The organism is Yoonia litorea (assembly GCF_900114675.1).
Classification (GTDB): domain Bacteria; phylum Pseudomonadota; class Alphaproteobacteria; order Rhodobacterales; family Rhodobacteraceae; genus Yoonia; species Yoonia litorea.
On record NZ_FOZM01000001.1, the window covers coordinates 1 to 55,332 of the forward strand.

General features: G+C 56.8%; 66 protein-coding genes. 45 read left to right on the forward strand and 21 right to left on the reverse strand.

Annotated features, from left to right (window positions below):
- Positions 1–214 precede the first annotated feature (214 nt).
- The 7 genes from BM316_RS00005 (at position 215) to BM316_RS00035 (ending at position 4,818) form a co-directional block, all read left to right on the forward strand.
- Positions 215–913 (forward strand): glycosyltransferase domain-containing protein, encoded by a 699-nt coding sequence (locus BM316_RS00005; protein WP_131802522.1) that lies wholly within the window; start codon positions 215–217, stop codon positions 911–913.
- 313 nt (positions 914–1,226) lie between these two features.
- On the forward strand, positions 1,227–1,538 hold the full coding sequence (gene rpsJ / locus BM316_RS00010) for a 30S ribosomal protein S10 (protein WP_090202371.1): 312 nt from the start codon (positions 1,227–1,229) through the stop codon (positions 1,536–1,538).
- 12 nt (positions 1,539–1,550) lie between these two features.
- Entirely contained in the window at positions 1,551–2,387 is an 837-nt protein-coding gene (gene rplC, locus BM316_RS00015; RefSeq protein WP_090202374.1) for a 50S ribosomal protein L3, read from the forward strand.
- A complete protein-coding gene (gene rplD, locus BM316_RS00020) occupies positions 2,377–2,997 on the forward strand; it encodes a 50S ribosomal protein L4 (protein ID WP_090202377.1) in 621 nt (206 codons plus the stop codon). Before rplC ends, rplD begins: the two co-directional genes overlap by 11 nt.
- Entirely contained in the window at positions 2,994–3,290 is a 297-nt protein-coding gene (locus BM316_RS00025; protein WP_090202380.1) for a 50S ribosomal protein L23, read from the forward strand. The genes rplD and BM316_RS00025 overlap by 4 nt, the downstream gene beginning before the upstream one ends.
- Positions 3,291–3,393: 103 nt before the next feature.
- Positions 3,394–4,134 (forward strand): glycosyltransferase family protein, encoded by a 741-nt coding sequence (locus BM316_RS00030; RefSeq protein ID WP_131802523.1) that lies wholly within the window; start codon positions 3,394–3,396, stop codon positions 4,132–4,134.
- 57 nt (positions 4,135–4,191) lie between these two features.
- Positions 4,192–4,818 (forward strand): YdeI/OmpD-associated family protein, encoded by a 627-nt coding sequence (locus BM316_RS00035; protein WP_207493574.1) that lies wholly within the window; start codon positions 4,192–4,194, stop codon positions 4,816–4,818.
- A gap of 41 nt (positions 4,819–4,859) precedes the next feature.
- Here the strand turns inward: BM316_RS00035 and BM316_RS00040 are convergent, their stop codons facing one another.
- A complete protein-coding gene (locus BM316_RS00040) occupies positions 4,860–5,945 on the reverse strand; it encodes a glycosyltransferase family 61 protein (protein ID WP_090202386.1) in 1,086 nt (361 codons plus the stop codon).
- Between the two features lie 292 nt (positions 5,946–6,237).
- Here BM316_RS00040 and rplB point away from each other — a divergent pair, with 292 nt between their 5' ends.
- From rplB to rplP, 5 genes are read left to right on the forward strand one after another with little or no spacing between them, the layout of a single operon-like run.
- Complete coding sequence (rplB, locus tag BM316_RS00045; protein WP_090202389.1) at positions 6,238–7,080, forward strand: 50S ribosomal protein L2; 843 nt, start codon at positions 6,238–6,240, stop codon at positions 7,078–7,080.
- Positions 7,081–7,082: 2 nt separating this feature from the next.
- On the forward strand, positions 7,083–7,361 hold the full coding sequence (gene rpsS, locus BM316_RS00050; RefSeq protein WP_090202392.1) for a 30S ribosomal protein S19: 279 nt from the start codon (positions 7,083–7,085) through the stop codon (positions 7,359–7,361).
- A gap of 3 nt (positions 7,362–7,364) precedes the next feature.
- Complete coding sequence (gene rplV, locus BM316_RS00055) at positions 7,365–7,745, forward strand: 50S ribosomal protein L22 (protein ID WP_090202394.1); 381 nt, start codon at positions 7,365–7,367, stop codon at positions 7,743–7,745.
- On the forward strand, positions 7,745–8,446 hold the full coding sequence (gene rpsC, locus BM316_RS00060; protein WP_090202397.1) for a 30S ribosomal protein S3: 702 nt from the start codon (positions 7,745–7,747) through the stop codon (positions 8,444–8,446). Before rplV ends, rpsC begins: the two co-directional genes overlap by 1 nt.
- A 14-nt stretch (positions 8,447–8,460) precedes the next feature.
- Positions 8,461–8,874: a 50S ribosomal protein L16 gene (gene rplP / locus BM316_RS00065; protein ID WP_090202399.1), complete on the forward strand. Its 414-nt coding sequence runs from the start codon at positions 8,461–8,463 to the stop codon at positions 8,872–8,874.
- Between the two features lie 406 nt (positions 8,875–9,280).
- On the opposite strand, the gene BM316_RS00070 is transcribed toward rplP, so the two are convergent.
- Positions 9,281–9,901, reverse strand: a complete 621-nt coding sequence (locus BM316_RS00070) for a TIGR02466 family protein (RefSeq protein ID WP_090202402.1) — start codon at positions 9,899–9,901, stop codon at positions 9,281–9,283.
- 267 nt (positions 9,902–10,168) lie between these two features.
- On the opposite strand from BM316_RS00070, the gene rpmC reads away from it, so the two are divergent.
- From rpmC to rpmD, 11 genes are all read left to right on the forward strand, one after another.
- Positions 10,169–10,375, forward strand: coding sequence for a 50S ribosomal protein L29 (gene rpmC, locus BM316_RS00075; RefSeq protein ID WP_090207260.1), 207 nt, complete (start codon positions 10,169–10,171; stop codon positions 10,373–10,375).
- A 3-nt stretch (positions 10,376–10,378) separates the two neighbouring features.
- Positions 10,379–10,609, forward strand: coding sequence for a 30S ribosomal protein S17 (gene rpsQ, locus BM316_RS00080; RefSeq protein ID WP_090202405.1), 231 nt, complete (start codon positions 10,379–10,381; stop codon positions 10,607–10,609).
- 79 nt (positions 10,610–10,688) lie between these two features.
- The gene (gene rplN / locus BM316_RS00085; protein ID WP_019953318.1) at positions 10,689–11,057 is read left to right on the forward strand and encodes a 50S ribosomal protein L14; all 369 of its coding nucleotides are present in this window, start codon (positions 10,689–10,691) and stop codon (positions 11,055–11,057) included.
- A 1-nt stretch (position 11,058) separates the two neighbouring features.
- Positions 11,059–11,364: a 50S ribosomal protein L24 gene (gene rplX, locus BM316_RS00090; protein ID WP_090202407.1), complete on the forward strand. Its 306-nt coding sequence runs from the start codon at positions 11,059–11,061 to the stop codon at positions 11,362–11,364.
- Complete coding sequence (gene rplE, locus BM316_RS00095) at positions 11,364–11,927, forward strand: 50S ribosomal protein L5 (RefSeq protein ID WP_090202410.1); 564 nt, start codon at positions 11,364–11,366, stop codon at positions 11,925–11,927. The genes rplX and rplE overlap by 1 nt, the downstream gene beginning before the upstream one ends.
- A 20-nt stretch (positions 11,928–11,947) precedes the next feature.
- Entirely contained in the window at positions 11,948–12,253 is a 306-nt protein-coding gene (gene rpsN, locus BM316_RS00100; RefSeq protein ID WP_090202412.1) for a 30S ribosomal protein S14, read from the forward strand.
- A 12-nt stretch (positions 12,254–12,265) separates the two neighbouring features.
- Entirely contained in the window at positions 12,266–12,658 is a 393-nt protein-coding gene (gene rpsH, locus BM316_RS00105) for a 30S ribosomal protein S8 (RefSeq protein WP_090202416.1), read from the forward strand.
- Between the two features lie 9 nt (positions 12,659–12,667).
- The gene (gene rplF, locus BM316_RS00110; RefSeq protein ID WP_090202419.1) at positions 12,668–13,201 is read left to right on the forward strand and encodes a 50S ribosomal protein L6; all 534 of its coding nucleotides are present in this window, start codon (positions 12,668–12,670) and stop codon (positions 13,199–13,201) included.
- Between the two features lie 11 nt (positions 13,202–13,212).
- Positions 13,213–13,578, forward strand: coding sequence for a 50S ribosomal protein L18 (gene rplR, locus BM316_RS00115; RefSeq protein WP_090202421.1), 366 nt, complete (start codon positions 13,213–13,215; stop codon positions 13,576–13,578).
- Between the two features lie 106 nt (positions 13,579–13,684).
- Entirely contained in the window at positions 13,685–14,287 is a 603-nt protein-coding gene (gene rpsE / locus BM316_RS00120; protein WP_090202424.1) for a 30S ribosomal protein S5, read from the forward strand.
- A gap of 13 nt (positions 14,288–14,300) precedes the next feature.
- On the forward strand, positions 14,301–14,489 hold the full coding sequence (gene rpmD, locus BM316_RS00125; RefSeq protein ID WP_090202427.1) for a 50S ribosomal protein L30: 189 nt from the start codon (positions 14,301–14,303) through the stop codon (positions 14,487–14,489).
- Between the two features lie 209 nt (positions 14,490–14,698).
- On the opposite strand, the gene BM316_RS00130 is transcribed toward rpmD, so the two are convergent.
- Positions 14,699–15,322 (reverse strand): LysE family translocator, encoded by a 624-nt coding sequence (locus tag BM316_RS00130; RefSeq protein WP_131802524.1) that lies wholly within the window; start codon positions 15,320–15,322, stop codon positions 14,699–14,701.
- Between the two features lie 583 nt (positions 15,323–15,905).
- Between BM316_RS00130 and BM316_RS00135 the strand changes: the two genes are divergently transcribed.
- From BM316_RS00135 to BM316_RS00220, 18 genes are all read left to right on the forward strand, one after another.
- Positions 15,906–16,814 (forward strand): DMT family transporter, encoded by a 909-nt coding sequence (locus BM316_RS00135; protein ID WP_090202433.1) that lies wholly within the window; start codon positions 15,906–15,908, stop codon positions 16,812–16,814.
- 861 nt (positions 16,815–17,675) lie between these two features.
- The gene (rplO, locus tag BM316_RS00140; RefSeq protein ID WP_090202435.1) at positions 17,676–18,149 is read left to right on the forward strand and encodes a 50S ribosomal protein L15; all 474 of its coding nucleotides are present in this window, start codon (positions 17,676–17,678) and stop codon (positions 18,147–18,149) included.
- A 105-nt stretch (positions 18,150–18,254) separates the two neighbouring features.
- Positions 18,255–19,613 (forward strand): preprotein translocase subunit SecY, encoded by a 1,359-nt coding sequence (gene secY, locus BM316_RS00145; RefSeq protein WP_090202438.1) that lies wholly within the window; start codon positions 18,255–18,257, stop codon positions 19,611–19,613.
- Complete coding sequence (locus BM316_RS00150) at positions 19,610–20,254, forward strand: adenylate kinase (protein WP_090202441.1); 645 nt, start codon at positions 19,610–19,612, stop codon at positions 20,252–20,254. The genes secY and BM316_RS00150 overlap by 4 nt, the downstream gene beginning before the upstream one ends.
- A gap of 31 nt (positions 20,255–20,285) precedes the next feature.
- Complete coding sequence (locus BM316_RS00155) at positions 20,286–21,011, forward strand: sulfotransferase family 2 domain-containing protein (RefSeq protein ID WP_165606507.1); 726 nt, start codon at positions 20,286–20,288, stop codon at positions 21,009–21,011.
- A gap of 205 nt (positions 21,012–21,216) precedes the next feature.
- Positions 21,217–21,585, forward strand: a complete 369-nt coding sequence (rpsM, locus tag BM316_RS00160; RefSeq protein ID WP_090207262.1) for a 30S ribosomal protein S13 — start codon at positions 21,217–21,219, stop codon at positions 21,583–21,585.
- A gap of 14 nt (positions 21,586–21,599) precedes the next feature.
- On the forward strand, positions 21,600–21,989 hold the full coding sequence (rpsK, locus tag BM316_RS00165; RefSeq protein WP_090202446.1) for a 30S ribosomal protein S11: 390 nt from the start codon (positions 21,600–21,602) through the stop codon (positions 21,987–21,989).
- 111 nt (positions 21,990–22,100) lie between these two features.
- Complete coding sequence (locus BM316_RS00170) at positions 22,101–23,117, forward strand: DNA-directed RNA polymerase subunit alpha (RefSeq protein ID WP_165606508.1); 1,017 nt, start codon at positions 22,101–22,103, stop codon at positions 23,115–23,117.
- Positions 23,118–23,251: 134 nt separating this feature from the next.
- Positions 23,252–23,671 carry a 50S ribosomal protein L17 gene (gene rplQ / locus BM316_RS00175; RefSeq protein ID WP_090202452.1) on the forward strand — a complete coding sequence of 140 codons (420 nt, stop codon included), beginning with the start codon at positions 23,252–23,254 and terminating at the stop codon, positions 23,669–23,671.
- Between the two features lie 82 nt (positions 23,672–23,753).
- Positions 23,754–25,064: a replication-associated recombination protein A gene (locus BM316_RS00180; protein WP_090202454.1), complete on the forward strand. Its 1,311-nt coding sequence runs from the start codon at positions 23,754–23,756 to the stop codon at positions 25,062–25,064.
- A 31-nt stretch (positions 25,065–25,095) separates the two neighbouring features.
- The gene (gene crcB, locus BM316_RS00185) at positions 25,096–25,455 is read left to right on the forward strand and encodes a fluoride efflux transporter CrcB (RefSeq protein ID WP_090202457.1); all 360 of its coding nucleotides are present in this window, start codon (positions 25,096–25,098) and stop codon (positions 25,453–25,455) included.
- Positions 25,452–26,507, forward strand: coding sequence for an RluA family pseudouridine synthase (locus BM316_RS00190; protein ID WP_090202460.1), 1,056 nt, complete (start codon positions 25,452–25,454; stop codon positions 26,505–26,507). The genes crcB and BM316_RS00190 overlap by 4 nt, the downstream gene beginning before the upstream one ends.
- Positions 26,500–27,162 carry an HAD-IA family hydrolase gene (locus BM316_RS00195; RefSeq protein ID WP_090202462.1) on the forward strand — a complete coding sequence of 221 codons (663 nt, stop codon included), beginning with the start codon at positions 26,500–26,502 and terminating at the stop codon, positions 27,160–27,162. The genes BM316_RS00190 and BM316_RS00195 overlap by 8 nt, the downstream gene beginning before the upstream one ends.
- A gap of 6 nt (positions 27,163–27,168) precedes the next feature.
- Entirely contained in the window at positions 27,169–27,879 is a 711-nt protein-coding gene (locus BM316_RS00200) for an ATP12 family chaperone protein (RefSeq protein ID WP_090202466.1), read from the forward strand.
- Between the two features lie 213 nt (positions 27,880–28,092).
- Positions 28,093–29,112 (forward strand): amino acid ABC transporter substrate-binding protein, encoded by a 1,020-nt coding sequence (locus BM316_RS00205; RefSeq protein WP_090202469.1) that lies wholly within the window; start codon positions 28,093–28,095, stop codon positions 29,110–29,112.
- 131 nt (positions 29,113–29,243) lie between these two features.
- Complete coding sequence (locus BM316_RS00210; protein ID WP_090202472.1) at positions 29,244–30,461, forward strand: amino acid ABC transporter permease; 1,218 nt, start codon at positions 29,244–29,246, stop codon at positions 30,459–30,461.
- Between the two features lies 1 nt (position 30,462).
- Positions 30,463–31,761 (forward strand): amino acid ABC transporter permease, encoded by a 1,299-nt coding sequence (locus BM316_RS00215; protein ID WP_090202474.1) that lies wholly within the window; start codon positions 30,463–30,465, stop codon positions 31,759–31,761.
- Positions 31,762–31,824: 63 nt separating this feature from the next.
- On the forward strand, positions 31,825–32,574 hold the full coding sequence (locus tag BM316_RS00220; RefSeq protein WP_090207265.1) for an amino acid ABC transporter ATP-binding protein: 750 nt from the start codon (positions 31,825–31,827) through the stop codon (positions 32,572–32,574).
- 66 nt (positions 32,575–32,640) lie between these two features.
- Here the strand turns inward: BM316_RS00220 and BM316_RS00225 are convergent, their stop codons facing one another.
- The 11 genes from BM316_RS00225 to BM316_RS00270 form a co-directional block, all read right to left on the reverse strand.
- A complete protein-coding gene (locus tag BM316_RS00225) occupies positions 32,641–32,862 on the reverse strand; it encodes a hypothetical protein (RefSeq protein WP_090202477.1) in 222 nt (73 codons plus the stop codon).
- Between the two features lie 111 nt (positions 32,863–32,973).
- Positions 32,974–33,474, reverse strand: a complete 501-nt coding sequence (locus BM316_RS00230; RefSeq protein ID WP_242649685.1) for a SixA phosphatase family protein — start codon at positions 33,472–33,474, stop codon at positions 32,974–32,976.
- Positions 33,471–34,073: a 4Fe-4S dicluster domain-containing protein gene (locus BM316_RS00235; protein ID WP_090207269.1), complete on the reverse strand. Its 603-nt coding sequence runs from the start codon at positions 34,071–34,073 to the stop codon at positions 33,471–33,473. The genes BM316_RS00230 and BM316_RS00235 overlap by 4 nt, the downstream gene beginning before the upstream one ends.
- Positions 34,074–34,087: 14 nt before the next feature.
- Positions 34,088–34,960: an acetylglutamate kinase gene (argB, locus tag BM316_RS00240; RefSeq protein WP_242649687.1), complete on the reverse strand. Its 873-nt coding sequence runs from the start codon at positions 34,958–34,960 to the stop codon at positions 34,088–34,090.
- The gene (gene yihA / locus BM316_RS00245) at positions 34,957–35,604 is read right to left on the reverse strand and encodes a ribosome biogenesis GTP-binding protein YihA/YsxC (RefSeq protein WP_090202480.1); all 648 of its coding nucleotides are present in this window, start codon (positions 35,602–35,604) and stop codon (positions 34,957–34,959) included. The genes argB and yihA overlap by 4 nt, the downstream gene beginning before the upstream one ends.
- A gap of 3 nt (positions 35,605–35,607) precedes the next feature.
- Entirely contained in the window at positions 35,608–36,363 is a 756-nt protein-coding gene (locus BM316_RS00250) for an MOSC domain-containing protein (protein ID WP_090202483.1), read from the reverse strand.
- Position 36,364: 1 nt separating this feature from the next.
- On the reverse strand, positions 36,365–38,179 hold the full coding sequence (gene yidC / locus BM316_RS00255; RefSeq protein WP_090202487.1) for a membrane protein insertase YidC: 1,815 nt from the start codon (positions 38,177–38,179) through the stop codon (positions 36,365–36,367).
- A gap of 138 nt (positions 38,180–38,317) precedes the next feature.
- On the reverse strand, positions 38,318–38,485 hold the full coding sequence (locus BM316_RS16620; protein ID WP_165606509.1) for a hypothetical protein: 168 nt from the start codon (positions 38,483–38,485) through the stop codon (positions 38,318–38,320).
- A gap of 192 nt (positions 38,486–38,677) precedes the next feature.
- Positions 38,678–39,979: an NAD(P)/FAD-dependent oxidoreductase gene (locus tag BM316_RS00260; RefSeq protein WP_090202490.1), complete on the reverse strand. Its 1,302-nt coding sequence runs from the start codon at positions 39,977–39,979 to the stop codon at positions 38,678–38,680.
- Positions 39,980–41,392 carry an aspartate aminotransferase family protein gene (locus BM316_RS00265; RefSeq protein WP_375342228.1) on the reverse strand — a complete coding sequence of 471 codons (1,413 nt, stop codon included), beginning with the start codon at positions 41,390–41,392 and terminating at the stop codon, positions 39,980–39,982.
- A gap of 204 nt (positions 41,393–41,596) precedes the next feature.
- Positions 41,597–42,262, reverse strand: coding sequence for a GntR family transcriptional regulator (locus BM316_RS00270; protein WP_090202493.1), 666 nt, complete (start codon positions 42,260–42,262; stop codon positions 41,597–41,599).
- 140 nt (positions 42,263–42,402) lie between these two features.
- Between BM316_RS00270 and BM316_RS00275 the strand changes: the two genes are divergently transcribed.
- The 4 genes from BM316_RS00275 to BM316_RS00290 all read left to right on the forward strand — a co-directional run bounded on the left by BM316_RS00275 (position 42,403) and on the right by BM316_RS00290 (position 46,421).
- Complete coding sequence (locus BM316_RS00275; protein ID WP_090202496.1) at positions 42,403–43,491, forward strand: polyamine ABC transporter substrate-binding protein; 1,089 nt, start codon at positions 42,403–42,405, stop codon at positions 43,489–43,491.
- 86 nt (positions 43,492–43,577) lie between these two features.
- Entirely contained in the window at positions 43,578–44,699 is a 1,122-nt protein-coding gene (locus BM316_RS00280; protein WP_090202500.1) for an ABC transporter ATP-binding protein, read from the forward strand.
- A 10-nt stretch (positions 44,700–44,709) separates the two neighbouring features.
- Positions 44,710–45,606: an ABC transporter permease subunit gene (locus tag BM316_RS00285; RefSeq protein ID WP_090202503.1), complete on the forward strand. Its 897-nt coding sequence runs from the start codon at positions 44,710–44,712 to the stop codon at positions 45,604–45,606.
- Positions 45,603–46,421 carry an ABC transporter permease gene (locus BM316_RS00290; protein ID WP_090202507.1) on the forward strand — a complete coding sequence of 273 codons (819 nt, stop codon included), beginning with the start codon at positions 45,603–45,605 and terminating at the stop codon, positions 46,419–46,421. The genes BM316_RS00285 and BM316_RS00290 overlap by 4 nt, the downstream gene beginning before the upstream one ends.
- A 10-nt stretch (positions 46,422–46,431) precedes the next feature.
- Here the strand turns inward: BM316_RS00290 and BM316_RS00295 are convergent, their stop codons facing one another.
- The 7 genes from BM316_RS00295 to acs all read right to left on the reverse strand — a co-directional run bounded on the left by BM316_RS00295 (position 46,432) and on the right by acs (position 55,055).
- A complete protein-coding gene (locus BM316_RS00295; protein WP_090202510.1) occupies positions 46,432–47,841 on the reverse strand; it encodes a 3'-5' exonuclease in 1,410 nt (469 codons plus the stop codon).
- A 1-nt stretch (position 47,842) separates the two neighbouring features.
- The gene (locus tag BM316_RS00300) at positions 47,843–48,361 is read right to left on the reverse strand and encodes a hypothetical protein (protein ID WP_090202513.1); all 519 of its coding nucleotides are present in this window, start codon (positions 48,359–48,361) and stop codon (positions 47,843–47,845) included.
- 3 nt (positions 48,362–48,364) lie between these two features.
- Entirely contained in the window at positions 48,365–50,185 is a 1,821-nt protein-coding gene (locus BM316_RS00305) for a DUF294 nucleotidyltransferase-like domain-containing protein (protein ID WP_090202515.1), read from the reverse strand.
- Positions 50,186–50,284: 99 nt separating this feature from the next.
- Positions 50,285–52,069, reverse strand: coding sequence for a sodium:solute symporter family protein (locus BM316_RS00310; RefSeq protein WP_090202519.1), 1,785 nt, complete (start codon positions 52,067–52,069; stop codon positions 50,285–50,287).
- Between the two features lie 4 nt (positions 52,070–52,073).
- A complete protein-coding gene (locus tag BM316_RS00315; RefSeq protein WP_090202521.1) occupies positions 52,074–52,334 on the reverse strand; it encodes a DUF4212 domain-containing protein in 261 nt (86 codons plus the stop codon).
- Between the two features lie 65 nt (positions 52,335–52,399).
- Entirely contained in the window at positions 52,400–53,086 is a 687-nt protein-coding gene (locus tag BM316_RS00320) for an adenylate kinase (RefSeq protein WP_090202524.1), read from the reverse strand.
- A gap of 4 nt (positions 53,087–53,090) precedes the next feature.
- A complete protein-coding gene (gene acs, locus BM316_RS00325; protein ID WP_090202526.1) occupies positions 53,091–55,055 on the reverse strand; it encodes an acetate--CoA ligase in 1,965 nt (654 codons plus the stop codon).
- Between the last annotated feature and the right edge of the window lie 277 nt (positions 55,056–55,332).

Here is a 55,332-nt window from a genome sequence, read left to right on the forward strand (position 1 = left end):
ATCCGCGAAGGCGGCCGCACCGTCGGCGCCGGTGTTGTTTCCAAGATCACCGAGTAAAACGCCGCCCGGGCACAAGCCCGACCGCTGCGAGAATAGAGAAAGGCCGCTCCGAAACGGGGCGGCCTTTTTTTACTTGGCAGGACGGGCGACCTTTCCCTTGCATGGCCACGACCCATCGTGAACAACTCCAACATCGAACCGAGAGGGTGTGACGTTGTCCAACAACAGCTTGCTGGTTTACACGATGGCAATCGGTGCCGTTTACGACCTGCGGCCAGTCGCGCCAGAGGAGGGCGTCGACTTTATCTGCCTCACAGACCGTGATGATATTGACGCCAATGGCTGGACACTGCGGCAGGTCAGCCCAATTCTTCCGGGTGATCCATTTCGCAGTAGCCGCGAATTCAAAACGTGCCCGCATCGCATTTTTGCCGATTACACGGAGTCCCTGTTCATCGACAGCAATGTGCAGCTCAGGGCACCGGCGACGGAACTCTGGGGCCACCTGATGCCGACGCCAGAACATGTGTTCGGCGGGATGCGCCACTCACAGCGCAAATCGCTGAAGCAGGAGTTCCGGAAGGTCCGCCTCGGCAAGTTTGACTATGACCGGATCATCACAGAACAAATGCGCTACACAGAGGAATTCTATCCTGATCTGATGGAACAAAAGCCTTTCTGGGGAGGGATGCTGGCGCGCAGACATATGCACTCCGATTGTATCCGCGCAATGGAAATCTGGTATGCGCACGTGCTGAGGTACTCGCGTCGTGACCAGTTGTCATTACCAGTGGCGCTGGCGCACTTGGACGAGAGCCAGAAATCCTTCTCCGACGCGAGTATACGCGAAACTACCTATCACCGCTGGCCCGTGGAAGAACGGCCCAAGCCGGCGTACCGCAGGGTGAAATAGTCTGTGACCCGCTCGATGCGGATAGCGTGCAAGCAGAGTCCACGCGGTATGTCGCAACCCGGTATCTTGGATGCGATATGGTTTGCATCAGCACAGAAGGCTGACAGCATGTCCGGGGCGCTTTGAACCGACAAATGCCACCGATTTCTTTCGCCAAAACCCCCTTTACAGCCCACCCGACTCCCCCTATACGCCCCACATCCAACGGGTGCGCCTTCGCGCGCCCTATTTCGTTGGACAAAGACGCGATGAGGGTTCTGGATGAGCCATTGCCCTCCTCTCCGATCTCAACCCTGCTCTAAAGGGTGATGACATGGCAGCGAGCCAAAACATCCGTATTCGCCTCAAGGCGTTCGATTACCGGGTGCTTGATGCAAGCACACAGGAAATCGTCAGCACAGCCAAGCGTACAGGCGCTTCCGTGCGTGGGCCGATCCCACTTCCAAACAAAATCGAGAAGTTCACCGTTCTGCGTGGACCTCACATCGACAAGAAATCCCGCGATCAGTTCGAGATCCGCACGCACAAGCGTCTTCTCGACATCATCGACCCAACACCACAGACCGTGGACGCGCTGATGAAGCTCGACCTGGCTGCCGGTGTTGACGTTCAGATTTCCGTATAAGGAGGGTTTCATATGCTCCGTACCGGACTTATCGCAAAGAAAGTCGGGATGACCCGACTGTTCATGGAAGACGGCAAGCAGATCCCTGTGACCGTTCTTTCGCTCGAAAACCTTCAGGTCGTTGCACAGCGGACCGCTGACAAGGACGGCTATGTCGCTGTCCAGTTGGGCGCTGGCAATGCCAAGGCCAAGCGCACATCGAAAGCCATGCGTGGTCACTTTGCAGCAGCAAAGGTCGAACCAAAGCGCAAGGTTGCCGAATTCCGCGTGGCCCCTGAGAACATGATCAACGTGGGCGAAACGCTGACAGCGAACCACTACTTCGAAGGTCAGTTTGTCGACGTCTCAGGCACATCCATCGGTAAAGGTTTTGCCGGTGCGATGAAGCGCCACAACTTTGGTGGTCTGCGCGCGTCACACGGTGTTTCGATCTCTCACCGTTCGCATGGTTCCACCGGTCAGTGTCAGGACCCTGGCAAGGTGTTCAAAGGCAAGAAAATGGCAGGCCACATGGGCGCTGCCAAGGTCACAACGCAGAACCTGCAAGTCGTCAAGACTGACGCAGACCGCGGCGTGATCATGGTCAAGGGCGCTGTCCCTGGTGCCAAAGGTGGCTGGGTCACCATCAAGGATGCGGTCAAAAAGCCGATCCCTGAGAACGTGATCTATCCTGCCGGCCTCAAGTCGCTTGACGAAGAAGCCGCACGTCTGGCTGAAGAAGCCGCCGCACAGGCCGCCGCAGAAGAAGAAGCAGCAGCAAAGGCCGCTGCCGAAGCTGAACAGGCTGCCATCGATGCTGCTGAAGCCGAAGCCGCCGCAGAAGAAGGAGGCGAGAACAATGAAGGCTGATGCAATCAAACTGGACGGCAAAAAAGCCGGTTCCGTCGAACTGAACGACGAAATCTTCGGTCTGGAGCCCCGCAAGGACATCCTGCACCGTGTCGTCAGATGGCAGCGCAACAAGGCAATGGCAGGCACACACGACGTGCTCGGCCGTTCCGAAGTGAGCTATTCCACCAAGAAGATCTATCGCCAGAAGGGCACAGGCGGCGCACGCCATGGTTCCCGTGGTGCACCGATCTTCCGTTCCGGTGGCGTCTACAAGGGCCCAACCCCACGTAGCCATGCCCACGATCTGCCAAAGAAGTTCCGTAAGCTTGGTCTCAAGCACGCTCTGTCCGCAAAAGTGGCGGCTGGAGAGCTGGTGATCGTTGACACTATCGAAATCAAGGACGCCAAGACAGGTGCACTGGCCAAGATGGTCGGCAACCTCGGCTGGAAGCGTGCGCTGGTGATCGACGGTGCCGAAGTGAACGAAAACTTCAAAAAGGCGGCTGCCAACATCACAACCCTGAACGTTCTCCCATCTATGGGTGCCAACGTTTACGACATCCTCAAGTCAGACACACTTGTTCTGACCAAAGCTGGTGTCGAAGCTCTGGAGGCTCGTTTGTCATGAACGCCAAAGCAGAACATTACGATGTGATCCGCAAACCGGTCATCACCGAGAAAGCAACGATGGCCTCTGAGCAGAACGCCGTTGTCTTCGAAGTTGCGATCGACGCGAACAAACCAATGATCAAGGAAGCTGTTGAAAGCCTCTTTGGTGTCAAGGTCAAAGCGGTGAACACCACGATCACAAAAGGCAAGGTCAAGCGTTTCCGCGGCCAGCTTGGCACCCGCAAGGATGTCAAAAAAGCCTACGTGACGCTCGAAGAAGGCAACACCATCGACGTCTCGACCGGTCTGTAAGAGATCAATCGACTGAAATCACGGAAGGCCCCCGCACCACGCGGGGGCCTTTTGCGTTTGCGTGTTGTCTTTCCCGGTCATGCTTGCAACTCTGCGGCCCAGTTTGGCTGACACATCGGGCGACATGGAACAGGAAATCACGTGGCGACGCGGCAAATACCCAAAGCAGGATGCCGCACTTGAAGAAAGATGGGTCACCTACAATCGTGCCAATCCGCGTAGCGAAACCAAAACGGTGCAGCGCGGTCTGAATGATTGCGATATCCACTATATCAATCTGGCCAAGCGCGAAGACCGGCGGCAGCAGATCGAAAAAGAGTTCGCGAAAGCTGGCATATCGCATTACGCCCGCTTTGAGGCGCGCGAAAATGAGCGTGGCTCAATCGGATGTGCACAATCCCATCGTGATCTGATCGCCAGTGTAACCCCGCACCCGGACCGTTTGACGATGGTATGTGAGGACGATTGCGAGTTTCTTGCCTCCCGAGCGGAAATTGACGCCGCCATCAATGCCTTCGCAAATGACGAAAGGCTCAGCGTCCTTTGTCTGGCCTATGCGGCAAAGAATGGCATCGGGATATCGGACCTCCTGGCGATTTCCTCGAACCTTAAGACCACGGCTTGCTACATATTTAAGCCAGCGGTAGCTGACGATCTTCGGGACTGCTTTGACGAAAGCTTCCACCGTCTCTCGCAAGGGGAGCGCGACAAGACAGCCGCGATAGATGTGCGCTGGCGTGACCTTCAGGCTAAGTACTTCTTCGCGCTGCCGATCAAGCGCGCTTTGCGACAGCGGCGGTCCTATTCGGATATCGTCAATCGCAAGGTATTCTATCGCGTATAGTCATCTGACCGGCGGGCGGCCCCAAGGCTTGTCGCGGATACGTGAAGGGACCATGCAATGGCGATGATCACTGAAATTGAGGACTATTTCACCAAAGGCTGTGGTCGGTGTGATCGCTTTGACACCGACGCTTGCTCGGCGCGGATTTGGGCTGAAGGGCAGGCGGCCCTCCGGCGGCTTTGTCTAGATGTCGGTCTGTCCGAACACGTCAAATGGGGCCACCCTTGCTACATGCACGCCGGGCGCAATATCGCGATCATGGGCGCATTCCGCGACAACTTTCGTCTGTCGTTTTTCAACGCAGCTTTGATGAAGGACCCAGAGGGTATTCTGGAAAAGCAGGGCGCCAATACACAAAACCCCGATATGATCCGCTTCGTCACAAATGGTCAGGTGACTGAGCAGGCAGAGATTATCCGCGCCTACCTGCGCGAGGCGATGGACTATGCCGAGACAGGGATCAAGGCACTCAAAGTCGTGCGCGACATCCCGATCCCCGACGAGTTGATCGACGCGCTCGACGCCGACCCGGAATTGGCCGAAGCCTTCGCCGCCCTGACCCCGGGACGGCAAAAGAGCTATGCGTTTAATCTGGGCCAGGCCAAGCAGTCAGCAACGCGGGTGGCACGGATCGCGAAGTTTCGGGAGAAGATACTGGCAGGGAAGGGGGCGATGGAGCGGTGAAGGCGAAGCCTCAAGCCACCACCGCGCGTTTCGAAGATCTCCTATGTGGCCTCATGAGGGACTAAAACTTCGAGATCGCCTCTGGTGTATGATGAGATTTCTGCGGCGACCTCTTCTCCTGAGAGGTTTGCTATTTCCGGAATTGCACTGATCATCTGACCGGCGGCCAAGACTTTAATCGCGCGCTCGAGATCAATCTCTGAGAGAACTTCAGTCTCGATGCGGTCCGAAACCGCATCTTTCCAAATTCGCTTCACTTCATTGACAGAAATCATAGATCTGCCCTGAAGGTGTTCAAACTGGGCGGCGATCAGCGTTGGGGTCTCTGGCAGTCGTCGGACAATCATCGCAACTTTTGCATCTGGTCGCGCAAAGTAAGATGCGAGGTGAAGTGGCGATCCATCCGGTGAGATGATGAAGCGGGCGTTGCTGATGATCTGAACTTGCTTTTCAAAAGTCATCTTTTGCGGATGTACTTCAACATAGCCCGCAGATTTTAGCGCCTGAACCAAACGCCCTTCACCCGTAAAGCGCCCACGACTCGCTCGCAGTTTGCGACGCGAAATGTATATCTTGTCGGGTAGACTGGATTGATCTGCCGGGATCGAAAGCGATTGGACATATTTCCGGAATGCGGCGGACCCTTTCATCCGTAAACCCACCCCACATCCTGCATCAGGCACGATCAGTCTTTCAAATCGTCGTGGCTGTGAGAGGGGAAGATCTTGCAGCCCTTGATAAAAGAAATCCAGTATCGGGCGATGTTTGCGGCGGGAGTTCCATAAGGTGCGGGGCCCGCGCGAAATCAGGACAAAACCGTCCAATTCCGAACGCCTACTGTCTATTGCCCAACTTCGCGCGACAGTCTCGACGAGGACATGGCCAAAATGCCCCTGCATCCATCCGCCATAAAGATAGGTCCCAGTTTGAAATGGAACTTCGTCATTGTGGTCGGGGACGGGCGGCGCAGGCACCGGCTCAAAAGGTGACGTATATTCCCGACTTTCTTCAACGAAGCGGCCATCCGCTTCGAAGACACCGCATGGGCCGCGATAAACCACGGGCGGAACGACCAGCGCATTTTCGACAACGCGAACATTATCAGTCAGGATCGGAAATTGTGACATTCTTTGGCGCTCAGACAAGGTGGTGCGGCCAACTTCTTAAAGACCACTGCGAATAGCAAACTGAAATCTGAAAAGTGGTTCAGAAGCTTAGGCGATGCGATCATTCCGGTGACTACGACTAGATGAAACCTAACCCCTTGCCACCCCTGCCATCCCCCTCTATACCCCGCGCATTCCCGCAGCCTCGGATTCGTCCGGGGCTCGCGTGTTTTATCGTCGGGGACCTTCGGGGCCCTTTACCACATAGCCCCGGATCAGGTCCGGGGCGCCTAAGCAAACGGAAGAAGCTAACATGGCACTCAAGTCGTACAAACCGACGACGCCGGGCCAGCGTGGGCTGGTGCTGATCGACCGTTCGGAGCTTTGGAAAGGACGTCCAGTCAAAGCCCTCACTGAGGGTTTGACCAAGTCGGGCGGCCGGAACAACACCGGACGGATCACCATGCGTCGCATTGGTGGGGGCGCAAAGCGTCTTTACCGCATCGTCGATTTCAAGCGCAACAAAATGGACATGTCCGCCGTTGTCGCCCGCATCGAATATGACCCGAACCGGACCGCTTTCATCGCACTGATCCAGTACGAAGACGGCACACAGAATTACATCCTTGCCCCACAGCGTCTGGCTGTTGGTGACAAGGTGATTGCCTCCGCCAAGGCTGACATCAAGCCTGGCAACGCCATGCCATTCAGCGGCATGCCAATCGGGACAATCGTTCACAACATCGAACTCAAGCCAGGCAAAGGCGGTCAGATCGCCCGCGCAGCCGGCACATACGCCCAGTTTGTCGGTCGCGACGGTGGCTACGCACAGGTGCGTTTGTCATCCGGTGAGCTCCGTCTGGTCCGTCAGGAATGCATGGCCACCGTTGGTGCCGTGTCCAACCCTGACAACTCCAACCAGAACATCGGTAAAGCCGGCCGCAACCGCCATAAGGGTATCCGCCCATCTGTCCGCGGTGTTGCCATGAACCCGATCGACCACCCGCACGGTGGTGGTGAGGGCCGCACATCCGGTGGTCGTACGCCTGTGACCCCATGGGGCAAGGACACCAAGGGTAAGCGTACCCGCAACAAGAACAAAGCATCGCAGCGCCTTATCGTGCGTTCGCGTCACGCTAAGAAGAAAGGCCGTTAATCATGGCTCGTTCCGTCTGGAAAGGCCCATTCGTCGACGCTTACGTCCTCAAGAAGGCCGAAGCTGTCCGCGAAAGCGGCCGCAACGAAGTGATCAAGATCTGGTCGCGTCGTTCCACCATCCTGCCTCAGTTCGTTGGTCTGACGTTTGGCGTCTACAACGGCAAGAAGCATATCCCTGTCAACGTCACAGAAGACATGATCGGTCAGAAGTTCGGTGAATACTCGCCAACCCGCACCTATTACGGTCACGCTGCTGACAAAAAAGCGAAGCGGAAGTAAGCCATGAGCAAGGATAAGAATCCCCGCCGCGTGGCCGACAACGAAGCAATGGCAAAACTGCGCATGCTCCGTACGTCCCCGCAAAAGCTGAACCTCGTTGCTGGTATGATCCGCGGCAAGAAAGTCGAACAGGCTCTGAACGACCTGACTTTCTCCAAAAAGCGCGTTTCACAGGACGTGAAGAAATGCCTTCAGTCCGCCATCGCCAACGCTGAAAATAACCACAACCTTGACGTCGATGAACTCGTCGTTGCCGAGGCTTATGTTGGTAAGAACCTGACGATGAAGCGCGGTCGCCCACGGGCACGCGGTCGTTTCGGGAAGATCATCAAGCCATTCGCCGAAATCACCATCAAGGTGCGTCAAGTTGAGGAGCAAGCATAATGGGTAACAAAGTAAACCCCGTCGGAATGCGCCTCCAGGTCAACCGCACCTGGGATAGCCGTTGGTATGCAGATACCAAGGACTATGGTGATCTTCTGCTAGAAGACCTGAAGATCAAGGACTTCATCAAGAAGGAATGCGCACAGGCCGGCATCAGCCGCGTGATCATCGAACGTCCGCACAAAAAGTGCCGCGTGACGATCCACGCAGCCCGTCCCGGTGTGATCATCGGCAAAAAGGGTGCTGACATCGAAGGTCTGCGCAAGAAGCTGTCGAACCTGACAGATTCCGAGCTGCACCTGAACATCGTCGAAGTCCGCAAGCCGGAACTGGACGCACAGCTGGTCGCTGAATCCATCGGTCAGCAGCTTGAGCGTCGTGTGTCCTTCCGCCGCGCAATGAAGCGTGGCGTGCAGAACGCAATGCGCATGGGCGCCCTGGGCATCCGCGTGAACCTCGCCGGTCGTCTGGGCGGTGCTGAAATCGCGCGTACCGAATGGTACCGTGAGGGCCGCGTGCCGCTGCACACCCTGCGCGCCGACATCGACTATGCGCATTATGAGGCAATGACGCCTTACGGTATCATCGGCATCAAGGTGTTCATCTACAAAGGTGACATCATGGAGCATGATCCGTCTGCGCACGACCGCAAACATGCCGAGCTGCAAGAGGGCGCTGTCCCTCGCGGCCCGCGCCGCTAAGGAGGGCATAGGATATGCTGCAACCAAAGCGTACAAAATTCCGCAAGATGCACAAAGGCCGCATCCGTGGGGAAGCCAAAGGCGGGTCTGACCTGAACTTTGGCTCCTACGGTCTGAAAGCCCTTGAGCCAGAGCGGATCACCGCACGTCAGATCGAAGCTGCACGTCGCGCCATGACACGTCACATGAAGCGTCAGGGCCGTGTGTGGATCCGTATCTTCCCGGACCTGCCTGTGACTTCGAAACCTATCGAAGTGCGTATGGGTAAAGGTAAGGGCTCGGTCGACTTCTGGGCTTGCAAGGTCAAGCCAGGCCGCGTGATGTTCGAAATTGACGGAGTCAACGAAGACATCGCCCGCGAAGCCCTGCGTCTGGCCGCGATGAAGCTGCCGATCAAGACACGGACCGTGGTTCGCGAGGATTGGTGATCTAGCGTTTCACGCTGATTGCGAGAGAAAAGAAACCCCCGTCGAGAAATCGGCGGGGGTTTTGTTTTTCTATCGATCCAACGCCCCGCCCGGCATCGCCGGGCAGCGCCCGGACCTCCCCCATGGGGAGGGCGCTTTTGCGGTGGTGCGATTGGAACTGGTTTCTCAAGTGATGTGAGGTCGCGCGTCATTCGGGCGTTTGCGCGCCCACCCCGAGGTCCGGGCGCTGCCCTTGTTTTGTGCGAGACATGTCGGGCTGAAACCCGACCTACGTAACGCGAGACCCGTAGGTCGGGGTTCACCGCGACAATGGCTCTGACCGTGACCTAACCAGACTGGGCTCCGCCCGTGATGACCTCAAACGCTCCCCCGGAGCGTTTGCCGGACCAAAGGTCCGGTCCGGTCATCACTCCCACCGATAGTTAAAACTCACCGACACCCGATCATCTTCCGACATATTCATCGGCACCTCGTGGCGCAGCCAGCTTTCCCAGAGCAGGACGTCGCCCACCTCGGGCTTTACATAGTAGAACGCCTTCAACTCATCCCGCGCGTCCTTTTTCCGCACAGGTGCGGCCATCATCATCGGCAGGCGCGGGTCTTCGAGTTTCAGCGCACTCGCCCCGTCCGGCATCGCGACATAGGTCGTGCCGCTGATCACCGAGTGGGGGTGGATGTGGCTGGTGTGGATGCCGCCTTCGGGCAGGATGTTGATCCAGATATCCTCAAGCACCAGCTTGCGGTCTGCCAGATCAAACGCCAGATCCTCGGCAAAGGCGGCCACATGAGCATCCAGTGCTGTCACGATGTCGGCAAAGATCGGAAACCGCCACGGCAGATCGGTGAGCGAGGCATAGGAGGTATAGCCCGGATAGCCCTGCGTCTCGCACCATTCTTGCCCCGCCTCGTCATCATCGGCGATGGAGAAGCAAGACGCCAGCAGTTCGTCGGCATCCACGGGGCTGCCGTGGTCCGAGAGCTTGGCATGATAAAGGCGGGTCGCGAAGAGGGATTTGATTTGTAACATAAGGGTGTCTTACCGCCCCCGACGCCGCCCGTATAGAGGCGAGGGCAGCCCGCGACCCTGGGTGGGGGTGAAGCCCCCTCCCGTGGGGAGGGTCGGGGACTGCTCGGCGGTGCCGCGGGGCGGGTCCGCACGCCCCAATTTTCTTTGGCCCAAAGGGGTTGCCACACCATCCAAACCCCCCTATACGGCCCACTTCTACACCCACTCCACCGGGAATCGGGTGACGTTTCGTACGGCCTGCCGGTGATGTTGACAAAGGAAAATGGCATGAACGCCAATGAACTGCGGGACAAGACGCCCGATCAGCTCCGTGAGGAACTGGCAAATCTGAAAAAAGAATCTTTCAACCTGCGTTTCCAGCAGGCCACCGGCCAGCTTGAAAATACAGCCGCGATGCGCAACGCGCGCCGCAATGCTGCAAAGGTAAAGACAATTCTGAACGAAAAGGCCGCAGCGGCCGCCAAGGAGGCTTAATCAATGCCTAAGCGTATCCTGCAAGGGGTTGTGACAAGCAACCAGAACGAACAGACCGTGACAGTATCTGTCGAGCGTCGTTTCAAGCACCCGCTGCTGCAAAAGACCGTCCGTAAGTCGAAGAAATATCGTGCTCACGACGAAAACAACGCTTTCAACGTCGGTGACACCGTCCGCATTCAGGAATGTGCGCCAAAGTCGAAAACGAAACGCTGGGAAGTGATCGCCTCCTAAGGGCGCGCACTTCCTTTAATCGAAACCCTGGGCCCCCGGACAGAAATCGGGAATTGCCCAAAGGTCGGAAGGAAACCAAATGATCCAGATGCAGACCAATCTGGATGTTGCTGACAACAGCGGCGCACGCCGTGTTCAGTGCATCAAGGTTCTGGGTGGTTCCCACCGTCGTTACGCGAGTGTCGGTGACATTATCGTCGTATCGGTGAAGGAAGCCATTCCACGCGGTCGCGTGAAAAAGGGCGACGTCCGCAAGGCTGTTGTCGTACGCACCGCCAAAGAAGTGTTCCGCGAAGATGGCACAGCCATCCGCTTTGACAGCAACGCTGCTGTCATCCTCAACAACAACAACGAGCCAATCGGCACCCGTATCTTCGGGCCAGTTGTTCGCGAGCTGCGCGCAAAGAACTTCATGAAGATTATCTCGCTCGCTCCGGAGGTGCTGTAATATGGCTGCGAAACTCCGCAAGGGTGATGACGTGGTCGTCCTCGCCGGTAAGGACAAAGGCAAGAAGGGCACGATCTCTTCTGTCGATCCAAAGTCTGGCAAGGCAATCGTCGATGGAATCAACATGGCCATCCGTCACCAGAAGCAAACACAGGCAACCCAGGGTGGTCGTACACCTCAGGCGATGCCGATCGAGCTGTCGAACCTGGCAATCGTTGACAAGAACGGCAAAGCAACCCGCGTCGGCTTCCGCATGGATGGCGACAAGAAGGTCCGCTTCGCCAAGACAACAGGGGATGCGATCTGATGCTTGACGCTGCAAACTACACCCCCCGCCTCAAGGACGCCTATGCGAAGACCATTCGCGGCGCCCTGAAAGAAGAGTTCGGCTACAAGAACGAAATGCAGATCCCGAAGCTTGAGAAAATCGTTCTCAACATCGGCTGCGGTGCAGAAGCTGTCCGTGACAGCAAGAAAGCAAAGACCGCTCAGGAAGATCTGTCAACGATCGCTGGTCAGAAAGCCATGATCACACGCGCGAAAAAGTCCATCGCTGGCTTCCGCGTCCGTGAAGGCATGCCACTGGGTGCGAAAGTGACCCTGCGTGGCGACCGGATGTACGAATTCCTCGACCGTCTGATCACTGTAGCGATGCCACGTATCCGCGACTTCCGCGGTGTCTCCGGCAAATCCTTCGATGGCCGCGGCAACTATGCCACCGGCATCAAAGAGCATCTGGTGTTCCCTGAGATCAACTTCGACAAGATCGATGAGAACTGGGGCATGGACATCGTCATCTGCACAACAGCGAACACTGACGCTGAAGCAAAGGCACTGTTGAAAGCCTTCAACATGCCGTTCAACAGCTAAGCGCCAGGGAGAAATTAGATATGGCTAAGAAATCCATGATCGCACGCGAAGTGAAGCGTGAAAAGCTGGTCAAGCAGTATGCCGAAAAGCGTGCCGCTCTGAAGGCAATCATCAACGACAAAGAGGTTCCGGTTGAGGAGCGTTTCAAGGCAACTCTTGAACTCGCAAAACTGCCACGGAACTCGTCGCCGACACGTTTGCACAACCGTTGCCAGCTCACCGGGCGTCCACACGCCTACTATCGTAAACTCAAGATCAGCCGTATCGCGCTGCGGGACCTCGGTTCCAATGGCGAGATCCCCGGCATGGTCAAGTCGAGCTGGTAAGGAGAACGCGCTATGAACGATCCTATCGGTGATATGCTGACACGCATCCGCAACGGCCAAATGCGCGGCAAAAGCACGGTGGAAACACCTGCGTCCAAGCTGCGTGGTTGGGTTCTCGATGTGCTTTCCGACGAAGGCTACATCCGCGGATACGAAAAGAAGGACGGCAAAGACGGCCATCCTGCTTTCGAAATCAGCCTGAAGTACTACGAGGGCACTCCTGTCATTCGCGAAGTTAAGCGGGTCTCCAAGCCCGGTCGTCGCGTTTACATGGGCGCCAATGACCTCCCATCCGTCCGTCAGGGCCTGGGTGTGTCGATTGTCTCCACCCCCAAGGGTGTGATGTCGGATGCAGCCGCACGTTCCGCCAATGTTGGTGGTGAAGTGCTCTGCACTGTATTCTAAGGGGAAATCATGTCTCGTATTGGTAAAAAACCGGTCGAACTGCCCGCAGGCGTCTCTGCCAGCGTGTCAGGTCAGACAATCGAAGTGAAAGGCCCCAAGGGGACCCGTAGCTTCAAGGCCACCGACGATGTGACCATCACTGTGGACGGCAGCACCGTCACTGTTGAGCCACGCGGCAAGTCCAAGCGTGCGCGCCAGCAGTGGGGCATGAGCCGCACCATGGTCGCCAACCTCGCCACAGGCGTGTCCGAAGGCTTCAAGAAAGAGCTTGAGCTGTCGGGTGTTGGTTACCGTGCACAGATGCAGGGCAACACTCTGAAGCTGTCGCTGGGTTACTCCCACGATGTGAACTTCGAAGTGCCAGAAGGCATCACAGTCACAGCGCCAAAGCCAACCGATGTCATCGTCGAGGGTATCGACGAACAGCAGGTTGGTCAGGTTGCGGCGAATATTCGCGCTTGGCGGAAGCCGGAGCCCTACAAGGGCAAAGGCATCAAGTACAAGGGTGAGTATATCTTCCGCAAAGAAGGCAAGAAGAAGTAAGGAACGCAAAAATGGCAAACAGCAAGAGACAACTGTTTCTGAAGCGCCGTATGCGCGTCCGGAACAAGCTTCGCGGTGTCACAGCCAACCAAGGCCGTGCCCGTCTTTCGGTTCACCGTTCGAACAAGAACATCAGCGTCCAGCTGATCGACGATGTCAACGGCGTCACACTGGCGTCGGCATCCTCGCTCGAAAAGGATCTGGGTGTTGTTGGCAAGAACAACGTCGAAGCCGCTGCCAAGGTGGGCGCTGCAATCGCAGAGCGTGCCAAGAAGGCAGGCGTCGAAGTGGCATACTTCGACCGTGGCGGCTTCCTGTTTCACGGCAAGATCAAGGCTTTGGCCGATGCTGCCCGTGAAGGTGGTCTGAAAATCTAAACGTAAGCGTAAGCCGGGGTCCGCCCCGGCTTCGATGATCCGGGGTCTGCTGGGCCACTGGGATCGGACAAACGGGCAACCGCCCACAATATAAAGGATGCCATCGATGGCAGAACGTGAAAACCGCGGCCGTGGCCGCAATCGTGAAGAGCAAGCACCCGAGTTTGCCGACCGTCTGGTCGCCATCAACCGGGTATCCAAGACAACAAAGGGCGGTAAGAACTTCGGTTTCGCAGCGCTCGTCGTTGTGGGTGACCAGAAGGGTCGCGTTGGTTTCGGCAAGGGTAAAGCAAAAGAAGTGCCCGAGGCGATCCGCAAGGCCACTGAACAAGCCAAGCGCCAGATGATCCGCGTGCCACTGCGCGACGGCCGCACCCTGCACCACGACATCGAAGGCCGCCACGGTGCTGGCCGCGTTGTGATGCGCACCGCACCAGTTGGTACCGGGATCATCGCCGGTGGTCCAATGCGTGCCGTCTTCGAAATGCTGGGCGTACAGGACGTCGTGTCCAAGTCCATCGGCTCGCAGAACCCGTACAACATGATCCGTGCAACCATCGACGGCCTCAAGAAAGAGCAGAGCCCGCGCAACGTCGCCCAGCGTCGTGGCAAGAAGGTCGCCGACATCCTGCCAAAGCGTGATGTCATCGACGAGCAGTCCGATGTTGCCCATAACGCCCCTGTCGCTGAAGCGACAGCAGACGCGTAAGGAGACCTGAGACATGGCAAAAACAATCGTCGTCAAGCAGATCGGCTCTCCGATCCGTCGCCCTGAAAAGCAGCGTGCAACGCTGATCGGTCTGGGCCTGAACAAAATGAACCGCACCCGTGAGCTGGAAGACACCCCGTCCGTGCGCGGCATGGTCAACGCCATCCCCCACCTCGTCGAGATCATCGAAGAGAAGGGGTGAGCCGCGTCTTGGAAAAGGTCCAGTGGACCTTTTCAGCGGCGAACGGGCGGAGCCCCGGTGTCCTGATGGACTGAGGGGCATGGGCCCGGAGCTATAAAATAAAGAAACGCCTCGCAGGAAACCGCGGGGCGTTTTGCTTTGGGATGGTTTTGCTGCGTTGTGGCGAACGGCGGGTCTGAGCCCAGACCTTCCAAATAGAGTTGCATCCATTAGGTGGTGCGGTTCGCCAGAAGATAGTAGGCAGCACCTCCAAAAAAGGCTGCAAAGGCCGCTTCGAGCCATCTGCGTGCACGCAAGTAGGCTTGTGTCATTGGACGGCTCGAAAAAAGCAATGCGTAAGCAGTCACGAGAACAAAGTTGATCGCTACACAGGTTCCGACGACCCACGCAATCGACCCGTGGTGAGCGCCCGGCTGCAAGCCAATTGCAAAGATAGATCCCCAGAAGATCACAGCCTTTGGATTGGTCAAATGGATCAAAGCACCCTTCGTCCAAGCGACAAGATGGGAAGCTGTGCCGATATCTTTTGTTTCCAAGTGTTTGGCACGTACTGCAGAGCGCGCGGCTTTATAACCGAGCCAGGCGAAGTAGGCTGCTCCGGCATACCGTATGATTTCGACAAGCCACTGGTTCGCAGCGAGGATCGCGCCGAAACCCAAGGCGGCAAAGATGGCCCAGACCATTGATCCGCCCGTAACGCCCCAGGCAAGTGCAAGGCCCATGGTCCGACCGCGCGCCATTGATGTGCCTGCAATAGCGAGAGTTGCGGGTCCGGGCGTTAATCCTCCCAGCAGGGAAGCGCCGATGATAATCCAGAAATTCACGAATTCCACAAGCGACGTCCTTTGATTGCTCAGCTTGTAGCAAGTCTATCCGACTGGCCAACGGCAGCAAAGTCCGCACTGCCGACCTTCGCTGTCAAAAAATGCTGCGCGATGGTCGAATGGCCGCTTTCGTGAAGCTGCGCCGCAGCGCTCAGCCCCGAAGCGATGGTCGGCTTAGGGCCGGTAGCGGATCTTCATCACGTTCGCAGCGAAAGACTACTCTGAGCCCAAGTTTCATGATGCTGCGCGATGGACGAACGGCGGCGTCCGGCGTCTCCATGTCTCTGGAAGCTCCTATGCAACTGTTCTGAAACCTGACGACGACCCCAATGCAACGGTCAAGCCGGTCTCTCTTCGGCGTCTTCCATGGACGCAGCTGGTGGTATGCACAGGCTGAGCTGGGACCCGCAGGTTCCAAGGGCGACCTCTTGCGTCTCGGAGGCCGGCGCGGGTCGGGTCTAAGGGGTGTTCCCAAAAGCAAAATCGACTCTTGGCGTTTGCCATAAGCCCTATTTTTTCAATTCTGTCAACCTGTTATCGACAGCTCGAAGTGAGTCGCTCGGTGCGGCGCACCCTTGCTGCCGGAGGCCGAATGACAACCGCTACCAACTCCTCCCCCTCGTTCCTCCGGGCAGTCCTTGTCATCATCCTCGCGCTCGTCCTCTACGACGTCATGAGCGCGATCGTGAAGCATCTTGGATCGCGCTACTCCACACAGGAGCTGACGGTCTTCCGAAACCTCTTCGGCCTCGTCCCTGCCCTCGCTATTCTCGTTACGTCGCGTGGCTGGGCCGATGCGAGACGGCCGGTCGTCTTCCGACAATGGCCCCTCGCAATTGCTCGGGGATGCCTCGGCGTGTTCGCGCAGATGAGCCTCTACCTTTCTTTGCGTTACATGGATCTTGCAACTGCATCGACCCTGGTGTTCGCAGGACCACTCTTCATCGCAGCTCTCTCCGTGCCGATCCTCGGGCAACGGATTGGGCTCTGGCGGTGGTTAGCGGTCGCAATAGGCTTCCTCGGAGTGATCCTGATTCTTCGCCCCGATGGTTCCGACTTCGGCTGGTATTCGGTGCTTCCGATCCTCGCCGCCATGGGCTTCGCCAGCACAAGCGTCACAGCCAAGCTCTTTGACACAGCCGTGCCGACCGCGCTCATCAATCTCTACTACACGAGCACCGCCCTCATCGGCGCGACGATCATCGTGGTGGCAACGGTCGGCTTTTCAGGGGTCACAGCGCTCACGGATTGGCTATGGTTGGCTGGCATGGGGGTTGTCGGCGGGCTGGCTGCCTACGGCATGACGACGGCCAACCGCATGGCGGATCCTTCCAGCCTGTCGCCGTTTCACTACTTCGGCATCCCGTCCTCCTTCGTGCTGGGCTGGCTCTTCTTTGCGGAGGCCCCTTTCGATGACCTTATCCCCGCTGTGTTCCTCATCGTCGGGGGCGGGTTGCTCATCATCTGGCGCGAGAGAGTCCATGCGGATCGGACGACGTAAGTGGCGCTGAATGCGGTTGATGTGGAACGTTCTGCACGTACAGCAGACCGGAGCGGACATTTGCCCAGGTGCAGTGAAAGCTCACTTCGTCCCTCAAAAAAGACCTACAGTCAGCCGCTTGGAGAAGCGCAAATACTTCCCCGCCCGGCATCGCCGGGCAGCGCCTGCGACGGGGCTCCGCCCGTTTGAACCTGAAATGATCCACCGGATCATTTCCAAGACGGTCCAAACCCTCCCCCACGGGGAGGGCGCCTTTGCAACGCAGCAATCAGAACCACCGTTTTGGCCGCTGGCACCCAAGCACACAACCCAAACCAAGAAGCGCCCACCCCGAGGTCCGGGCGCTGCCCTTTCGTTGCGCTCCAACATGAACGCCCCCCGAGGCTCCGCTCATGTGAACCTGAATTGATCCGCTGGATCATTTCCGAGACGGTCCAAGCCCCCTTGGTTTGCGTGAACCCCAACGGACAACGACGACCAAGATAGTTCGATATCGCACCACTTTCCCTAAAGGCTGCAACGAAACCTTACCCTGCCATTCACCTTTCCCACCGCGCGCCCCTTTAACCCCGCAACATGTGGCAAGACGTATGCACAGCCGGTGTACGGCATGTGTACACCCCGTGCACGGCCGGTGCATCGTGCAGAGCCCTTGTTTTGTGGCCGTTTACCATACTGACCCCCCGTTTGCGGCAGCACCGTCAAAACACCCCGCCGCACGTTGCGTCCTGAGGCTTGATCCCTCTGCCGCATCCGTCTATACGCGCGCAGTCGGCAAGCACTCCGCCCCGACTCAATATGTAACGCCGTGTTTGGCCGCTCCCGTCGCTGGGGGCCAATTCCGGCATAAGGAGAAGCGACATGAAACTGAATGAACTGCGCGATAACGAAGGCGCAACGCAACGCAAAAAGCGTATTGGCCGTGGTCCTGGTTCCGGCAAAGGTAAGACCGGTGGCCGTGGTATCAAAGGTCAGAAGTCCCGTTCGGGCGTAGCAATCAAAGGCTATGAAGGTGGCCAGATGCCGCTCTACCAGCGTCTGCCAAAGCGCGGCTTCAACAAGCCCAACCGCAAGGCCTATGCTGTTGTAAATCTGGGCCTGATCCAGAAATTCATCGACGACGGCAAGATCGACGCCAAGGCCGACATCACCGAAGACGCACTGGTCGCATCCGGCCTTGTGCGCCGCAAGAAAGACGGCATCCGCGTTCTGGCGAAAGGTGATTTCACCGCAAAGGCGAACATCTCCGTGACTGGCGCATCCAAAGGCGCTGTCGAGGCTGTTGAAAAGGCCGGCGGTTCACTGACTGTCACAACACCGGCAGCGGCTGAGTAAGACCTTGTGAGCGGCGGAGCCGTCGCTTACATATCTTCCCGAAGTTTTCCCATCGCCGCTGCCCGGGGAACCGTGCAGCGGCGTTCGTATTGAAAAGAGACCCATATGGCTTCTGCAGCAGAGCAAATGGCCGCCAACGTCAGTTGGTCCGCCCTTGGCAAAGCAACTGAACTGCGCCAGCGCATCTTCTTTACCCTTGGTTTGTTGATTGTTTACCGCCTCGGTACCTTCATTCCTGTGCCCGGTATTGATGCGATTGCCTTGCAGCAATTCATGGATGACGCACAGGCCGGGATCGGTGGCATTTTGTCGATGTTCACCGGCGGCGCGCTGTCACGTATGGCGATCTTTACGCTGGGCATCATGCCTTACATCTCTGCCTCGATCGTGATGCAGCTTCTGGGTTCCATGTGGGAACCGCTGAAGCAGCTCAAGAAAGAAGGCGAGCAGGGACGGCGCAAGCTCAACCAGTATACCCGCTACGGCACCGTGGTGCTCGCGACCGCACAGGCCTACGGGCTTGCTGTCAGCCTTGAAGCAGGCGGTCTGGCAGCCAATCCGGGCCTCTTCTTCCAGGCCTCGACGGTCATCACCATCGTCGGCGGCACCATGTTCCTGATGTGGCTGGGTGAGCAGATCACCGCGCGCGGTATCGGCAATGGTATTTCGCTGATCATCTTCGTTGGCATTATTGCCGAAATTCCGGCCGCTTTGGCGCAGTTTCTCAGCCAGGGCCGCACCGGCGCGATCAGCCCGCTGGTGATTGTCGGCATCATCGTGATGCTGGCGGTCGTGCTGACATTTGTGGTCTTCATGGAGCGCAGCCTGCGCAAGATCCATATCCAGTATCCGCGCCAGCAGCGCGGCATGAAGGTCTATGACGGATCAACCAGCCACCTGCCGATCAAGGTAAACCCGGCTGGCGTGATCCCTGCGATCTTTGCCTCTGCCTTGCTGCTCCTGCCGACGACGATCAGCACATTCAGCGGCGGTTCATCCGGCCCTGTGATGTCAACGATCCTTGCGCTTTTCGGCCCCGGTCAACCGCTTTACCTGATCTTCTTCGGCGGCATGATCATCTTCTTTACGTACTTCTACACACGCGAAGTCGCCTTCAAGACCGAGGACGTGGCCGAGAACCTCAAGAACCAGAATGGCTTTATTCCGGGCATTCGTCCCGGCAAGAAGACAGAGGAATATCTGGATTACGTTGTGACCCGTATTCTGGTCCTCGGTTCGGGTTATCTGGCACTGGTTGCCCTGCTGCCCGAGGTGATCCGTGCTGAGCTTGCCATCCCATTCTACTTTGGCGGGACGTCTATTCTGATTATTGTGTCTGTCGGTATGGACACGATCCAGCAGATCCAGTCCCACCTTGTGGCGCATCAATACGAAGGCCTGATTGAGAAATCTCAATTGCGCGGCAAACGTAACGCAAAACGGAAAGGGCCTGCGCGTCGATGAATATTATTCTGCTTGGACCACCAGGAGCCGGCAAGGGAACACAAGCCCGCCGCCTCGTTGATGAACGCAATATGGTGCAACTGAGCACCGGCGACATGCTGCGTGCTGCGCGGACAAGCGGAACTGAAATGGGCAAGATGGTTGCCGGGGTCATGGATCGCGGTGAGCTTGTCACAGACGAAATCGTCATCGGCCTGATCCGCGAACAACTCGAAAGCGGGCAGGGCGGCGGAGGCTACATCTTCGACGGCTTTCCACGCACGCTGGCACAGGCCGACGCATTGGGGGCCTTGCTTGACGACTTGGGCGAAAGCCTCGACTGCGTAATTGAAATGCAGGTCGACGATGAGGCGCTCGTGGCGCGTATTACTGCTCGTGCGACCTGCGGCTCCTGCGGCGAGGTCTATAACGACAACACCAAACCGATCCCTGCCGACGGCAAGTGCACCAATTGCGGTGCAGAGAACTTCCAGCGGCGAGCCGACGATAACGAGGACAGCCTGCGCACGCGGTTGATGGCCTATTACAAGCAGACCAGCCCATTGGTTGGCTACTACTATGCAAAGGGCGATCTGAAGTCAGTCGATGGACTGGCGAGCATGGATGAGGTTGCTGAAAGCATCTCACGTTGCCTCGGGTAGCCTGAGAGCAGCCCCGCCTCAGGAAAACTGGATGCATATCATCGGAGACATCAGACGCGCCCATTCCATCAGGCGGTGGACGCGTCGGGTTGCATCCGGTCAGATTGATCCAAAAGATCATCAATGCATTCCCATTGCGGGTGCAGGTGCCTCAGTCATCTACATCCCTGTGCCAAAGGCCGCGAATACATCTATCCGCTCGGCGATCCTGCCGTGTTTTGCCCATGACTATGACGACTATGACGGAACGATACACCACCATCCCGCCATTCCGGTCAAACCGCTAAGGAGTTCATTGGCCGAGATCGACGATCCGGCAATGATGTTCACCGTTGTCCGTCACCCTGCCGAACGCATTTTCAGCACCTATCGCAACAAGATGGGCCGGGGAAAATACTTTGGACATGCGGCGCGGCTGGGGATGAGCAAGACAATCAGTTTTGACGCATTTCTTGAAATTCTGAGCAGCGTTCCCAAGTCTTCATTAGACAGCCATTTCAAACCGCAGACACTATTGTTGCATTACGTTCTTGATGATCACCGACTGGAAATTTTCAAGACAGAAGAGATTGCGGGTCATTGGCCCGATATCGCACAGCGTATCACGGACCTCACTGGCAAAGAGCCCAACGCAACGCTAGGCCGTCTCAATCAGACAGAAAGCGCTCGCCGTGAAAGACAGTGGACAAAGCACCAGAAAAACCTGATCGAGCACCTTTACGCGGATGACTTCACGCAATTCGGCTACGAGTGGTAATTGCTGTCGGAAAGCGGTCTTGACCCTTGGGGCATACCCCCCTAAACAGCGCCATCCCGGAAGGGAATCAAATGATCTGACGCGGGTCGCTCCCGCCGATGGATGACTACCTCGAGATATCAAAGCCCGGCGCCGATCGCTCCGGGCTTCGGTTGTGAAAAAAGGGTCTGGAATCACGGACCCGCAACGAAAAGGAATTACACACGTGGCACGTATCGCCGGCGTAAACATCCCGACTGCAAAGCGGGTCCCTATCGCCCTCACTTACATCACCGGTATCGGCAACGCGAAAGCGGCTGAGATCTGCGAAGCAACAAACATCGACATGACCCGTCGCGTCAACGAACTGTCCGACGCCGAGGTTCTGTCCATCCGTGAATACATTGACGCGAACCTGACTGTTGAAGGTGATCTGCGCCGTGAAACACAGATGAACATCAAGCGTCTGATGGACCTTGGCTGCTACCGTGGCCTGCGCCACCGTCGTAACCTGCCGGTTCGTGGTCAGCGGACATCGACAAACGCACGCACACGCAAGGGCCCTGCAAAGGCCATTGCTGGCAAGAAGAAATAAGGGGGGCTTGATCAATGGCACGTGATACCAAACGCACCAAGAAGAAGGTCTCCAAGAACATCGCCGCTGGCGTTGCACATGTGAACTCTTCTTTCAACAACACAAAAATCCTGATCTCCGACGTGCAGGGCAACGCCATTTCATGGTCGTCCGCGGGCACAATGGGCTTCAAGGGTTCGCGTAAGTCGACACCATATGCGGCCCAGATGGCTGCCGAGGATGCTGGCCGTAAGGCACAGGATCACGGTGTGAAGACACTGGAAGTCGAAGTTCAGGGCCCAGGCTCTGGTCGTGAAAGCGCGCTGCGCGCTCTGGCGGCTGTTGGCTTCAACATCACGTCGATCCGCGACGTGACCCCAATGGCGCACAACGGCTGCCGCCCACCAAAGCGCCGCCGCGTCTAAGACATATTCCAACGCCTTGGGGTCGTGCCATTTCGCACGGCCCCAATCCGTCATTTTAACCTCGGGCGTCTGCCTTTTTGATCATGAAGGCCGACTAGTATGGAGGGACATATGATCCATAAAAACTGGGCTGAGTTGATTAAGCCAACTCAATTGGAAGTCAAACCGGGCAACGATCCAAGCCGTCAGGCAACAGTCATTGCTGAACCACTTGAGCGTGGTTTCGGTCTGACGCTGGGCAACGCCCTGCGCCGTATTTTGATGAGCTCCCTTCAGGGTGCTGCCATCACTGCCGTTCAGATCGACAATGTTCTGCACGAGTTTTCGTCGGTCTCTGGTGTGCGTGAAGACGTCACCGATATCGTACTGAACCTCAAGGGTGTTGCCATCCGCATGGAAGTCGAAGGTCCAAAGCGTCTCTCCGTTCAGGCCAAAGGCCCTGGCGTTGTGACGGCTGCAGACATCTCGGAAACCGCAGGCATCGAGATCCTGAACAAGGATCACGTGATCTGCCACCTCGACGATGGTGCCGACCTTTACATGGAACTGACCGTCAACACCGGTAAGGGCTATGTGTCTGCGGACAAAAACAAGCCTGAAGACGCACCTATCGGCATGATCTCGATCGACGCGATCTACTCGCCGGTCAAGAAAGTCAGCTATGACGTGCAGCCGACCCGTGAAGGTCAGGTTCTGGACTATGACAAGCTGACCATGAAGGTGGAAACCGACGGGTCGATCACGCCTGATGATGCCGTGGCCTATGCCGCACGCATCCTGCAGGACCAGCTGTCGATCTTCGTCAACTTCGACGAGCCAGAGTCGGCACAGGCCGGTTCCGACGACGACGGTCTTGAGTTCAACCCGCTGCTGCTGAAGAAAGTGGACGAGCTGGAGCTGTCTGTCCGTTCGGCAAACTGCCTCAAGAACGACAACATCGTCTACATCGGCGATCTGATCCAGAAGACCGAAGCAGAGATGCTGCGCACGCCGAACTTCGGCCGCAAGTCGCTGAACGAGATCAAGGAAGTGCTGTCCGGTATGGGTCTGCACCTCGGCATGGACGTCGAGGACTGGCCACCAGACAACATCGAAGATCTGGCCAAGAAGTTCGAAGACCAGTTCTAAGAGATTCGGGTGGGCGGTGACGCCCACCCACAAATGCCCGGGTTGCCGGGGAACATCTGGGCAATCCCGCCCCACAAACGGAGCGAACGTCACGCAGCGTTACGCCCACCCTAAAACGAAATGGAGACTTACACATGCGTCACGCAAGAGGTTACCGCCGCCTGAACCGCACCCACGAGCACCGCAAGGCGCTTTTTGCAAACATGGCTGGCTCGCTCATCGAGCATGAGCAAATCAAGACAACACTGCCAAAGGCGAAAGAACTGCGCCGCGTGGTGGAAAAGCTGGTCACGCTGGGCAAGCGCGGCGATCTGCACGCCCGTCGTCAGGCCGCAGCACAGCTCAAGCAGGACATGCACGTTGCCAAGCTGTTCGACGTCATCGGCCCACGTTATGCCGAGCGTCAGGGTGGCTATATCCGCATCATGAAGGCCGGCTTCCGTTACGGCGACATGGCGCCAATGGCGATCATCGAATTCGTTGACCGCGACGTGGACGCCAAGGGCGCTGCCGACAAGGCCCGTCTGGAAGAATACGAGAACGCAGAAGACTAAGACCTTCGCGGTTCGATTTTGCAAAGCCCCGCCGGTATCGGCGGGGCTTTCGCTTTTTGGTGCAACCCATATTGTAAGTGTCATGGCCGATCTTTTCGACAGCGCCCCGTCCACCGCCCCTGCTGGCCCACGCCCGCTGGCGGATCGTTTGCGGCCCAAGAAACTGTCGGAGGTCATCGGGCAGGATCAGGTGCTTGGACCCGATGCGCCGCTGGGGACGATGCTTGCCTCCGGTTCGCTTTCGTCGCTCATTTTCTGGGGCCCGCCCGGCGTCGGCAAGACGACCATCGCCCGCCTTCTGGCCGACGAAACCGACCTGCATTTCGTGCAGATCAGCGCGATCTTTACCGGTGTACCCGAGTTGCGCAAAGTCTTTGAGGCGGCCAAGCTGCGGCGCCAGAACGGCAAGGGCACGCTTTTGTTCGTTGACGAAATCCACCGTTTCAACAAGGCCCAGCAGGACGGGTTTCTGCCCCATATGGAAGACGGGACGATCCTGTTGGTGGGTGCGACGACCGAGAACCCGAGTTTCGAGCTGAACGCGGCTGTGCTGTCCCGCGCGCAGGTGTTCATTCTTAAACGGCTTGACCTGAAAGACCTCGAACTCCTCGCACAACGGGCCGAGAAAGAGCTTGGCAAGCCGCTGCCGCTGGACGGGCCTGCGCGGGATGCGCTTCTTGAAATGGCCGATGGGGACGGGCGGGCGTTGCTCAACCTTATCGAACAGGTCGCCGCGTGGAAGACCGACGCCAAGCTGGATCGCGACGCGCTGACCAAGCGCCTGATGAAGCGGGCCGCGAAATACGACAAGTCTGGCGACGAGCATTACAACCTGATTTCAGCCTTGCATAAATCCGTGCGCGGCTCTGACCCCGATGCCGCACTTTACTGGTTCGCGCGGATGCTGGCTGGGGGCGAAGACCCGCGTTACCTCGCCCGTCGCATCACCCGCATGGCGGTCGAGGATATTGGGCTGGCCGATCCGCAGGCGCAGGCAATTTGCCTGCAAGCGTGGGAAACCTACGAGCGCTTGGGCAGCCCAGAGGGTGAGCTGGCGCTGGTGCAAGCCGTCACCTACCTTGCGCTCGCGCCAAAATCGAACGCGGCCTATGTGGCCTATAAGGGCGCGATGTCTGCTGCGAAGCAGACAGGATCAGAGCCGCCTCCGGCGCATATTCTCAATGCGCCCACCAAGCTGATGAAAGAACAGGGCTTTGGTGCGGGCTACGCCTATGACCACGATGCCGAGGATGGTTTCAGCGGGCAGAACTACTTTCCGGAAGGCATGAAGCGAGGGGTTTACTACACCCCCGTCGATCGTGGATTCGAGCGCGAGTTGAAAAAGCGAGTTGATTACTTCGCAAGCTTGCGCGCCAAGCGGGGCAAGACTTGACGATCAGCCCTGAAACCCGCATGGGGGCGGCATGATGACACCTGTGATCTCTGTCGCACTCGGGGGCGCCTTGGGCGCTGTGCTGCGCTATCTTGTCGGATTGGCCGTGGCCTTTCCGCTGGGCACGCTTGCTGTCAACGTGATCGGCTCGTTCCTGATCGGTGTGGTCTGGGTCGTCTTTGCCGCGCGGGGTCTGCAGGCGTGGTTGCCGTTTGTCATGACTGGGGTTTTGGGCGGGTTTACCACGTTCTCGGCTTTCTCGCTTGATACCCTGCGCCTGATCGAGGATGGCCGTATCGCAGGGGCGGGCGGCTATGTCGTCGCATCGGTTCTCCTGTCGCTATTGGCTTGCGCGGCGGGTTTGTGGATCGCCAAAGGAGGTGCCGCATGAGCGGTGTACATACAAGAACCATTGGCCCCGAAGACGCCGAGCAGCGGCTTGACCGCTACCTCCGCCGTCTTTTTCCGCATCTGACCCAGGGCCGCATCGAAAAAATGTGCCGCAAGGGTGAGTTGCGCGTGGACGGGGGGCGCGTGAAGCCGAATACACGTCTGGATGTAGGCCAGAAGGTCCGCATTCCCCCCTTGCCGTCCGAGGCAGAGGCAGAGGCGGCAAGGCAACTTGCCAAAAGCGGTGTCAGCAAGGCGGATGCAAAGCTGATCCAGTCCTGCGTCATCTATAAAGACGAGCATATCATCGCGATCAACAAGCCCCCGGGACTGGCGACGCAAGGCGGGTCCAAAACCACCCGTCACGTCGACGGGCTGGCCGAGGCCTTGATGTACGACTACGACGAGAAACCAAGATTGGTGCACCGTCTGGACAAGGATACTTCTGGCGTTCTGTTGCTGGCTCGCACGCGATTGATGGCCAAGAAACTGACCGAGAACCTCAAGCATCGTGAGACCCGGAAGATCTATTGGGCGGCGGTAGCAGGTGTGCCGCATCCACGCGCAGGCACAATCAAATACGGACTTGTCAAAGCGCCGGGTCATGGTCGCGGCGGCGAGAACGAAAAGATGCGCTGCGTACATCCGCGCGACATTGAAACGACCGAAGGTGCAAAGCGGGCCACCTCTGACTACGCGGTGATGGATCAGCTTGCCAGCCGCGCGGCCTGGTGTGCCTTGGTTCCGATTACAGGCCGCACCCATCAGCTTCGTGCCCATATGGCCGAGATTGGCCATCCGATTGTAGGCGACGGCAAATACGGTGGTTCGTCTCAGGAAAACCTTGGTGATGGCTGGGGTGCTGGTATGGGGTCCGAGATCGGCCGCAAGCTTCATCTGCATGCGCGGTCCCTGACGATCGAACACCCCGCCACTGGTGCCACACTTCACATCACGGCCCCGTTGCCAGAGCATATGCAGCATACGTGGGATTTTGTGGGCTGGGTCGTGGGCCATGCGCCGGTCGATCCGTTCAATATGCCCGATGAGTGATCTTCGACTTGTCATCTTCGATGTCGATGGCACACTGATCGACAGTCAGGCCGAGATCATGGCCGCGATGGGTGCCGCGTTCCAGTCAGAGGGCCTGACGCTTCCTGAGCGGGCGGCGGTGCTTTCGATTGTTGGCCTTTCGCTGGCCGAAGCTTTCAAGCGGTTGATGCCTCATGTGGATGAGCGGCAGCAGGGGCGGTTGGTTGACGCCTACAAGGATGCGTTCGTCGGGTTGCGCACGCAGAACAAGGAAATGGGCCCGCTGTTTCCTGGTGCGCGTGCTGCGATTGATCGCTTGCTGGAGCGGGATGACACCCTTCTTGCCCTTGCGACCGGTAAGTCACGTCGCGGCTTGGACAAGGTGCTTGAGCGACACGGGCTGGAAGGCGTCTTTCATAGCGAACAGGTTGCTGATCACCACCCCAGCAAACCAAACCCTTCGATGATCCTGACTGCTCTCAATCAGACCGGCGTCATGCAGCATCGCGCGGTGATGGTGGGCGATACCACCTATGACATGGACATGGCGCGTGCTGCTGGTGTCAAAAAGATCGGTGTGCCGTGGGGCTATCATCCGGCCGAGCATCTGATGCCAGACGAAATGATTGACGACTTTGCGGCCCTCGATGCCGCTGTGGATAGACTGCTAGGCTGACAAAAGATGAGTGACTGGAAACCCAAACGATTTTGGAAAGAAGCGAGCGTTTCAGAAGAAAACGATGGCTATGGCGTGTTGCTTGATGGCCGCCCTGTACGGACGCCTGCCAAAGCAGCACTGTTGGTCCCCACCAAAGCGATGGCAGAAGCTATCGCATCAGAATGGGATGCGCAGGAAAAAGAGGTCGATCCCCGCACGATGCCTGTCACCAAGGGCGCGAATGCGGCCATCGACAAGGTGCGTCACCAGCGCGAGGAAGTGATTGCATTGCTGGCGGAGTATGGTGACAGCGATCTGCTTTGCTATCGCGCTGCTGGCCCTGATGCGCTCGTCACCCGCCAAAAAGAAAACTGGGACCCAATGCTTGACTGGGCGGCCAACGCCTTGGGCGCGCGGCTTTTTGTCGGCGAAGGTGTCATGCATGTGCCGCAAACCGAGAAGGCGCTGCTGCGGTTGCGCGACGAGTTGGTCGATCTTGACGAATTTGCTTTGGCAGGCGCCCATGACCTGATCAGCATATCAGGATCGCTTGTTCTGGCTATCGCCGTAATGAAGGGCGCGATCAGCGAAGACGAAGCATGGCGACTGTCGCGGATTGATGAACACTGGCAGATTGAGCAGTGGGGCGAAGACGAAGAAGCGGCCGCCAGTGAGGAGGCCAAGCGTGTGGCTTTTTTCGATGCTGCCAGGTTCTTCCGGCTTTCCTTGCGTTAGTCTTGCTGCCGACGAAAAGGCCAACACACGCAAATTTGCCCAATTTTCCGTCAAATGGCGGTCGTTTTATGTGCCGCGCCCTTGACTCCCGAGGCGTTTAAACAAAGTCTTGGTGCACTGAGAGGGCGCGATCCTCTCATTCACTATACTGTCTATCGGGACGGGAAAAAAATTGATCGCCCCTTAGGGGTGACAACTCAGGAAGAGGTAAAAATGAAAAAAACCGCATTTTACGGCGCACTCGCTGTTGCCGGTCTGGCTGCATCAACAGCCTCCGCTGCGACACTTGATGACGTCCGCGAACGTGGCGTGCTGAACTGTGGCGTGACAACCGGTCTGGTTGGCTTCGCGTCGCCAGACGCGAACGGCGTCTGGGATGGCTTCGACGTTGGCGTCTGCCGCGCTGTTGCTGCTGCTGTTCTGGGTGACCCAGAAGCAGTCGAGTTCGTTCCAACTACTGGTAAGACACGCTTCACCGCGCTGGCTTCCGGCGAAATCGACATGCTGGCACGTAACACCACATGGACATTCAGCCGTGACGTTGACCTGAAGTTCGAATTTGTCGGCATCAACTACTACGACGGTCAGGGCTTCATGGTCCCACGTGACCTCGGCGTATCGTCTGCAAAAGACCTCGATGGCGCAACTGTCTGCATTCAGACAGGCACAACAACAGAGCTGAACCTGGCCGACTACTTCCGCGCCAACAACATCAGCTACGAGCCAGTGCCGATCGAAACCAACGCTGAAGCACAGCAGCAGTACCTTGCCGGTGCTTGCGACGTTTACACAACTGACGCATCCGGTCTGGCTGCGACACGTGCATCCTTCGAAAACCCAGGCGACCACGTTCTGCTGCCTGAAATCGTATCCAAAGAGCCACTCGGCCCGCTGGTACGTCACGGCGACAACGACTGGGGCGACATTGTCCGCTGGACACTGAACGCGCTGATCGCAGCTGAAGAGCTGGGCGTGACATCTGCCAACATCGAAGAACTGGCAGCGGCACCAACTGGCAACCCAGAAGTAAACCGCCTGCTGGGCACAGAAGGTGAGCTGGGCGCAATGCTGGGTCTGGAAGCAGACTGGGCGAAGAACGCAATTGCTGCTGGTGGTAACTACGGCGAACTGTTCGAAAAGAACATCGGCGAGAACACACCAATCGGTCTGGCGCGCGGTCTGAACGCGCAGTGGACAGACGGTGGTCTGCTCTACTCTCCACCATTCCGTTAAGGACAATTTGCAAGATCAAAGGGCGCGGTTACGACCGCGCCCTTTCACCAAAGACGGCCAAAAAATTCTGACGCAAACACGCCGGATAACCGGCATAGAAAAATAAGCGTCAAAAAGACGGGGAAACCATAATGACGACGGTCACAGACCCACCACAGGGGTCGTTCCGCCTGTCGATGCTCATCAACGACACGCGTTACCGATCTTACACCTTTCAATTTATTGCATTGGCTTTGCTCATCGCCTTCATGGCGTATCTGGGCATGAACCTTGTGCGCAACCTTGCTGCGGCTGGCCTGAACATCTCGTTCGGGTTTCTTGGCGAACCGGCAGGGTATGACATCAACCAGCGGCCAATTGAATATGACAGCCAGTCAACGCACTTTCGCGCCGCGGCCGTCGGTATCCTCAATACGCTGATCGTCGCGTTTCTGGCTTGCGTGACTGCGACGATCTTTGGCGTGATCGCCGGTGTTTTGCGTCTTTCCAACAACTGGGTCATCCGCAAACTGATGTCCTTTTATGTTGAGATCTTCCGGAACATCCCTGTTCTGATCTGGATCATCATCATTTTCTCGATCATGACGGTCAGCATGCCTGCGCCGCGCGCGTTCCGGGGTGAAAACCCTGACTCGTCGATGCTCTTTGACATGTTCGCCTTCACCAACCGCGGGGTTTATACGCCCAAGCCGGTGCTTGATGGTGCAGCCGGGTGGATTGTGATTGCGGTCTTTATCGCATCTGTGATCGGGATCTTTGCCTACCGCCGCTATGCGACGAAGAAGCTTTATGCCACGGGCCAGCTTCTGCCAACATTCTGGCCATCGATTGCAATGTTCTTCGTGCCGACAATTCTTGTCTATTTCATTCTAGGACGTCCTATCACGCTCGATTACCCATCCTTGCAGGGGTTCAACTTCCAAGGTGGCATCCAGCTCAGGGGGTCGCTGATCGCGCTGTGGTTTGCGTTGGCGATCTATACGGGCGCATTTATCGCGGAAAACGTGCGCGCCGGTATTCAGGCGATCTCGAAGGGGCAGACAGAGGCGGCAGCGTCATTGGGTCTGCGTCCCGGACGGATCATGAATCTGGTGATCCTGCCACAGGCATTGCGGGTGATCATCCCGCCGCTGATTTCGCAGTATCTCAACATCACCAAGAACAGCTCTCTGGCGATTGCGGTAGGTTACATGGACGTCACCGCGACGCTGGGTGGCATCACGCTGAACCAGACAGGTCGCGCGATTGAGGCGATCCTGCTCTTGATGTTGTTCTACCTGACAATCTCGCTGCTGATTTCGGCGGTGATGAACGTCTACAACAACTCTGTAAAGCTGAAGGAGCGCTGATATGTCAGATACACATGCACATTCGGTCGCTTTCGTCCGTACAGAAACCCTTCCACAACTGCCGCCTCCGGTCGGTGAGCGGGGCGCCGTCAAATGGATGCGGGAGAACCTTTTCTCCACCATTCCAAACGGCATCCTGACCCTTGTTGCGCTCTATGTGATTTACCGTTTTGCGGCCTTCGCGCTGCCATGGATCGCAAACGGCATCTGGAACACTGACTCTCTTGCGGAATGTCGCGAGGTTCTGGACGGGACAACAGGCGCTTGCTTCTCGGTGATTTCTGAACGCTGGAACCAGCTCTTGTTCGGGTTCAGCTATCCATCAGAGCTTTACTGGCGGCCGGCACTGGCGTTCGTGCTGCTGTTCTTTGCAGCAGCACCGGTGATGTTCTTTGACTTGCCCCGCAAGTTGCTGATCTTCACAGCGCTCTATCCCTTCATCGCCTTCTGGCTGATCTGGGGTGGGACAATCCTCACGCCGCTGTTTGCGCTTGTGGGCATTGTTGTCGGTTATCTGGTCTACAGCCGTTATGTCCGGGACAGCTTTGCGATGGGCTTCTTCGGAGGCGTCCTGGCAGCACTGATCTTCTGGTGGCTCAGTGGCTATGTCACGGCAGCGCTGGCACCCGAAGAGCCGTTCCTTGAGGCTGTACAGTCGCGCGACATGGGGGGCTTTATGCTCAACATGATCCTTGGCGTGGTCTGTGTGTCACTGTCCTTGCCGCTGGGTATCGTGCTGGCGCTGGGCCGTCAGTCGTCCATGCCGATCATCAAGTGGATCTGTGTGATCTTCATCGAGTTTATCCGTGGCGTGCCGCTGATCACTTTGCTCTTCGTTGCGAACGTGGTTCTGGCCTACTTCCTGCCACCGGGGACAACCTTTGACCTGATCCTGCGCGTGATCATCATGATCACCATGTTCAGCTCGGCCTATATCGCCGAGGTGATCCGTGGTGGTCTGGCCGCTTTGCCCAAGGGCCAGTACGAGGCTGCTGACAGCCTTGGTCTGGACTACGCACAGGCAATGCGTCTGATCATTCTTCCGCAGGCACTGAAGATCTCGATCCCGGGCATCGTGAACGTGGCGGTGGGGCTGTTCAAAGACACCACACTCGTCTCGGTTATCTCGATGTTCGATCTGGTCGGCATGATCCGCGGTCCAATCCTGTCGTCAACCGACTGGAACGGGGTTTACTGGGAGCTGTTCATGGCAGCGTCCGTACTGTTCTTCGTCGTTTGCTACGGCATCTCACAATACTCACAATGGTTGGAGCGTCGTCTCGCAACCGACCACCGCTAAGGGGAGGCTAATCTTATGGCCGAAACACAACCATCCATGGACACGAATGTGGATACATCACAGATGCAGGTCTCAGACGAGGTCGCCATCACAATTGAAGGTATGAACAAGTGGTACGGTGCGTTCCACGTTCTTCGTGATATCAACCTGACAGTGAACCGGGGCGAGCGGATCGTTATCTGTGGTCCGTCCGGTTCGGGCAAGTCCACGCTCATCCGCTGCATTAACGCATTGGAAGAGCATCAGCAGGGCAAGATCACCGTGGACGGCACATTGCTGTCCTCGGACCTCAAGAATATCGACAAGATCCGCTCGGAGGTTGGCATGTGCTTCCAGCACTTCAACCTCTTCCCGCATCTGACGATCCTTGAGAACTGTACGCTTGCGCCGATCTGGGTGCGCAAGACGCCCAAGAAGGAAGCTGAAGAAACAGCGATGCATTTCCTTGAGAAGGTGAAAATCCCTGATCAGGCGAACAAGTATCCCGGTCAGCTTTCGGGTGGTCAGCAGCAGCGTGTGGCGATTGCCCGTTCGCTGTGCATGCGTCCGCGCATCATGCTGTTCGACGAGCCGACATCGGCACTCGACCCCGAGATGATCAAAGAGGTGCTGGACACTATGATCGAGCTCGCGGAAGAGGGGATGACCATGCTGTGCGTGACCCACGAGATGGGCTTTGCCCGTCAGGTCGCCAACCGCGTGATCTTTATGGACCAAGGCCAGATTGTTGAGCAGAACGAGCCAGAAGAGTTCTTCAACAATCCAAAGTCTGAGCGCACACAGTTGTTCTTGAGCCAGATCCTCGGACACTAAGCGCCGCAACAAGTTAAGAATGTCCGGGAGAGCTGATTGCTTTCCCGGGCATTTCTTTTTCAGTCGCTAGGCTGCACGTTTCAGCCGTGGTTTGTCCTTGATCGGGATTTGGCGCAAATGCCCCTCTGTATGATAGACACTTTCCATCACTGCCCTGAGGTCCGGAATTGTGACTTCATCGGTATGCTGCGGACGCGCCGTTTGTTTGAATATTCTGGGGCCAAACTTGGTAACAAACGACTTGATAACCGGAGACCCTCTTAAGTTTTGAAGGTATTTCTTCATCATTTTTCTCCGAGTACACAGCGATGATTGCAAAGATCATCTGACCCGAAAAGAGCCTCTTGGCATGACGTGGCGTGACCCTTCGGGAGAGACGCCGGTCCAGCTAGCACAGCCTTAACCCTCGCGGTCGAAACCGATCAGATCCCTTGGCACAATGAAGTCGACGCAGGTCCCATCTTTTGCGTCTGGCGTTGCCATATCAACGATAGTCGTCGCGCACGTCGGATAGTCGTGGAATCTGGGATGCGATGGCGGTTCTGTGACGATACGGTTGGCGAGCATACCGATCCCGGGATTATGTCCAATCACTGCGACGACATCATGCTTTTCTTTGCGGACCAGATCAGTGATCGTGTCAGGGGCTGCGTGGTAGAGCCTGCGTGACAGGCGGAGTTTCGGACGCGTGTCGAAGTAAGGCATAATCAGTTCGGCGGTTTCTTGCGTCCTTGCGGCGTCGCTGCAATGGATAATCGCTGGCACATAGTCGTTGTCGGCCAACCATGCGCCGATTGCTCTGGCTGAGGCGCGGCCTCTTTTGTTGAGGACCCTTGCGTGATCGTTTGCAAACGGATCGCTCCAGCTCGACTTTGCGTGTCGGATGAGAATGAGCCTCATAGGAATGCCTCCATATGAAATGCGGATTGCGCCGCCAGACGCTTGCCGGCACCAACCGGACATGCACGTCGTGCAAGGCATCCATTGATGCGACAGTCGCGGCCCTCGGACGACCGGACATAGGCCTTGCAGGCGTCCACATCGTAGCCGTCAGCAAACGCGTCAACGGGGCAGGCGGTTTTGCAGGGGGCATGGCACTGCTGGCACGGTTGCGTAGTTTCACCCGCGCTGACCGGTTGGTTCCAGCGTAGCGCGCCGCGAAAAGAGGCGAAGAGACCGGCGTCATCGTGGACGAGAAACCCTATCGGGGAGGGCCAGAAGCGGCCAGACGCCACGGCCCAGCTGTAAAAAGGTGCGTAGGGTGGTCCACCGAATGGAAACAACGGCTCCGCGCCGAGCGTTTCAGCCAGATCACCGATGACCCGCAGCGACCAGCGATCCATCGGGTCAGGGGCACCGTCCTGATATTCGGTGCTTTGCGTAAATATCGCCCAGAACGCTGGTTCGTCTGGTCCAAGAAGCGTGATCGTATTCTGATCTTCGGACAGCTCGCCCAGCACGCGCAGACCGAGAGGGTCGAGCAGGCTGGAAAGCGTCATATGTCCCATCAACGTCAGCGCGGGCGGCGGATCAACGAGCCAGCACCATGATCGGTGAAGAGCTCCAGAAGGCATGCATTCGGCGCACGTCCGTCCAGAATGACAACCGCTCTCACGCCTTCGTTCATCGCAGCGAGAGCAGTTTCGGTTTTGGGGATCATCCCGCCTCCGATTGTGCCATCTGCGATCAAATCGGGGATGATGGCAGGGTCGATTTCAGTCAGCACGCTCCCGGCCTTGTCTTTTACCCCGGCAACATCCGTCAACAGAAGAAGGCGGTCGGCACGCAGGGCCCCTGCGATTGCGCCAGCAGCTGTGTCTCCGTTGATGTTGTATGTTTCGCCATCGCGGCCCATCCCAAGCGGTGCAATCACCGGGATTGCGTGGGCGGTATGCAAATCGCGAATAATCGTCGGGTCGACGGCAACAGGTGTGCCGACAAAACCAAGGTCGGGATTGGTTTGCTCGCAAATCATCAGGTGGGCGTCCTTGCCCGAGAGCCCGACAGCTTTGCCACCCTCATCACTGATGGCCTGGACCAAGCGGTTGTTGACTTGGCCGGAAAGCACCATCTCGACGACGTCCATGGTCGCTTGGTCCGTCACGCGCTTGCCATTGACGAACTCAGACTTGATTGCGAGCTTCGCCAGCATTTCGTTGATCATAGGTCCACCACCGTGGACGACGACCGGATTGAGACCGACTTGACGCATCAGCACGACGTCTCGTGCGAAACTGTGCATCGCCTCATCGCTGCCCATGGCATGCCCGCCAAGTTTGATAACGACTGTCGCACCGGCATAGCGCTGCATATATGGCAACGCCTGGCTGAGGGTCTGGGCCGTCGCTATCCAGTCACGATTCATATCGTCATCTCTTTTCTTCATTCTATACCCGCAATGATGGCACGCAGCGTGGCGATACCATCGCCTTTCTCAGATGAGGTCAGCAAGATCTCAGGATAGGCGGCGGGGTGCTTTGCCAGTGCCGCGCGGGTTTTGTCCAGAGAGACCTTGAGAGCCTCGCCTTTGAGCTTGTCCGTCTTGGTCATCACGACCTGAAACGTCACAGCCGCGGAGTCGAGCAGCGACATGATTTCCTCGTCAACGGCCTTTGCGCCATGTCGCGCGTCGATCAACACAAAGACCCGCCGCAAGGTCTGGCGGCCTTGCAGATATTGCTTGAGCAACCTTTGCCATTTTTCAACCACAGCAACAGGCGCATTGGCAAAGCCATAACCGGGCAAGTCGACAACGTAGATATCACGCGCGGTGAAGAAGTTGATTTCCTGCGTCCGGCCAGGCGTGTTGGAGGCACGTGCAAGGCCCTTGCGCCCCGTCAAAGCGTTGATCAGTGACGACTTGCCAACGTTCGAGCGCCCCGCAAAGCAGACCTCAACACGGTCTGCGGGTGGCAGGCCGCTCATGGCGACAACACCTTTCAGGAACTCGGTTTCGCCCGCAAAAAGCAGACGGCCCTTTTCAAGGCTTGCCTCGTCCGGCGTTTCCACCTCGGGAAAGCGCATCTCCATGTGTCAGAGCACCTCTGCCGTATCGTTCATGGCGATCTTACCGGTCTTCGCGACCACGGCATAGACGCCAAAATTCTGGTTGTCCCAGCCGCTGCGCAAGGCCCCCAATGTGTCTGCGTCGCGCTGCCCTGTGTGCGGATTGGCTGTTGTGTGCATGCAGCGTTGGATCGGCTCAGTGACCGAGAGTTCGGCCTCGCCAATGCGGATGGTTTTGCCGATCCAGTCAAACTCATCCCATGCGGACAGGTCATCGAGCCAGATATTCCCGCGCCATCGCTCCTGTTCAAGCGGTTGTCCGACTTGCGCGGCCACGGCCGTATGTGAGGCGGTGTTCATGATCGATATCGTCGGTTCAGGCGTATCCGTTATGCCGCGCCCTGCGACCTTGTAGATGCCCTTTGGCTGGCGCTTGTCGGCAGGGCAAAGCGGCAGAACCCACATCAGAAATCCTGGCCAGTCATCTGGGTTGTCGGGCTGAAAGACGTGGCTGACAAGGTCTGCGTGGGTGAGGGTCACTGTTCCTGTACCCTCGTCCAGCTCTGCCCAGATACCGGCAAGCCCGGGCGTGGCTGCCCCGATCATGAAGTTCCGGCAAATGGCCCAGGCGGGGTTATCGTGATCGACTTGGGCAGCGTCATGCATGACTGCCCAATGCCGGTCCCACGGCATTGTTTGGCCTGTGGTCAGCGTGACCTCGGACAATGCCTCGCGACCGTGGCTCTTGATGGGATGCCGCCACAATGCGGCGACACGCGCCATGCTATTTGCCCTCTTTCCCACCTTCGGCCTTCTTCTTGCCGCGATCGCCAAGGATATTTCCGAAGATATCGGGTTTCGCGCCATGGCTTCGCATGATCGCATACTGCTGAATGAACGTGATGATGTTGTTTGCGATCCAGTAGATCACCAGACCCGAAGCAAACGAGCCGAGCATGAACATGAAGACCCACGGCATCCATGCGAAGATCATCTTCTGTGTCGGATCTGTCGGAGCCGGGTTCAGCTTTTGCTGTAGCCACATCGACACACCGAGAAGGATCGGAAGGATACCGATAAAGATCAGCGCAAGGATCGACCCCTGAGGTGGGCCAGCAAATGGCAGCAGGCCGAAGAGGTTGATGAACGACGACGGATCAGGTGCGCTCAGATCTTCGATCCAGCCAAACCACGGAGCGTGCCGCAGTTCGATTGTGACAAAGATCACCTTGTAGAGCGAGAAGAAGATCGGAATCTGCAGCAAGATCGGCAGACAACCCGCAGCAGGGTTCACCTTGTTGTCCTTGTAAAGCTTCATCATCCCCTGTTGCAGCGCTTGCCGGTCCTCACCAACACGTTCTTTCAGGGCTTCCATCTCTGGCTGAAGCTCTTTCATTTTGGCCATGGACACGTACGACTTATAGGCCAGTGGCAGCACGATGATCTTGAGGATCACCGTCAGCGCAATAATCGACCAGCCCATGTTGCCGATGAAAATGTTCAGATAGTGCAGCAACGCAAAGATCGGTTTGGTCAGAAAGAAGAACCAGCCCCAGTCGATGCTGTCGAGAAAGCCCTGCACGCCGCCTTCGTTTTCATAGCTGCGAATGGCTTCCCATTCCTTCGCACCAGCAAACAGGCGCGTGGTGACCGTCGTTGTTTCGCCTGCGCCAACTGTTTCGATAGGCATCACCGCCTCGGCCTGGAACAGGTCGCGGTTGTCGAAGTATTTGGAGGTCGAGCGGAACGGCGATGACTGGTCAGGGATGAGTGTCGTCATCCAGTAGTGGTCGGTATAACCGATCCAGCCGGACGCCGTCACATCAAGACGCTCAGCCTGCGTCCGTTCACGTTCGTCGACACTGTATTCCCTGATGTCGTCGTAGCCGGTCTCTTCCAGCTCGCCATCGGTCATCCGCACCAGACCTTCATGTAGGATGAAGAAATTCTTGAGGTCTTCAGGTTCGCCATGGCGCCGCAGCAGGCCATATGGCCGCGCGGCAACCGCTGCATCGCTGGTGTTTTCAACGCTTTGCGCGAAGGTAAACATGAAGCTGTCATCAACGGCGATTTCGGTGCGGAATATCTGTCCGGCACCATTGTCCCAAGACAGGGTGACAGGGCTCGACGGTGTCAGTGTATCGCCGCTTTCCAGCTCCCAAAGTGTATCAGGGCCGGGGACAGCGCTGGCATCGAGACCGTCAGTCGCAGTCCACCCAAAGGCTGCAAAATACGCACCGGGTTCACCAACAGGGCGCAACAGACGTACGATCGGGGCATCGTCTTCGACAGAGATGCGGTACTGTGTCAGTGCCAGATCGTCGATCCGGCCGCCCAGAAGGGAAATGGACCCGGACAATTCGGCTGTTTCGATCGGCACGCGCGGTGCATCGCTGCCCGGGTCGGGTGCTTCACTTGGTGTGGTGGCCGTAGGTGCGACAGGATCAGCCGATGGCAGCGTCGGATCTTCGGTCAGCGTTGTCGCGGTTTCGGTCGGCTCGACCGGAATATCTTCCGGTGGGAACAAGGTCGTCCACGCCAGAATGACGCCAAAGCTCAACACGGTCGCCAAGATCAGGTTTCTGTTCTGATCGTCCATATGAAACCACCTATATTCCCAATAAAGTCTGGGGGTCGTTCAACCTGTCGCGACCCAAAAGGTCAAGCCATTTTCAGTGATTTTGGACGCTTTGAAGCAGGTGTGAAGACCTTGAAAGCGGTCATTTTCACAATCCAGTTAGTCCTGTTCGTCAAGAAACCTCTTGCGGGTGCTTTGAAACACTTTCGCAAGACGTGGATCACTCTTGGTCAGCAGCGCGACAGTTTCAGCAAACGCGGTATCATCTTGCCCGAAAAATGCTTGTGCTGCCTCTTGAGGCGTCATGGATTGCGCGGCTTCTTTCATATGGCTCTACCTTTCAAAGCACTGTGGCTTTCACGATAGTCGCGCAGTTGGGTGAAATTGGGGCAATGGCACCGTCGTGACCCATCACTTTACTGCGCATTTTTCGTTGTTTTTACGCAAACTACGGTAGCCAAAGTAGCGTAGGATATCCAGTCTATCGCCTTTCAAAGCAGGATTGCCATGGCGCTTTGCCTAAAGGCGGTCACGAAGACCGTACCAAAGCATCCCTAGAACCATTAGGGGCGAACGCAAAGCCGACCCGCCCGGAAATGGCGGTGTGGGGATGCGCGCCATGACATCAAAGCGTTCCGCCTGACCGGCAATCGCCTCCGCTGCCAGTTGGCCCGACAACGTGCCCAGTGCCACGCCTGCGCCGGAATAGCCCGACATCGAGATGATATTCCCCTTCACCCTATGAAAATGAGGCAGCCGGTTCATCGTGATGCTGAGTGTTCCGCCCCATGCATAGTCGATACCCACGTTTTCCAGTTGCGGAAAAATCTCTGTCATCGGTTTGCGCACAGATGCCGCAATGTCGGCTGGAAACTTGTAACCGTAGCTTTCGGTACCGCCGAATAGGAGGCGCCGGTCCTCCGAAAAACGGAAGTAGTTCACGACAAATTTGCTATCCGCCACCGCATAGTTCTTCTTGATAATCGCTTCTTGCTGCTCGGCCGACATTTGTTCGGTCGCGACGATATAGTTGTTGATCGGCATAACACGCGCGGCAACATGGGCGTTCAAACTGCCAAGGTAGCCATTGCAGGCCAGAACAACATATCGGGCGGTGACTTGCGCCGTTTCAGAATGGACTGTTGCCGGAGAACCTTCGTCGATCTTTTTAACCTTGGATTGCTCGAATATGCGCGCGCCAGCACCTTGCGCCAAACGCGCGAGACCGAAGACCAGTTCAAGTGGATTGACGTGCCCTGAACCCATATCAAGCGTTCCGCCGTAGTATGATGGTGAATTCACCGTTTCACGACATTCGTCGGGCTCCAAAACGCGGATCTGGTCATAGCCATACTTTTGATGCATGAACGCGACATAGGCCCTGTTGTGCTTGTGATCACGCGCACGATGCACGGCGTGCACGATACCGGGTACAAACTCTGTGCGTACTTCGTCGCGCTGACAGAGCTCTTTGATCAGATCGACCGCCTCAGCGCCGATCTTCCACAGATCGCGGGCATGCGCCTCACCAACGACGCCTTCGAGGTCATCCTGCTCACGACGTTGGCCCATGCTGACTTGGCCACCGTTACGCCCTGACGCCCCGAAGCCGACGCGCTGCGCGTCCAAAACAACGACATCATAGCCGCGCTCTGCCAGGTGATATGCCGTCGAAAGCCCGGTGAATCCGGCACCGACAACGCAGACATCGCAAGCAATCTCTCCCTTTGCTTGCGGGAAAGGTGCGAGATGCGCGGCGTTTTCCGCGTAGTAGGAAGCCGGGTATTCGCCCGGACGGTCGTTTGCAGTCAGAAGATCCATTTAGGACGCAGCGACCAACAGGCCATCAGCCTTCAGCTTTTCATATGCCTCATCGAGCGACTTGGTCGCGCGTGCGATCAGAATGTCGATCTCTTCACAGGTGATCGATAGCGGAGGGGCGATGATCATACGATCACCAACACTGCGCATGATGACATTGTTGGCAAAGCATCTGTCGCGGCAGATAAAGCCCGCTGTTCCGCTTTCCGCTGCGAAAGTAGCCCGTGTCGCCTTGTCAGGTGTCAGGGCCACGGATGCCATCATACCGACAATCTTGGCCTCTCCGACCAGAGGGTGATCTGCCAAGGCTTCCCATTTTTCTTTCAGGTATGGCGCGGTCACGTCGCGCACAGTGTCGACGATGCCCTCTTCTTCAAGGATGCGCAGGTTTTCGAGGGCGACGGCGCAGGACACCGGATGGCCTGAATATGTGTAGCCGTGGTTGAACTCTGTATCGCGCAAAACCTCAGCCACCTCGTCGGAGACGATCGAACCGCCAATGGGTGCATAGCCTGAACTCAGACCCTTCGCGATAGTCATGATATCGGGTTCGATCCCGACGGTTTCTGATCCGAACCAGTTTCCGGTTCTACCAAAGCCGCAGATCACTTCGTCGGCGATCAGAAGGATGCCGTATTTCTTCACGATCCGCTGGATTTCAGGCCAGTAGGTGTCAGGCGGCACGATCACGCCGCCCGCCCCCTGAATAGGCTCTGCGATAAATGCCGCTACCTTTTCAGGTCCGATTTCCTTGATTTTTTCTTCCAGTTGGCGCGCGCGCTCGAGACCGAAGTCTTCGGGCTTGGTATCGCCACCCTCGGCCCACCAGTTCGGTTGGTCGATGAACTCGATACCGGGAATAGGAAGGCCGCCTTGGCCATGCATGGCTTTCATGCCGCCAAGCGACGTGCCGCCGATGGTCGATCCATGGTAGGCATTCCATCGCGAAATAATGACATTGCGCTCAGGCTGACCCTTTTCGGCCCAGTAGGTGCGCACAAGCCGGATGTTTGTGTCATTGGCATCCGAGCCGCCGCTGGCAAAGAACACTTGGTTCATATGTGCTGGCGCAAGTTCGGCCAGCTTTTTGGCCAGCATCAGTGCCGGGACGGTCGTCGTTTTGAAGAACGTATTGTAGTAAGGCAATTCGCGCATCTGCCTAGCGGCGGCATCTGCCAGCTCATCGCGCCCGTAGCCGATATTGACGCACCAGAGACCCGCCATGCCGTCAATGATTTCTTCGCCGTTACTATCTTTAAGCCAGACACCTTTGGCGGATGTAATCACGCGCGGTCCTTTGGAGGCCAGTTCATTGGCATGGCTGAACGGATGCAGATGGTGTGCTGAATCTATGGCCTGCAGTTCTTCGGTCGGTGGATAGTTGGCAAGTACGTTCATGGTGGCCTCTGTCATTCGGTCCGGACGGCGTCATGCGCCCGATTGTTGCAAGGGCTGCCAAACCAGAGGTTGCAGCAGTGATGTGTCGTGTAAGGTCAAGGTGTTGCGGCGCAAAGAGACTCACTGCGGCGCTGCTTGAGATCAGGCGAACTTTTCCCCATTACACAAATTTGATCAAATTTTTTCGGTGCTGTCAATTTCATCATTGTTGATCATTTTTCACGCGTCAGTGGATGGCTCCGAGAGCGTCTGCCGGACAAAGGCGAGCCCTTGGCGGATATCTTCTGCCATGGATTCGCCGACGGCATTCGCGTCTCCCTGACGCATCGCTGTCGTTGCTTCGCGGTGGTGATCGACCAGTTTGTCAGTCCCAAACCGGCCGCAAACAACACGCAATGCCGGGCCCACACGGAGCCACAACCCATCTGCAATGTCCTGAAGGATGGGTGCATCCGCACGACTGTAAAGCGTGAAATGGAACTGATAGTTGGCTTCGAGATACTGCCTGATATCGCCCATCGTAATCGCATCGTTGATCAGGCTGTCGATACGCTCCAGCTCGTCAATATCCTTGTTTTCAAGAGAAAAACTCGCCAATCGCGCCAACTCGGGTTCGACGGCGAGGCGAACCAATGCGATATGATCGAGCTTTGTCGCGGTCATCTGCGGGACTGCGATCCGACGGTTCTCCAACGTGCTGAGCGCACCTTCGGCTGTCAATCTGCGGATGGCCTCGCGGGCTGGTGTGATCCCCGTGCCGATTTGTTCTGCAAGGCCATGAATGGTCAGCGGCTGGCCCGGAACAAACTCGCCAAAAAGAATCATGTTTTTGACACGGCGGTAGATCGTTTCGTGCTCTGGCTTCTTGCCAACCATGCGGTTCATAGCGTTTCTCCTATGTCCGAAGCCATTCCATAACCGGCTTTCTATGTCAAAACCTATCAAATTTCGACAATCTGATTGCAAAGCCTAATTTTTTCATCAAAGCTTTCTGCCAATAACAGCAAATCCCAACGGAGGAACGTATGCTTAAATTGAAGACTGCGACCATTCTGGCCGCTGCGGTCGCGACCGCTTCGGCAAGCTGGGCCCAAGAAGTGCGCGTTTATAACTGGTCTGACTATATCGACGAAGAGCTGCTGACCAAGTTCGAGGAAGAGACTGGGTATGACCTGATCTACGACGTGTTCGACAGTAACGAAGTATTGGAAACGCGGCTTCTGGCTGGTGGATCCGGCTACGATGTTGTCGTTCCCTCCGGCACATTCCTTCAGCGCCAGATTGCAGCAGGCGCGTTCCAGCCTCTGGACAAGTCGAAGCTGAGCAACATTGACAACCTTTGGGATGTCGTGCTCGAGCGCACCGAAACATATGATCCAGGCGCACAGTATTCGATCAACTACATGTGGGGCACGACCGGCCTTGGCGTGAATGTCGGCAAGGTGCAGGAAATCCTCGGCGAAGATGCGCCTCTGAACTCACTGTCGCTGATTTTCGATCCCGCAAACATGGAAAAGCTCGCTGAGTGCGGCGTCTACTTCCTTGACGCGCCGACAGAGATGATCCCTGCCGCTTTGCAGTATTTGGGCGAAGATCCCGATGCGAAGGACGAGGAAACACTCGCAAAGGCAGAGCCGGTTTTGACTGCAGTACGCCCGTATGTGCAGAAATTCCACAGCTCTGAATACATCACCGCATTGGCAAACGGCGATATCTGCGTCGCTTTCGGCTGGTCCGGGGATATCCTGCAGGCGCGTGACCGCGCGTATGAGGCTGACAATGGTGTAGAGATTGCCTACAACTCTGCCGCCGAAGGATCGCTGATGTGGTTTGACCAAATGGCGATTCCGGTTGATGCACCAAATCCGGAAGGCGCGCATGCCTTCCTGGACTTCATTCTTGACGCAGAGAACATGGCGCAAGCTTCGAACTACGTTTACTACGCCAACGGCAACGCGGCATCCAAGCCGTTCCTTGTCGAGGACGTGATCGGTGACACTGCGATCTATCCTGATGATGAGACGCTCGCGACGCTTTACACGACCACACCTTACGATGCGCGTGCACAGCGCTTCGTGACCCGGATGTGGACGCGGATCAAGTCCGGCACATAAACGGATAAATCTTGCGCCCCGGCCAATTTATTGGCCGGGGCGTCTTCTTTGTGCACCACTGCCCCGTAGGCGAGAAAGCAAAGCCCATGCCCCAGAATGTGTTTGCGCCATGGACTGACCCGCAAGCCAAACCGCTGATCCGCTTTGAAAATGTGACGAAGCGCTTTGGCGATTTCACCGCTGTTGATGATTTGAGTGTCGATATCTACGAGCGGGAGTTCTTTGCCCTTTTGGGGCCGTCCGGTTGCGGCAAAACAACAATGATGCGGATGCTGGCGGGCTTCGAGACACCGACGTCCGGTACGATCATGCTGGATGGCAAGGATATCTCACCGGTACCACCGAACAAGCGCAGCGTGAACATGATGTTCCAGTCCTACGCGCTGTTCCCGCATCTGACGGTTTATGACAATATCGCCTTTGGCCTGAAGCGTGACAAACTGCCAGCCGAGCAGATTGATGCCCGCGTCAAAGAAATGTTGCGTCTGGTGCAAATCGAACGCTTTGCGCAACGTAAGCCGGATCAGATTTCAGGTGGTCAGCGGCAGCGGGTGGCGCTGGCGCGGTCCTTGGCCAAGGCACCCAAGCTTTTGCTGCTCGACGAACCGCTGTCAGCCCTCGACAAAAAACTGCGGCAGGACACGCAGTTTGAACTTATGGACATTCAGGAAAAGACCGGTACGACCTTTGTGATCGTCACTCACGATCAGGAAGAGGCGATGACCGTCGCGTCGCGCGTTGCTGTGATGAATTTCGGCAAGCTCATCCAAGTCGATACCCCGACACAGATCTATGAGGCACCAAACAGCGCCTATGTTGCTGACTTCATCGGTGACGTGAATATTATCGAAGGAAACGCCACCGTCGACGGTGAGAGAGTCTTGATTTCCTGGGCGGAAGGTCAGCCCGATATCATCGGCACGCCTGCGCAACCGGTTGCGCCTGGTCGTGTCAGCTTTGTCATTCGGCCAGAGAAAATCGCCATTTCTTCCGAAAAACCGACGGATCGCCGCAATGCAGTTCACGGGAAAGTCTTGGACATCGCCTACCTCGGCAACATGTCCACGTATCACGTCGAAATGCCTGATGGCACTGTGATCAAGGCAACCGCTGCAAACCAACGCCGCCGCGATAGCCTGCCTTACACATGGGAAGATCCGGTTTGGCTGTCATGGACCGACACTGCCGGCGTCGTCTTGGCTGAGTGAGGGAGCGGCCATGAACCTTCGTCGCACATCCCTGATTGCGGTCCCGTATTTCTGGTTGGGCTGTCTGTTCCTCATCCCCTTCCTGATCGTTTTCAAGATTTCGCTCTCTGACGCCGCACTCTCGATTCCGCCCTACACGCCGAAACTTGAGCTTTCCGAAGGTTGGGCCGGTGTGCGGGATATGTTCAGCCAGTTTGATTTCGAAAACTTCGAGTTTCTGGCGACGGATGATCTTTATTGGAAAAGCTATCTGTCGTCCGTTCAGATTGCGTTGATTTCGACCTTCATGTGCTTGCTGGTCGGCTTTCCGATGGCCTATGGCATGGCGCGGGCGCCGCAGGTATGGCAGCCGACCCTGATGCTGATGGTGATCCTGCCGTTCTGGACAAGCTTCCTGATCAGGGTCTACTCGCTCATCGGGATCCTGAGCCAAGAAGGGATGCTGAACCAGTTTCTGACGTGGATTGGCGTCATAAGCGAACCGCTTACAATCCTGAACACCAACATCGCGGTCTATATTGGGATTGTTTACACCTACCTTCCTTTTATGATCCTCCCGATCTACGCCACGCTGATCAAACTGGATGGCTCATTGCTTGAGGCAGCGGAAGATCTGGGATGTTCGCGGACCGAAGCTTTCTGGCGCATCACCGTTCCCCTTTCCAAAGCGGGCATCATTGCCGGATGCTTCCTGGTCTTCATTCCGGCGCTGGGCGAGTTTGTGATCCCGTCTCTGCTTGGTGGTTCTGAAACGCTGATGATCGGTAAGGTGCTTTACGAAGAATTCTTCTCCAACCGTGACTGGCCGGTCGCGAGTGCGGTTGCGGTTATTCTGTTGCTGATCCTGATCGTTCCGATCGTGCTTTACCAGCGCAACGAGCAGCGTTTAATCGAGGCCGAACAATGAGACGTCTGTCCTGGTTCAATGCGACCTCGCTTACCTTGGGGTTTGCCTTCCTCTATATTCCGATGCTTGTTGTCATCATCTACAGCTTCAACGAAAGCCGTTTGGTGACGGTCTGGAGCGGTTTTTCAACAAAGTGGTATGGAGAGTTGCTGCGCAACGAAGCGTTCCTCGACGCAGCGTGGGTCACGCTGCAAGTCGGCTTCTTTTCATCACTTCTGGCCACCGTCTTGGGGACGATGGGTGCTTATGTGCTGGTCCGCGGCGGGCGTTTTTACGGCCGGACACTGTTTTCGGGCATGATGTACGCACCATTGGTGATGCCCGAGGTGATCACGGGCCTGTCGCTCTTGTTGCTCTTCATATCGATCAATCTGGACCGAGGGATCGTAACCATCGTTCTGGCCCATGCGACGTTCTCAATGTGCTATGTGTCGGTGGTCGTCAGTTCGCGGCTGGTGAGTTTTGATCGGTCTGTCGAAGAGGCGGCGCTTGATCTTGGATGCACGCCATTTGAGGCCTTCAGGTTGGTGACGCTGCCGATCATAGCACCCGCCGTGATTTCAGGATGGTTGCTGGCCCTGACTCTCTCGCTTGATGATCTTGTTATCGCTTCGTTTGTGGCAGGCCCGTCGGCGACAACCTTGCCGATCAAAGTGTTCAGTTCCATCCGGCTTGGGGTGAGTCCCGAGATCAATGCGCTGTCTACGATCCTGATTGTGATCGTCACAATTGGCACGATCACGGCCAGTCTGTCGACGAAACGTGCTTTGGTACGCAAGCAGCGGGCAGAGCGGATGGCCGAGCAATCTGCGTAAGGATCATCTGTCAGCCAGTGTTCAGGTCCTGAAGCAATCGGCCATGCTTTTGCGTTTGGGCGACAACCTCGCCAAAGGTGGTGTAGCCACGGCCCTGCAAAAGCGGAATGAGTTTTACCAATGCTTCGCCGGTGGCCAATGCATCACCGTAAGCGGTATGTCGTGCCTCCGGCGGGATTGCGATATCAAGCCGCTCGCAAAGCGCGTCCAGTGTGTGGGATTCATTCGTGCCAAAGACGACGGCTGACAGAAGCACTGTGTCGAGCACAGGGTGATCCCATGTCACGCCCATGTCGGCCTCTCCCTTGCGGAGCAGACCAATGTCGAAAGGCGCATTATGCGCGACCAGCACAGCGTCTCTCGCGAAATGATGGAAATCGCAACCGACTTTGGCAAAGTCCGGTGCACCCGAAACATCGTCGTCGCAGATGTGGTGGACCGCAGTTGACGCAGGCGGAATTGGTCGTTGCGGATCAACGTAGGTATCTATTTTTTCGCCAGCGACGATCCGACCGTTCAGAATGCGGACTGCGCCGAGTTGAATGACATCGTCCTTTTCGACGGACAGCCCGGTTGTTTCGGTGTCAAATGCGACAAAGCAAAGCTCGCACAGTGGCGTATCTTTGATGTCACCAGCAGCTGCGGTTTCGAGTAGATCGAAATCGAAAACAAGCGGTCGCGGTGCCAGTGGCAGATCCGCATTTTTGGTGTCGATTATCAACATATAGCCGCCTGCATCCAATGATTTGATGCGTGTGGGGAATTTCTTCTCCCGTGTCTGGTCTCGCAGCGTGAACGCTACCTCGCCACCGCGGTTTGCGAGTTTCTTTTGTGCTGCGGAGAGTTCTTTGGGCGAGAAATAGTCGCTTAGCGGCGCTTTGAGGCGGGGCGGGGCGATGCTTGAGAGCACACTTGCCGCCTGCCCGTCATAGAGCACGATTTCATCGGCAGGATTGGCGAGAATTGTAGCCAATGGAATTTCGGTCAGCAGCGCCGTGAGGCGGGCCGCTTCGCTTTGAAGCCGCGCCGTTTCCTGGGCCACTTGTGATGCAGTCGACATGACAGAACTGCTGAGTTGTGACGACATGGCGGAAGCAGCGGGAGCCAGATCACCCAAATAGCGCGCCGAAGCTTCATCGAGTTGGGTATCAATACCAGAGTGCGCGCGAAGCCGCAGATCCGCCGCGAGTTTGTTGATCGGTTTTGCAACGTTCTCGTCGAACAGCATCCAGACACCGACGGCCAGCCCGGTATTGAGGAAGGCGAAGATCGCGAAGGCGATAATGAACGGATTGGCAGGCAGCCCATCTGCACGGGTCCAGCCGTAATAGATCGCCCCGCCTGCCAGCACCGCTCCTCCAAAGGCCATCAGGCAAAAGAAAAGGAAGATGCGGAAGCGCAGGCTGAGGCGGGTGAACATGTCAGGTCTCGCAGATGGTGTTCAAGATTGGATCATCCGGCGGCATGGCTTGCCAGTTGGCGTCAGCGACATTGCCTATGGCGTCAAATTCGGCCCCGTCGATCAGGAGGGCAGAGCGATTTCCAGCGCAGTCAAACAGCATGGGCGCCTGATTGACCGGTGACCAACGCCCGAAGAAGTAAAGGTCTGCAAGCTTCTGGTCCGGTGCGCTGTCGTTTGTGCGTGCAGTGCCGGTATCAACAGCGACGAAACGTTTTGTGTAGGGCACAATCTGGGTCCAGGGGCGCAACCAGCTTTGTTCCTCGACCGTCATGGCAATTTCCATGCCTTCCGGAAGCTCGGCACTGGTGCGGCTGAACCACGTGTATTCGTTTGAAATTGTCATCGCGATCATCCCAGCGCCAGCGGCAATTGGTGTCAGCCACTTCGGCAGACGCTTTCCGGTCAGCATATTGAGAAACATCACGAGACCTGCACATGCGATCCCCGCGAAGATGGTAGCGATAAGTTCGACAAACATGATTTACCCCAGCATTCCTTTGCCTGTTCCAACGGCAGATTGCAGGGTTTTGACCACCACAAATGCATTGCGCAAGTGACTTCGCTCGAAATCCGACAGATCTGACGGGGCGAGAAAGTTGTTCGGCTTTTTCCCTGCCTTCACTTGCGCCACCTGATGTTCAAGTCTCGTCATCGCAATCAGGTCGTAGGCATCCAGAAGATCAGCACCGCCGGTTTCGGATAAGACGCCCGATGAGATTGCTGCCACAAGACGCGCGCGGGTATTCACGGGTCTGAGCTGACCCTGCAGCGCATAGACGCGCCCCAGATCAACGACCGGGACAACACCGTTGTGTTTAAGGTCAAGCTGGTCCCTGTGCTCGCCGCTTCTGATGGTGGCAAGGCCTCTCAGCAATCCAAGCGGAGGCGCGTGCTTGAGCGAGTTCGCGATCATATGCGCCACAAAGATCGAGTTCTGAGATGCTTTTTCGAGTGTTTTGGCCTGTAGATTGGCAAACAGGCTTTCATCCCCGCCAATTGCCCTGAGATCAAACATGACCGAAGCAAGCATTTGCGCCTCAGGATCGGGTTTGGCGATCCAGCGGGCAAAGTATTCTTTCCAGGTCCGCAAAGGCTGGCACCAACGAGGATTGGTCGCCATCATGTCTCCGGGGCAGTAGAAGTAGCCGCAGGTATCCAAACCATCGCTGACGAATTTTGCCAGTTCTGCAAAATACGGCATCTGCGCCTCTTTCACATCATCGGACAGGATCAGGCAGTTGTCCTGATCAGAAACTCCGGTCTGCTCCTGCCGCCCTTGCGACCCGCATGCCAGCCAGAGATAGGGGACGGGCGCCGGGCCCAACTTATCGTGTGCAAGTTTAAGCAGTCGCCGCGTCGCCGTGTCTGCAAGGTCTGTGATGAGACGTGTCACAACCTCGTGCCGGTTACCCTGATCGACGAGTTGAACAAGCAACTGTGGAATTTCGCGGGTCACCTCAGCCATTTCGGTCGCGTCTGGTGCCTTGGCAATCCGCGCGACCAGGTCAGCAGAGGACATCGCTTGCGCGCGTGTGAGGTCTGTCTGGGTGACAATCCCGACAAGGGTGCCGTTGTCAACAATCGGGATGTGACCGATCCCACGTTCCGCCATCAGGTGCAGCACGTCGGTGCCGAGGGCATTTGGCCCCAGCACCAGCACATCCTTTGTCATAATACTGGAGACAGGCTGCGAGGGGTCTGTGCCTTCGGCAACCACGCGCCCGTTGACGTCCCTGACTGTCAGAATGCCCTCAAAGCCGCCGTCGCCTACAACACAGATGGATGAAATACGTCTTTCATGCATCTGCTTTGCAGCATCACGAATAGGGGTTTCGGGCGCGCAAGTGACAGGGTCGCGTGACATAAGCTGCCCGACGGCCAAAGTAGTCAGATCGCGTTTGTGTTTCTGGCTCGAACGGCTGCGGTCGAAGAATTGCTGAAATTTGAGGTCCGATCGCATCAGCGCATCAAACGTCGCAGCAGGCATCACAATCAGCGTTGCGTCGCGGGTCACGGTGGCTGTGCGGCTCGCCGGTTCGTCGCGCAGCAGCGCACGTTCGCCAAATGAATTTCGGGGTCCAAGTGTTGAAAGGAGTTCACCAGACGGATCTGTGATCTCAACCTCGCCACTGACGATCAGATAGAGCGCTTCCACGGGATGACCGTGTGTAAAAAGAACGGTGTCAGCAGGATAATCGACGGCCGTGCAGGCCTCGGCCAGCTCTGCAAGCCGCGTCGCATGCATGGTGTCATATGGATGAACCGATGCGAGAAACTGAAAATGAGCGCTTTGAAGAGTCATTAATCTGCCTTTTTAGAAAGATGTCCTGCCCACGTTGTCGTGGACAGGAGCAAAGGCATATGCGACGCGCCGCCTCACAGGACGGCGCGTCGTCAGTTTTTAGTGGTCAGAGGCTGCACCAGCACCACGTGGGATACGGACGCTTTCGACCAGATCCTTGATGTGCTGTGGTGTTTCCTTGGTCATGCCAGCGACGATGTAAGCAACTGCGAAGTTGATCATGGCGCCAATCGCACCGAACGAGGTGGACTTGACCGGACCAAGAAGCGGATCAGCATCGGTGAACATGTTTGTGTCCGGGATGAAGAACCAGCCCTTGTGCAGGAAGATGTAGAGCAGTGTCACGATCAGACCTGCCAGCATACCTGCAACAGCACCTGTGTTGTTGATGCGTGTCGAGAAGATACCCATCATCAGCGCAGGGAAGATCGAGGCCGCTGCCAGACCGAAGGCCAAGGCCACGGTTTGTGCCGCAAATCCTGGTGGGTTCAGACCCAAGAGAACCGCCACGACAATCGCTGCTGCCATCGAGATACGCGCTGCCATCAACTCGCCCTTTTCCGACATGTTTGGTGTCAGCTGACCCTTCAGAAGGTCGTGTGAGACCGCGGAAGAGATCGCCAAGAGCAGACCAGCCGCTGTAGAAAGCGCAGCTGCAAGACCGCCGGCAGCAACCAGACCGATAACCCAGGAAGGCAGGTTAGCAATTTCTGGGTTCGCCAGAACCAGGATGTCACGGTTGAAGTTTGTCAGCTCGTTACCAGCCCAACCATTGGCTTCTGCACGCGCCTGAAGCTCGGCGTTGCCATCGTTGTAGTACTGGATCAGGCCGTCGCCGTTCTTGTCTTCCCAGTCCAACAGACCGGTTTTCTGCCATGTGGCCATCCAAGCGTATTCCTCGGATGTGTTGATCTGCTCAACGGATACAGCCGCACCATCGGTGCCATTTGGCCACATCAGTTCAGAGATGTTCAGGCGTGCCATCGCACCAACAGCAGGTGCTGTGAGGTAAAGCAATGCGATGAAGACAAGCGTCCAACCAGCGGACCAACGTGCGTCAGACACCTTTGGAACGGTGAAGAAGCGCATGATGACGTGTGGCAGACCGGCTGTACCGATCATCAGTGACAGGGTGAAGAGCACCATGTTGATGGTCGAACCGTGCGCGGCTGTGTACTCGGCAAAGCCAAGGTCACGAACGATCTGGTCGAGTTTCGCCAGAAGCGGCTCACCGGATGCAGTATGCTCACCAAAGAGGCCGAGGGCCGGAATTGGGTTGCCGGTCAGCTGCAGCGAGATGAAGATCGCAGGGATTGTGTAGGCTGTGATCAGCACGCAGTACTGAGCAACCTGTGTGTACGTCACACCCTTCATGCCGCCGAAAACGGCGTAGGCGAACACAACACATGATCCCAAAAGCAGACCAGTTGTCGTGTCGATCTCAAGGAAGCGGCCGAAGGCAATACCAACACCCTGCATCTGACCGATAACATAAGTGATGGAGGCAACCAGAAGACAGATCACGGCAACCATACGCGCGGTTGGGCTGTAAAAACGATCACCAATGAACTCTGACACGGTGAACTTGCCGAACTTACGCAGATAAGGTGCAAGCAACAAAGCCAGAAGCACATAGCCACCGGTCCATCCCATCAGGAAGGATGAGTTGTCGTAACCGGTGAAGGCGATCAGGCCAGCCATCGAAATGAACGATGCGGCTGACATCCAGTCAGCAGCCGTCGCCATACCGTTGGTGACAGGGTGAACACCGCGTCCCGCTGCGTAGAATTCCGATGTGGAACCCGCACGCGCCCAGATCGCGATACCGATGTAGAGGGCAAACGAGCCACCTACAAAGAGAAGGTTGATTGTAAACTGATCCATTGGATTATTCCTCGTCTACGCCGTGCTCTTTATCGAGCTTGTTCATGCGCCAGGCGTAAAAGAAGATCAGTCCGAGAAAGACGATGATCGATCCTTGCTGGGCAAACCAGAAGCCCAGGTCAGTACCGCCAACGGCGATTCCGGCCAGGACTGGACGCAGGATGATCCCGAATCCGAAAGAGACCAGCGCCCAGATCGCGAGGCTGATCAAAATTAAACGCACATTGGCTTGCCAATAAGCGTTGGTGTCATTCTTGACATTCATGAGGTGTGTTCCTCCCTTTGGTGGCTACAAACCCGCCCGGGGATCAGGCGGGTTATTCCATAAAATCAGTACATTACCCTCTTGGTAATAGACTGAAGCTCGTTCGCGATCTCCTCTATCGCACCCATGGCGTTGACGCGGGCAAGCGCGCCCTTAACGTCGTAGTATGCAATGAGTGGAGCGGTCTGTTCATGATATGAATCAAGTCGGGATGCGACAGTTTGTGCATTATCATCCGCCCGACGTTTCATTTCGGTCGATCCGCATTTGTCGCATTTTCCGGTCTCGGCCGTCGGTTTGAAGGTATCGTGATAGCCTTCGCCACAGCCGCCGCAGGTGAAACGTCCCGCAATTCGCGTGACCATTTCAGCATCTTCGACTTCGAGGCTGATTGCCGCGTTGATACGCTGACCGGTAGAGGCGAGCAGGGCGTCAAGCGCCTCTGCCTGTACGGTCGTGCGTGGAAAGCCGTCGAGAATGACGCCCTTGGCGCAATCAGGCTCGGCCAGACGGTCGCGCAGGATCGCGATGACAATATCATCGCTGACCAGACCGCCGGCTTCCATCACGGCTTTGGCTTCTAGGCCTGCATCTGTGCCAGCTGCGACTGCTGCGCGGAGGAGATCGCCTGTCGACAGCTGGACCAGCCCGAATTGCTCTTCGAGCATCCGAGCTTGCGTGCCTTTGCCGGCCCCTGGAGGGCCAAGCAAAATAAGCACGGGGGAGGAGGTGGGTGTTGTTGTTCCGTCCATGATCTTAGTCCTTCCGGTTCATGCGGTTGGCGATCAGATCGTCAACGACCGAGGGGTCGGCCAAAGTAGAGGTGTCACCCAAGGCGCCAAAGTCGTCTTCGGCGATCTTGCGCAGGATGCGGCGCATGATTTTACCCGAACGAGTTTTTGGCAGGCCAGGGGCCCATTGGATCAAGTCAGGCTTGGCGATCGGGCCGATCTCTGTCCGGACCCAGACCTCAAGTTCCTTACGCAGCGCATCAGAAGGTTCTTCGCCATTCATCAGTGTCACGTAGGCGTAGATGCCTTGGCCTTTCACATCATGCGGATAGCCAACCACCGCGCTTTCAGCGACTTTGGCGTGGGCAACAAGGGCGCTTTCGACTTCTGCTGTGCCCATCCGGTGACCGGACACGTTGATCACATCATCGACGCGACCTGTGATCCAGAAATCGCCGTCTTCATCGACGCGGCAGCCATCACCAGAGAAGTAGTAGCCTTTGTAATCGCTGAAGTAGGTCTTCTCGAAACGTTCGTGGTCGCCCCAGACAGTGCGCATCTGGCCGGGCCAGCTGTCGCCGATACAAAGAACGCCTTCGATGCCTTTGCCTTCGATCACTTCGCCGCTTGTGGGCTCAAGGACAACGGGTTTCACACCGAAGAATGGCTGCTGGGCCGCACCGGGCTTGAGCGTTGTGGCACCTGGCAGCGGTGTCAGCATATGACCACCGGTTTCAGTCTGCCAGAAAGTATCGACAATCGGGCAACGGCCCTGACCGACGACCTCATGGTACCAGTTCCATGCTTCGGGGTTGATTGGCTCACCAACAGAACCAAGAATGCGCAGATCGGAAAGATCGTGCTTTGTAACCCATTCGTTGCCGGCACCCATCAAAGCGCGGATCGCAGTCGGCGCAGTGTAGAACTGGTTGACCTTGTGCTTGGCACATACTTCCCAAAAGCGGCCTGCATCAGGATAGGTCGGCACACCCTCAAACATGATGGTTGTCGCACCGTTGGCGAGTGGTCCGTAAACAATATAGCTATGGCCAGTGACCCAGCCCACATCAGCGGTGCACCAGAAGATGTCGCCGTCGTGATAATCAAAGACATACTCATGCGTCATTGATGCATAGACGAGGTATCCACCGGTCGTGTGAACAACACCCTTCGGCTGACCAGTCGAGCCGGAGGTATAGAGAATAAACAGCGGGTCTTCGGCGTTCATTTCTTCTGCCGTGCAATCGGCAGATGCCTGTTCAGACAGAGCGTTGTAATCGTAGTCACGCTCCGTCCAGGCGGTCTCGCTGCCGGTGCGTTTGACGACAAGGCATTTCACGTCATCTTCGCACTGGGCAAGTGCGGCGTCCGTGTTCGCCTTGAGCGGTGTTTCCCGACCGCCCCGTGGGGCGAAGTCGGCAGTAATAACGACCTTGGCGCCGCATCCGTTGATACGTGCGCCAAGGGCATCGGGAGAGAACCCTGCAAAAACGATGGAGTGGATCGCTCCGATGCGCGCACATGCGAGCATCGCATATGCTGCTTCGGGGATCATTGGCAGATAGATGATGACGCGGTCACCTTTAGAGACGCCAAGATCCTTCAGGACATTAGCCATCTTGCAAACTGACCCGTGGAGTTCGCGGTAGGTGATGTGTTTTGCGTCTTCTTTCGTTGGATCATCTGGTTCCCAGATGATTGCCGTCTGATCGCCGCGTGTTTCAAGGTGGCGGTCGATGCAATTTGCAGCAACGTTCAGCGTGCCGTCCTCGAACCAACGAATGTCGATGTTGCCGGGCTCAAACGATGTATTTTTTACCTTCGTGTACGGGGTCATCCACTCAAGGCGAAGACCTTCCTTGCCCCAGAACGCTTCCGGATCATTGATCGACGTGGCGTACATTTCGGCATAGCCAGTGGCGTCTACATGCGCGCGGGCGCTCATCTCAGCGCTTGGTGGATAAGCGGCCTGGCTGGGCATTTCTTGCATAGTCATAACATTTCTCCTCAGGATTGAGCGCCAAGAGCAGATGGGCGCTATAGCTGCTCAATCGGCATCAACATAACGCATATGTGTTAAGTTGAGGCGTTGTCTGTTGAGAATAAACGTTTTATCTGTCAAAAAATTTTCTGCGAGTGTTTGACAGGCGGAAATAACTTTCCTGTGAGCGCTAAAATTTCAGTGTTTTCAATTATGCGCTGTTTTGAAGTGCTGAAGGATTGTGTGCAATGGTATGCTGAATACTGGCAGCAAATCCTTTATTCAA

Coding starts and splice junctions, on each gene's coding strand:
- BM316_RS00070 (WP_090202402.1), bottom strand. CDS start 9,901: ATGTTACAAATCAAATCCCTCTTCGCGACCCGCCTTTATCATGCCAAG.
- BM316_RS00035 (WP_207493574.1), top strand. CDS start 4,192: ATGGCGATGATCACTGAAATTGAGGACTATTTCACCAAAGGCTGTGGT.
- BM316_RS00025 (WP_090202380.1), top strand. CDS start 2,994: ATGAACGCCAAAGCAGAACATTACGATGTGATCCGCAAACCGGTCATC.
- argB (WP_242649687.1), bottom strand. CDS start 34,960: ATGAAGAAAAGAGATGACGATATGAATCGTGACTGGATAGCGACGGCC.
- BM316_RS00300 (WP_090202513.1), bottom strand. CDS start 48,361: ATGTTTGTCGAACTTATCGCTACCATCTTCGCGGGGATCGCATGTGCA.
- rpsE (WP_090202424.1), top strand. CDS start 13,685: ATGGCAGAACGTGAAAACCGCGGCCGTGGCCGCAATCGTGAAGAGCAA.
- rpsS (WP_090202392.1), top strand. CDS start 7,083: ATGGCTCGTTCCGTCTGGAAAGGCCCATTCGTCGACGCTTACGTCCTC.
- crcB (WP_090202457.1), top strand. CDS start 25,096: ATGATGACACCTGTGATCTCTGTCGCACTCGGGGGCGCCTTGGGCGCT.
- yihA (WP_090202480.1), bottom strand. CDS start 35,604: ATGGAGATGCGCTTTCCCGAGGTGGAAACGCCGGACGAGGCAAGCCTT.
- rpsC (WP_090202397.1), top strand. CDS start 7,745: ATGGGTAACAAAGTAAACCCCGTCGGAATGCGCCTCCAGGTCAACCGC.
- BM316_RS00310 (WP_090202519.1), bottom strand. CDS start 52,069: ATGGATCAGTTTACAATCAACCTTCTCTTTGTAGGTGGCTCGTTTGCC.
- rplE (WP_090202410.1), top strand. CDS start 11,364: ATGCTTGACGCTGCAAACTACACCCCCCGCCTCAAGGACGCCTATGCG.
- BM316_RS00210 (WP_090202472.1), top strand. CDS start 29,244: ATGACGACGGTCACAGACCCACCACAGGGGTCGTTCCGCCTGTCGATG.
- rplP (WP_090202399.1), top strand. CDS start 8,461: ATGCTGCAACCAAAGCGTACAAAATTCCGCAAGATGCACAAAGGCCGC.
- BM316_RS00230 (WP_242649685.1), bottom strand. CDS start 33,474: ATGAGGCTCATTCTCATCCGACACGCAAAGTCGAGCTGGAGCGATCCG.
- rpsK (WP_090202446.1), top strand. CDS start 21,600: ATGGCACGTGATACCAAACGCACCAAGAAGAAGGTCTCCAAGAACATC.
- rpmC (WP_090207260.1), top strand. CDS start 10,169: ATGAACGCCAATGAACTGCGGGACAAGACGCCCGATCAGCTCCGTGAG.
- rplD (WP_090202377.1), top strand. CDS start 2,377: ATGAAGGCTGATGCAATCAAACTGGACGGCAAAAAAGCCGGTTCCGTC.
- rplX (WP_090202407.1), top strand. CDS start 11,059: ATGGCTGCGAAACTCCGCAAGGGTGATGACGTGGTCGTCCTCGCCGGT.
- BM316_RS00235 (WP_090207269.1), bottom strand. CDS start 34,073: ATGACGCTTTCCAGCCTGCTCGACCCTCTCGGTCTGCGCGTGCTGGGC.
- BM316_RS00280 (WP_090202500.1), top strand. CDS start 43,578: ATGCCCCAGAATGTGTTTGCGCCATGGACTGACCCGCAAGCCAAACCG.
- BM316_RS00170 (WP_165606508.1), top strand. CDS start 22,101: ATGATCCATAAAAACTGGGCTGAGTTGATTAAGCCAACTCAATTGGAA.
- BM316_RS00190 (WP_090202460.1), top strand. CDS start 25,452: ATGAGCGGTGTACATACAAGAACCATTGGCCCCGAAGACGCCGAGCAG.
- rpsJ (WP_090202371.1), top strand. CDS start 1,227: ATGGCAGCGAGCCAAAACATCCGTATTCGCCTCAAGGCGTTCGATTAC.
- BM316_RS00155 (WP_165606507.1), top strand. CDS start 20,286: ATGCATATCATCGGAGACATCAGACGCGCCCATTCCATCAGGCGGTGG.
- yidC (WP_090202487.1), bottom strand. CDS start 38,179: ATGGACGATCAGAACAGAAACCTGATCTTGGCGACCGTGTTGAGCTTT.
- BM316_RS00320 (WP_090202524.1), bottom strand. CDS start 53,086: ATGGACGGAACAACAACACCCACCTCCTCCCCCGTGCTTATTTTGCTT.
- BM316_RS00205 (WP_090202469.1), top strand. CDS start 28,093: ATGAAAAAAACCGCATTTTACGGCGCACTCGCTGTTGCCGGTCTGGCT.
- BM316_RS00250 (WP_090202483.1), bottom strand. CDS start 36,363: ATGGCGCGTGTCGCCGCATTGTGGCGGCATCCCATCAAGAGCCACGGT.
- rpsN (WP_090202412.1), top strand. CDS start 11,948: ATGGCTAAGAAATCCATGATCGCACGCGAAGTGAAGCGTGAAAAGCTG.
- BM316_RS00305 (WP_090202515.1), bottom strand. CDS start 50,185: ATGACTCTTCAAAGCGCTCATTTTCAGTTTCTCGCATCGGTTCATCCA.
- rplB (WP_090202389.1), top strand. CDS start 6,238: ATGGCACTCAAGTCGTACAAACCGACGACGCCGGGCCAGCGTGGGCTG.
- rplO (WP_090202435.1), top strand. CDS start 17,676: ATGAAACTGAATGAACTGCGCGATAACGAAGGCGCAACGCAACGCAAA.
- BM316_RS00135 (WP_090202433.1), top strand. CDS start 15,906: ATGACAACCGCTACCAACTCCTCCCCCTCGTTCCTCCGGGCAGTCCTT.
- BM316_RS16620 (WP_165606509.1), bottom strand. CDS start 38,485: ATGAAAGAAGCCGCGCAATCCATGACGCCTCAAGAGGCAGCACAAGCA.
- BM316_RS00295 (WP_090202510.1), bottom strand. CDS start 47,841: ATGTTCACCCGCCTCAGCCTGCGCTTCCGCATCTTCCTTTTCTTTTGC.
- BM316_RS00270 (WP_090202493.1), bottom strand. CDS start 42,262: ATGAACCGCATGGTTGGCAAGAAGCCAGAGCACGAAACGATCTACCGC.
- BM316_RS00215 (WP_090202474.1), top strand. CDS start 30,463: ATGTCAGATACACATGCACATTCGGTCGCTTTCGTCCGTACAGAAACC.
- BM316_RS00275 (WP_090202496.1), top strand. CDS start 42,403: ATGCTTAAATTGAAGACTGCGACCATTCTGGCCGCTGCGGTCGCGACC.
- rplQ (WP_090202452.1), top strand. CDS start 23,252: ATGCGTCACGCAAGAGGTTACCGCCGCCTGAACCGCACCCACGAGCAC.
- BM316_RS00040 (WP_090202386.1), bottom strand. CDS start 5,945: ATGTCACAATTTCCGATCCTGACTGATAATGTTCGCGTTGTCGAAAAT.
- BM316_RS00225 (WP_090202477.1), bottom strand. CDS start 32,862: ATGATGAAGAAATACCTTCAAAACTTAAGAGGGTCTCCGGTTATCAAG.
- BM316_RS00180 (WP_090202454.1), top strand. CDS start 23,754: ATGGCCGATCTTTTCGACAGCGCCCCGTCCACCGCCCCTGCTGGCCCA.
- rplC (WP_090202374.1), top strand. CDS start 1,551: ATGCTCCGTACCGGACTTATCGCAAAGAAAGTCGGGATGACCCGACTG.
- rpsQ (WP_090202405.1), top strand. CDS start 10,379: ATGCCTAAGCGTATCCTGCAAGGGGTTGTGACAAGCAACCAGAACGAA.
- rplF (WP_090202419.1), top strand. CDS start 12,668: ATGTCTCGTATTGGTAAAAAACCGGTCGAACTGCCCGCAGGCGTCTCT.
- BM316_RS00315 (WP_090202521.1), bottom strand. CDS start 52,334: ATGAATGTCAAGAATGACACCAACGCTTATTGGCAAGCCAATGTGCGT.
- BM316_RS00195 (WP_090202462.1), top strand. CDS start 26,500: ATGAGTGATCTTCGACTTGTCATCTTCGATGTCGATGGCACACTGATC.
- BM316_RS00290 (WP_090202507.1), top strand. CDS start 45,603: ATGAGACGTCTGTCCTGGTTCAATGCGACCTCGCTTACCTTGGGGTTT.
- BM316_RS00200 (WP_090202466.1), top strand. CDS start 27,169: ATGAGTGACTGGAAACCCAAACGATTTTGGAAAGAAGCGAGCGTTTCA.
- acs (WP_090202526.1), bottom strand. CDS start 55,055: ATGCAAGAAATGCCCAGCCAGGCCGCTTATCCACCAAGCGCTGAGATG.
- BM316_RS00220 (WP_090207265.1), top strand. CDS start 31,825: ATGCAGGTCTCAGACGAGGTCGCCATCACAATTGAAGGTATGAACAAG.
- BM316_RS00150 (WP_090202441.1), top strand. CDS start 19,610: ATGAATATTATTCTGCTTGGACCACCAGGAGCCGGCAAGGGAACACAA.
- BM316_RS00285 (WP_090202503.1), top strand. CDS start 44,710: ATGAACCTTCGTCGCACATCCCTGATTGCGGTCCCGTATTTCTGGTTG.
- rplN (WP_019953318.1), top strand. CDS start 10,689: ATGATCCAGATGCAGACCAATCTGGATGTTGCTGACAACAGCGGCGCA.
- rplR (WP_090202421.1), top strand. CDS start 13,213: ATGGCAAACAGCAAGAGACAACTGTTTCTGAAGCGCCGTATGCGCGTC.
- rpmD (WP_090202427.1), top strand. CDS start 14,301: ATGGCAAAAACAATCGTCGTCAAGCAGATCGGCTCTCCGATCCGTCGC.
- rplV (WP_090202394.1), top strand. CDS start 7,365: ATGAGCAAGGATAAGAATCCCCGCCGCGTGGCCGACAACGAAGCAATG.
- BM316_RS00260 (WP_090202490.1), bottom strand. CDS start 39,979: ATGGATCTTCTGACTGCAAACGACCGTCCGGGCGAATACCCGGCTTCC.
- rpsH (WP_090202416.1), top strand. CDS start 12,266: ATGAACGATCCTATCGGTGATATGCTGACACGCATCCGCAACGGCCAA.
- secY (WP_090202438.1), top strand. CDS start 18,255: ATGGCTTCTGCAGCAGAGCAAATGGCCGCCAACGTCAGTTGGTCCGCC.
- BM316_RS00265 (WP_375342228.1), bottom strand. CDS start 41,392: ATGACAGAGGCCACCATGAACGTACTTGCCAACTATCCACCGACCGAA.